The sequence below is a fragment of the Martinezella sp. CNPSo 3964 genome, from assembly GCF_057784375.1.
In genome coordinates, this window is record NZ_JBXSOW010000006.1 from 1 (window position 1) to 56,722 (window position 56,722).

Genomic DNA, 56,722 nt, shown 5'->3' on the forward strand with positions numbered 1-56,722 from the left:
GAATGCCGGCGCATCCGAAGAAATGTCGGCAACGTCCGAGGAACTCGCCGCCCAGGCCGAAGAGCTGCAGGCCTCTATCGCCTTCTTCCGCGTCGATCAGGCCAATGCCCGCAAGGCTCAGGCTGCTCACAGCCCAGCCCACGCTCCCGTCCATCATGCCACCAGCCCGACCAAAGCCAAACCAGCCGCCAAGGCACCACTCGGCAAGGCACCGGCTGTACGTACCGACAACAGCGTCGCCGCCCAGCAGGCCCGTGCCAAGGGCTTCACCCTCGACATGTCCATGGGCGGTCCCGACGCCGACGACAACGACTTCAGGGAGAGCGCATAAATGGCTGCGACCAGCACGGAAGCGCAATATGTAACGTTCGGCCTAGGCGATGAATGCTTCGCCGTGCCCGTCACGGTGGTCCGGGAGATCCTGGACCATCAGGATGCCTTTCGCATTCCGCACGGGCCGGATTATCTCCTCGGCCTGCGCGACGTGCGTGGTCAGGGCGTACCGGTCATTGACCTCCGTTTGCGCTTGGGCATGTCGGCCACCACGAAGACGCCGCACACGCGCATCCTCGTGATCGACATCCCGATCACGGACAAGGTCCTGACGCTCGGGCTCGTCGCCGATCGCGTCTTCGAGGTCACCTCCTTCAAGCAGGAATCGATCGAAAGCGCGCCCGATATCGGGGTGCGCTGGCCATCCGAATACATTGCCGGCGTCGTGCGCCGCGATGGCGGGTTCGTTGTCATCATCGATCTCGCAAAGCTCTTCTCATCGACCGACAAGGTGTCGCTGATGGGCGAGGGGGCGGGCCAGAGAGCCTCGGAATTGGCCGCTGTTTGAGTGGGGCGTAAAGTGGCGTTGCAGGATGTAAGAGACTACGGAGACAATGGGCTGAGCCGGCGGAATTTCGACCAGCTCGCCCGCTACATCTACGACTATAGCGGCATCAAGATGCCTCCAGGCAAGCGCACGATGCTAGAGGGACGATTGCGCCGCCGGCTGCGGGCGACCGGAATCGGCGACCTCGACGACTATTGCGATTATCTGTTCAAGCGCGGCGGCATCGACCGCGAAGCGATCCATCTGATCGACGCTGTGACGACGAACAAGACGGACTTTTTTCGCGAGCCGAAGCATTTCGAGCATCTCGAAACCTCCGCCCTCCCCGAGCTTCAGGCGGCAGGACATAGCCGCCTCAGGATCTGGAGTGCCGCCTGCTCTGTCGGTGCGGAGCCCTACACGATCGCCATGGTGCTCGAGGATTATCGCGAGGCCCACGGTGCCCCCGAATACAGCATACTGGCGACTGACCTTTCGACCGATGTTCTTCGCGCGGCGCGCAGGGGTATCTATCCCGCCGGGATGATCGATCCGGTCGACCGGCAGCGGCGTCTTCGCTATGTGATGCAGGCGCGCGACCCTGAGCGAGGCGAGGTTCGCATTCATCCCAGGCTGCGTTCGCGGATCGGCTTCGGCCGCCTCAATCTTATGGATCGCGCCTACGAGATCGGTGACAAGGTCCATATCGTTTTCTGCCGCAACGTTCTGATTTATTTCGACAAGCCGACACAGGAGAAGGTTCTCTCCAGGCTCTGCGACAAGCTGGTAACTGGCGGCTTCCTCTATGTCGGCCATTCCGAGACGATCAGCGGGCTCAATCTGCCGGTCAAGCAGGTCGCCAACACCGTGTTCAGGAAGGTCTGACCCGCATGGCCAAGAAGATCCGCGTGCTCATCGTCGACGATTCCGCCAGCGTCCGGCAGGTCATGACGCAGGTGCTGTCGGCCGATCCGGAGATTGAGGTCATGGGTGCCGCCTCGGACCCCTTCATGGCGGCGAAGAAGATCCAGGAAGAAATCCCCGACGTCATCACGCTCGACGTCGAAATGCCGCGCATGGATGGCATCACCTTCCTGCGCAAGCTGATGACACAGCGGCCGATCCCTGTCGTCATGTGTTCCTCGCTCACAGAAGCCGGTTCAGAAACCCTGATGCAGGCACTGGAGGCTGGGGCCGTCGATATTATCCTCAAACCGAAGATCGCGGCCGCCGACCATCTGGCGGAAACGGCTGACATGATCCGCGAAGCGGTCAAGGGTGCCGCCGCGGCGCGGCTCGGCAGCGCTCGCCGCCGGATCGTCACCCCAGCCGAGCCAACCGCCAAGCTGACGGCCGATGCCGTTCTGCCACCACCGAGCGGCAGGGCCATGGCCAAGACGACGGAGATGATCGTCTGTGTGGGAGCATCGACCGGCGGCACGGAGGCCCTGCGTGAAATGCTCGTGGCGCTTCCCGCCAACACGCCCGGCATGGTCATCGTGCAGCACATGCCGGAGAAATTCACCGCCGCCTTCGCCAAGCGCCTGAACAGTCTTTGCGAGGTGGAAGTCAAGGAAGCCGAACATGGCGATGCGGTCCTGCGCGGCCATGTGCTGATCGCCCCTGGCGGCAAGCACATGCTGCTCGAACGCCAGGGCGCGCGCTATGTCGTGGCGATCAAGGATGGTCCCCTCGTCTCCAGGCACCGCCCTTCCGTCGACGTACTCTTCCGCTCGGCGGCACGCTCGGCAGCAGGAAACGCCATGGGCGTCATCATGACCGGCATGGGTGACGACGGCGCACGCGGCATGAAGGAAATGCACGATGCCGGTGCCTTCACCATAGCCCAGGATGAGGAAACCTCCGTCGTCTTCGGCATGCCAAAGGAAGCGATCGCGCATGGCGGCGTCGACAGAACCGTCGGCCTCAATCAGATCGCCCGCGAAATACTGGCAGCGGATAAGCGGCATTGATGATGTTGCCTGCTATCTCTTCGGCTGTTCCCATGTGGAACTAGCAGAAGGGATCTTGCAAAATACCCGCCGTTTAGCAACGCATGCGTTTATTTGCACTCAGTGAAAAACACGATAAGGTTTATTATTTACTGGACAGAATATCTTTGTGCGGCGACGCTCTGTTTGTAACAAACAGAGGGGAATCCAATGAAGACCAAAGTAATAATTCTTTCCACCTTAGCCGGCCTAGCCGGATGCAATACATTACCCCGCATGCCCGACGCTCAGCCCGAAAGTATAAACAAGCTGGCTGACATTGTTGAGTGCGAGATCCTGACCGTTTTTAAAGAGAACAAGAACCATGGCGGCTTTGACTTCTCCAATTGGACATCGACTTATGCGATCACTCAAAATGTAACAGCAAACGACGATGCCAATGTCGATCCGTTGAAATGGATAGCACCGGCAGGCGTCGACAAGCTTCTGTACTCTGCAAATGCCAGCGCTTCCCGTGAAGCCTATCGAAACGGCAAGGTCGAATATAGCGTCTTCGTGCTTGAGAAACGTTCAAAGGCGTGCGCGAGAAAAGACACCTACAAGGATATTTACGTCGACGTAAAAGACTTCAGATTGCGTGATTGGGTGTCTCAAGTTTCGCATCATACCGAGCGCCAAATGAATAGCTTCAGCTATTCCGTGAGAGTGACTGTCACCACGGGCGCGGGTCTGGGCGCTGACTTCGCCGATGGGAAATGGATCGCGACTGGCGGCATATCCCATGCCAGAACGACCATCGAGACGATTGACTTCACCTTTTCGGAGCTACCGAAAACACCGAAGCCAACAAAGGTCATCGTGGTCGCCCCCATTCCGGAAAGCCACGCCCTGCCGCCGGGAAAAGAGCTTCAGGGCACCTCTCCTTATATTCTTAAATCGCCGAATATTCTAAATCTGCCATCAAGGAACGATGCCGGTAAGTTAACCCCCACCGGGCCGAGACGGGTTCCGGAGTCAGCAGTTGATCGCAATCGCGGCATCATGCAGCTGCAGCAACTTGATCGCATTACACCGGATTTCTTGAATAACTGATCCTTCATTTATTCCGACATAGAGGGCTCGCGTTTTGCGAGCCTTCTTCCATAGCCAGGCTATGTGGCGCGGCAGTTCGGTGATCAACTGCAGAATCTAGCAAATCGCCTAACCGGAAAAATACGGCCGAAGCGACACCTCGAAGCGCTTGCAGCCGCTTGATCCGGTAAGAGGAGTTGACGGATTGGGCCTCATCCAAAAGGGTTTGTTAACCATAAATGCGTAACGATCCTCGCCAAGCCATGACAGCTGCTCGCCTACCTCATTGCGTTGTCCATCCGATCAGCCCAGGAAGCTCCCATGGCCGTTTTGACCTTTGCCAACACCAAGGGCGGCGCCGGCAAGACCACCGCCGTCGTCATCGTTGCCTGCGAGCTTGCCCGCATGGGCTTTTCGGTCGCCATTCTCGATGCCGATCCTCAGCTGTGGATCTCCAAATGGCATGAGCGGCTGGGCCAGAAGGCGCCCCCTTTCCTATCGGTCGTGCCCTACGTCACCGCGGCCAATCTCGGCCAGCATGCACGCAAGCTTCGCAGCGAAGTCGATTTCCTTCTGATCGACCTGCCCGGCGCCCGCAGCCCGCTGCTGGCGCAGGCGCTCGGATACTCGAACTACGTGCTCATTCCCGTCCAAGGCTCGGCTATGGATGCGGAAGGCGCCACCAACGTCATCGAGCTGCTGCAATATCTGGAGGATCGGGCCGATATCCGCATCCCGCATTCGGTGGTCTTGACTCGTGTCAATCCGATGGTGACCACGCGGGCGCTGCAATCGGTAAAAGAGCTGCTCTCCAGCCGCCGCGTCCATGTGCTCTCCACGCCGATCATCGAGCGCGCGGCCTATCGCGAAGTCTTCGGTTACGGCCAGACCCTTTATTCGATCGACCCAGAAACCGTCAGCAATCTCGACAAGGCACAGCAGAACGCCCAGACGCTGGCTCAAGAAGTTCTGCGCCGTATTCTGCCCTATAGCGGCCGTACTGCCGAGCGAACGAAAGCCGACGGCTTCAAGCTCTCGGGCTGACGATCTCCATCTGCCCGCGCGACCGCTGCGTTGGTTATAAAATTTACGTGAGAAAAGATTTTTCATTGACGGGTAAAGTCCGCCTACCTAGGCTCCCAATCGGCGGAGAATTTCCAAGGGGCCGCCAATGGGGAGGACATCTTGGGACAGAAGCTTGCAGGCAAGGTCGCGCTCGTCACAGGCGCAAGCTCGGGCATCGGGCGAGCAACCGCATTGGCTCTCAGCGAGGAAGGCGTGAAGCTGGCGCTCGTCGGCCGCTCCGCTGAACGGCTGGAAGCCGTCGCCGCAAAGGCAGGCGGCAACGCACTGGTGCTGCCGGCGGATCTCAAGGAGCCGGATGCCGTCAAGATGGTCGTGGATGCTACAATCGAGCGCTTCGGCCGCATCGACATTCTCCTGCCCAATGCCGGCCTTTATATTCCCGGCGACGTCGCCGAAGGCGATCCCGACGCCTGGGACGAGCTTATCGCGATCAACGTCAATTCGGTCTTTCGGCTGGCGCGTGCCGTGCTGCCGAGCATGATCGCCAAGGGCGGCGGCCAGATCGTGGTCACGTCCTCGGTGGCCGGGCACCAGGCCATCCATTGGGAGCCGATCTATTCGGCTTCCAAGCACGCGATCCAGGCTTTCGTCCACGGGCTGCGGCGGCAGACGATGAAGTACAATATCCGCGTTGGCTCGGTCGCGCCCGGTGTCGTGCTTAACGAACTCTGGGGCTATACCGATCCGGCCGCCATCGATGCCAAGGTCGAGGCACGCGAGGGCCTGCGGTCGGAAGATGTGGCCGATGCGGTGCTCTTCATGCTGACGCGACCAGCCAACGTCACCATTCGCGATCTCGTGATCCTGCCGCAGACCCAGGATATCTGAGCCTTGCCCGACTTCGACTATATCATCGTCGGTGGCGGTGCGGCGGGCTGTGTGCTCGCCAATCGCTTGAGCGAGGATTCCGCCAGGCGCGTCTGCCTGGTCGAGGCGGGCATGGATCGCAACGCACGGAAAGCCATCGTGCGCATTCCGCTCGCCATGGTGACCTTCATGGCCCCAGCGCTCGCCTTTCTCGGTGGCCCGAAATTCATGTCCTGGTTCGAAACCGAACCCGAGCCCGGCCTGCAAGGCCGCTCCATCGCTTTGCCTCGCGGCAGAGGCACGGGCGGCTCGACGAATGTCAACGGCCAGATCTTCATTCGCGGCCAGCGGGAGGATTTCGACCATTGGCGCGACCTCGGCAATCCCGGCTGGGGTTACAACGACCTGCTGCCCTATTTCCGCAAGCTCGAGCGTTTCGAAATCCTGGCCGAGCCCGGCTCCGCGCGGCACATCCGTTTCGGCGACACGCCGCTCGACCGGCAGATCGATCCAGCCTATCACGGCACGAGCGGACCGCTGAACATCGCGCCGCTGCGCAGCGTCAACCCGATGGCGGAAGTGTTCCTGGAGGCCGCGCAGCGGGCCGGCCATCCCCTCAACGCCGATTTCAACGGCGCGCGACAGAACGGCGTCGGCCTTTATACCTTTACGCAGAGGAACGGCGAACGCGTCACCGCCGAAGGCGCCTATCTCGACCCGGTACGGCATCGGCCGAACCTCACCGTGATGAGCGAGACCGAGGTTACGCGCATCCTCTTCGAGGGCCGGGAGGCAACCGGCATTGCCTTCCGACGGAATGGAGAGAATGGCAGGCTCGACGCACGCGAGGTCATCCTCTCGGCCGGCTCCTTCGCGTCGCCGCATCTGCTGATGCTATCGGGCATCGGCAATGCCAGGGAGCTTGCGCGCCACGACATTCCGGTGGTCGCGGATCTGCCAGGGGTCGGCGAAAATCTGCAGGATCACCTCGACGTCACCATCGAATATCGGGCGAAATCCATCGCTCCCTATGGCGTCTCGTGGCGCGCCTTGCCGCACAATATCGGTCATGTGTTCAACTGGATCTTCAACAAGCGCGGGCTGTTTTCCTCGACCACGGGCGAAGGCGGCGGCTTCATCTCGACCGATCCTGAAAGCGAACGGCCTGATATCCAGCTCTTCTTCTGCACCGGTCGGGCCAATACGCAGGCGGCCTCGGGCTTCACCGGCCATGGTTTCCTCATGCATGTCTGTCAGCTTCGACCCGGAAGTATCGGCCGCCTCGCCTTGAAAAGCGCCGATCCCGACGAAAAGCCCGCAATCCTCTATAACTTCTTTCGCGGCGACAGCACGATGGACGTGTTGCGCAAGGGCATCCGGCTTGCACGTAAGATTGCCGCACAGACGCCGTTTGCACCGCATCTCGATGCCGAAATCGATCCGGGTCCGGACACCGACAGCGATGGCGCGCTCGACGCCTTCATTCGCGAGCGGGTTAGCACGCTGTTTCATCCGGTCGGCACCTGTGCCATGGGGCGCGGTGAGCGCTCGGTCGTCGATCCCGCGACAATGCGTGTGCATGGCGTTAAGGGTCTGCGTGTCGTCGATGCATCGATCATGCCGAGCATCGTCTCGGCCAACACGGTCGCAGCAACTTATTGCCTGGCGGAGAAGGCGGCCGATCTGATCCGCGCCGAGGACAAGACCGGCGCCATGGCCTAAGTGTGCCACGTCCTCATCGAACAGCATCGGGAGCAAGCCAGTTATCAAAGCGCCGTGCCTTGACACCGGCGGCATAGCCGCAAACATGGCGCAGCTCGTATTTGCCGATCGACTCAAACAGGTGGTCCTGAAAGATGCGCGTCTCCCTGCTGCTCCCGCTATTCATCTTCCTCGTTCCTTTCTCTGCCGCCGCTGCCGGAACACCATGTTCGGACCTCATAGAGGGCAGCGCCGTCATCCAGCATAGGGACGGCTTTGCCATTTCCGACCTGCACGACGGCTGCGCCGTTACGAACGGTCTTTTCAAATCCGGCAGCAGAATGGGATGGACCTTCGATCGCGCCGAATTCAAGGGAGACGGCGTGGTTGACTTCGCTAAAGCGATCGCAACCAAGCCTGACCATTTGCCCACCTGGGGCCGTTTCTCGGTCGAGGGTGTGCGTTTCACGCCGATGCTCGACAATACGATGGCCAATTACATCACGACAGTCCAACAATGGCCGATGGACATGTCCGGCGCTTTCCGTTTCGATCCGAAAGACGGCTATCTGGACATTCAGGAGCTCCAGCTCACCAATCTGCGCCTTGGCGAGGCCTCGGTCTCTGCCGAGCTGAACCTGCCCAAAAATGCCGGCACGTCGGCTCTCACGCAGGAAGGATCGGTTAGCCTCGCTCATCTGCGCTTCCGGCTCGACAATATGGGATTGTTCGAGGGCATGGCTATGCCATCGCTTGCGGCTTTCCTCCAGCAGCTGACGGGTTCGGATGATCCCGCGCAAGGGATTAGTCAGTTGCGGGATACGTCGGTAACGGCGCTACAGGCCTTACCTGACAATCGGATCGACGCGGAGTCGAAGAAGGCGCTGCTGCGTTTCGTCCAGGATCTGCCGCATCCGACAGGCTTCTTCACGCTTGACCTCGCCTTTGATAAACCGCTGCCGATCGGCACTCTCGGCCTCGACGCTGCGCAACTCGCGCAAACCGCCCTGGCAAGCGCGAAGATTTCCGTCAGCTACAGAGCGCGTTGACACCGGTCATCCGGCCTTGCTCAGACGGATTTCACCTCGCCACCATCCATGCGCAGGGCTGAACCGGTCATCCAGTGGGCTCCCGGCGAGACCAGGAAAGCCATCAGTTCGGCGATCTCTTCCGGCTCGCCATAGCGAGCAATTCCCGCTTCTTGCGGAAACTTCGCAGTCGCCTCTTCGATAGTCATGCCGTGCAACGGCGCCCAATGTTCAAGATAGGATCGCCGCCGTCCGGTCATGACAGGGCCGGGCAAAACGCTGTTGACCTGAACACCGTCGGCAATGCCGCGATCGGAGAAAGCCTTCGCCAGGGCAATGATTGCAGCATTTATCGTGCCGACGGCCGCATAGGGCGCCTTGGGAAAGATTGCCGAATTGCCCGACATCAACACGACGGATCCTCGGCTCTTCTTCAATGCCGGCCAGGCAGCGATAGTCAGCCGACGCGCACCATGCAGTTTCAGCGCCAGGCCATCGTCCCATTGCTGATCCGTCATGTCGAAGAGGTCGATCTGGGGCACCGCGCCGGCAATGTTGAGAAGCGCATCGATCCGCCCGAAAGCGGCAAGCGTCTCATCGACAACGCTTTGGGCAGCCGTCGGTTCGGCAAGATCGGCGCCTATGACAAGCACTCTGCTGCCGGCCGCCTCGGCGGCCTTGGCCGTATCCTCCAGCTTGTCCCTGTTGCGGGCAACAAGAACCAATCCGCTAAAATTCCGTGCGAGACGGATGGCGGTTGCCCGCCCAATTCCCTGGCTCGCACCGGTGATGATGGCTACAGTGTCGGACATGGTGTTCCTCCTGATATCGAAAACAGGCGAGCGCCCTGCCACGCCGGTTCCTCGCCGGTGCAGCAGGGCTTGATCTCAACCCAGGAAAGAGCGGATTTCGGCTGCGATCTCGGTCGCATGCGTCTCGAGTGCGAAGTGGCCGGTGTCGAGAAGCTTGACGATCGCTTCGGGAATATCCCGGCGATAAGCCTCAGCGCCTGGCGGCACGAAGAAGGGATCGTGCTTGCCCCAGACCGCAAGCAGACGCGGCTTGTGCGTGCGGAAGTAATTCTGGAAGGTCGGATAGAGCGCGACGTTGCTCTTGTAATCGCCGAAGAGATCGAGCTGGATTTTCTCCGAACCAGGGCGCGCCAGATAGAAGCTATCGAGCGAATAGCCGTCCGGAGAGACCTTCGAGGCATCGGGAACACCATGAGTGTATTGCCAAACCGTTGCCTCCGGCGTGAACGCCGCCTTCAGCGCATTCCGGTTTTCCTCCGAAGGTTCGCGCCAATAAGCCTGGATCGGGCTCCACTCGTCGCCCAGACCCTCTTCATAGGCATTGCCGTTCTGCGAGATGATCGCCGTGATCCGCTCGGGATGCTTCACTGCCAGCCGGAAGCCCGTCGGCGCGCCGTAGTCGAAGACATAGACGGCATAGCGATCGAAGCCGACGATTTCGGTGAAGCGGTCGATCGTCTCGGCAATGCTGTCGAACGTGTTGCTGCCCTTCGGGGCATCGGATTGACCAAAGCCTGGGAGATCCGGCGCGACGATGTGGTAGCGATCGGCGAGCAGTGGGATGAGATCGCGATACATGTGGCTGGAACTCGGGAAGCCGTGCAGCAACAGGAGTTTAGCGGCGCCGGGCGAACCTGCCTCGCGATAGAAGACCTTGACGCCTTCGACATTGACGGTGCGATAGCTGATATCAGTCATGATAAGGTCCTTTCATAACCTTGCTGATTGTATTTATAGAGTTACATGTTGAGAATTCAGATCGCGGCGGCGGCGTCTCTTATGATGTCGACGATGGCAGCCGGCGACGTAACCATCGGCATGTGATCGGCCGGGATCGAGCGTTGTTCCGCCTTCATGCGCGTCGCCATGTAGCGCTGGTTGTCGACCCGGATCATCCGGTCCTCCTCGGCGATCAGATACCAGGCGGGACGATCCTTCCAGAGCGGACGGCCGACCGGAACAGTGATAGACGCCGGCGAGATCGGCCGCTGCGAGGCCGCCAGAACTGCCAGCGCATCGGCCTTCGCGTTCTGGGCAAAGGCGGTGGGGAACGCGTCGGGCGGAAGATAGATCAGCCCGTGGCTGTCGGGCTCCAGTTTCGGCGCCTGCGGATGCGGTTCGCCGCGATAAAAGACATCCGCGACCGTCTCGCCTTCATCCGGGGCAAGCGCCGCGACATAGACCAGCGCTTTGACCTTTTCGCTGCGAACGGCGGCAATCACGGCACCGGCATAGGCGTGACCGACCAGAACGACCGGTCCCGTCTTCCGTTCCAAGGCCCGTTCGAGGGCGGCGACATCATCGGCAAATGACGTCAACGGCAGCGGCGCAGCCGTTACCGAAAAGCCCTCGGCCGCCAACGGTGCGATCACCTTTGCCCAGCCCGACCCATCCGCCCAGGCGCCATGGACAAGAACAACATCTGCATTCTGCGACGACATCAGCTTTCTCCCTGTGGCTTGACTTAGTAACCTGTCAAATTGCGTTTATAGGGTTACCCTTGGTGTGCGTAACTTGTCAAGAGGTCTTTGATAGGTTATATCTCGATCATGTTTTCGAATGGCCGTTCAACATCCTTGTCGGCGGCCGGAAAGGAAGTAGTCCATGGACAACCACTCGCCCGCCATCTTCGTTGGCGATGCGCTGGGGCTGGATTTCCTCAATTCGGTCGCAACGCCTGTGGATGTGCCGATCGACTGGATCGAGGATGGTGAAGGTTTTCTGCGCTGGCTGGAACAGGCGGGCCTCGTGCCTCGGGAGACGCTCGCTGCCATGCGCGAACGGGCACTGCCCGGCGAACTCGACAAGGTCGCTGATCAGGCAAGAAGCCTGCGCGAATGGTTCAGGGCCTTCGTAAATTCCCGCAAGGGAAAGCCGCTGACATCGGATGCCTTGAACGATCTGGAGCCACTGAATCGCCTGCTGGAACGCGACGAAGGTTTTAATCGGATTGTCGCAAGGCAATCCGACGACGAAGAAGGGCTCGGCTTTCAGCCGATGCGGAAATGGCGTTCGCCGGAATCGCTGTTATTGCCGATCGGCGAAGCGCTGGGGCGTTTTGTCTGCACGGAGGATTTCTCTGACGTAAAAGCCTGCGAAGGCCACGCATGCACCTTGCTCTTCGTCGATCACACGCGCGGCCACCGCAGACGCTGGTGCAGCATGGCGATGTGCGGCAATCGCGCCAAACAGGCGGCCCATCGGCACCGGCTCAAGCAGAGCTGACGCTTGCCACACAAGAAGATGGAGGTTTTGCGGAGGGATCGTGAACTCAGCCGGAGCTAAGCGCAGCTCGCTCCGGCCTGATCATCGTTGAAGTCGGGCCGACAGGCACCCTCTCGGCTTAGGCCGGATCTTCGCGATGCAGGTCATGAATGGCGACGGCATCGTCGCTGAAGGGCGGCAGCAGCCATTCGGTATGACGCAGCGTGCGCTTGGTGTCTTCCAGACCCATGTCCCAATGCTCGTGCATGGAGGTGCCGGAGAACTCGTAGTCCTTGGCATGGCCTTCGTAATTCTTGTGCTGATAGATCAGATGCACGATGTTGACGACACCGGCATCGGAATAATCGGCGATCAGCTCTTCCTCTTCGGGAGTCAACTGTTCCTTCGGAACACGCTTCAGCGCGCTCAGGAGCTTCATTTTCAGCCCGTGGATGCGCTTGAAATTGTCGGTGTTCTGCCGCGTGCGGCTCGAATACATGATGTCCTTGTGGCGCGACAGCACGTCGGGCATGCTGCGCGGCAGGACGCCGCGGGCGCTGAACAGATCCACCTGGAACACCAGCGAGCTGCGGTCCTCTTCCTGATCGAGCAGATATTGCAGCGGCGTGTTGGAGACGATGCCGCCGTCCCAATAATATTCGCCTTCGATACGGATGGACGGCAAGGCAGGCGGCAAGGCGCCGCTCGCCATGATGTGCTCGGGACCGATGCGGATATTGTCAGTGTCGAAATAGACGAAGTTGCCGGTACGCACATTGACCGCGCCGACGCTGAAACGCTTCTTGCCGTCGTTCAGCACGTCGAAGTCGATCAGCATTTCCAGCGTCTTCTTCAACTCCGAAGAATCGTAGAAGCTGGTCGCGCCTTCCGCACCCGGCAGTTCGAACCAGGGATTGGGAAAGCGCGGCTTGAAGAAGCCGGGCTGACCCATCGTCATCGTCATCCACGAACTCGTGCGGTTACGGATATCGCGGAAAAAATCGCCTTCCGGCGTGTAGGCCCAGATCTTGCGACCGGAGATGATCTGCCAGAACTGCTCAAGACGCTGCAGGCGACGGCTCGGCTCATTGCCGGCGATGATCGCGGCGTTGACCGCACCGATTGAAACGCCCGAAAGCCAGGTGGGCTCACAGCCGGCGTCGGCTAACGCCTGGTAGACACCGGCCTGATAGGCGCCGAGCGCCCCGCCACCCTGAAACACCAGAGCGACGCGATCATATTGCGCGGCTATTTCAGAAATGGTCGGGGCTGCGGCCTTGGGGTTTCGTTCAAGCACGGTCCGTCTCCAGCATGAAATGAAAGTAATTAAGGTAATTTGCGATTATCTGCGTTCGGCGAGGTAGTCGTGCACGACTTCGCCGAGGCCGAGCGTCAGATCGGCGGTGAAATGAACGGCGGAAACGACCTCGAGAACGGGCAACCGCGCGACATCGGCCATGACATGCGGCCTGAGATCGAGGGCGGCTGGCGAGGTCCATGCTTCCTTGATGGTGATATCCGTCAGGTAGTAGCGCACCAGTTCGCAGATGCGCGGGGTGGCATCGACATGCGGCACGATCTTGATCAGGAAATTCGGCTCCGAAAGAGCGGACAGAAGCGGCCCTTGATCGACCGGCTTGTGCTTGTAGCCCATCGTCCCGGTAGCGCAGAGAACGCTGCCGTAATGCAGCGTGCCGACGATGACCTCGCCCTCATTGACGATCTTCGGGCTGGCAAGCTTCTTCGGGAAACCCCAGATCTCGCGGCCGCCAGTGATCGGCGCATCGTCGTCGAGATACATGGAGTGGACGTAGCCGCCCTTCTGCCCGCGATAGGTGACCGGGATGACCTGTCCGGTCTCGGTGTAATCGCCGAAGCCGGTGGAATCGGGCATGCGGATGAACTCGTATTTCACCAGCGGCTCATCGATTTCGAGCGGCGCGGGCACGACGGCCTCAAGCGCTTCGCGCGACGTGCGGTAGGTGATGATGATATATTCTCGATCGAAGAACCTGTAGGGTCCGGGGGGATAGGAGGGATTGGTGAGCGGCATTGCATAGGCATGCTTGAGAATGTCTTCGACCTTCATCGTATTGTCCGTCGCTAGAGAAAATCGCCGGGCACCGGAGCGGAAATTTGCACGGTTGCATGACAGTGAAGTGTCAGGTGCCGAAAGGTTGCGGCCGGAACCCGAATTGCCACTGTAATCAAAGCGACATATCAGGCTGGCAGTGTGCGCCCAGCTTGAGCATTTCCCTTTACTCAACCATGTCATAGCGATTGCGGGAGTAGCATAATGGGTTCCTTGACTTCGAAGAATGCGCTGGTCACCGGCTCGACGAGCGGCATCGGGCTTGCGATTGCCCGCGCCTTTGCCGCCGAGGGCGCCAATGTGACGATCAACGGCCTCGGCGATGCCGATGCGATCGAGAAGGAACGCGCAGCGATCGAAGCCGATTTCGGCGTGAAGTGCCGCTACTCCGGCGCCAACATGATGAATGGCGAGGAAGTGACATCAATGGTCCGCGAAGCCGAAGAAGCCTTTGGCAGCCTCGATATCCTCGTTAACAATGCCGGCATCCAGTTCGTTGCGCCGATCGAGGAATTCCCCGACGACAAATGGGAAGCGATCATCCGCATCAACCTGCTTGCCGCCTTCTACGCGATCAAGGCCGCCATTCCCGGCATGAAGGCGCGCAAATGGGGCCGCATCATTAACACGTCTTCGGCGCACGCGCTCGTCGCCTCGCCTTTCAAGTCTGCCTATGTTTCGGCCAAGCACGGCATTACCGGCCTGACGAAGACGATCGCTCTCGAAGCCGCACAGAACGGCGTGACGGTCAACTCCATTGCGCCCGGCTATGTCTGGACGCCGCTCGTCGAGAAGCAGATCCCCGAGACCATGAAGGCACGCAACATGACGGAAGAGCAGGTCAAGCATGACGTGCTTTTGGCCGCCCAGCCGACGAAGGAATTCGTGACGGTCGACGAAGTGGCCGCCATTGCCGTCTTCCTCTGCGGCGACGCCGCCAAGCAGATTACCGGCACGACGCTTTCCGTCGACGGCGGCTGGACCGCCGAATAATGCCGAAGCCACAGCCGGCACATGCGTGAGCAAAGTGCCGGCTCTCTGCGGCCGCTAGAGCCGGATGATTTTAGGTCTGTTCGACCTAAAATCTGAATCCGCTCTAGCATCAAAGAAGTAGAGCGTGATGTCGTCCGAAAACCGCCAACACTTTTCGGCATCACGCTCTAAGCTGCAGCATCAACATGAAAACAGAGCAGGAGGCGCATAATGACCGAAGAAAACCAGGACCCGCTCAGCCGCATCAAGGATGAGATCGTCGACAGCTTCGACGAAGAGCTGGAAATGCAGCTCGAAGAGGACCGCCTCGATGAGCTGGTCGCCGAGGGCCTCATCAGCGAAGGCGAAGCGACCCTCGACCGCAGGGTCTACTTCCGCGAACTCTTCCGTCTTCAGCATGAGCTGGTGCGCCTGCAGGACTGGGTGCAATACAAGAAGCTCAAGGTCGTCGTGCTGTTCGAAGGTCGCGATTCCGCCGGCAAGGGCGGCGCCATCAAGCGCGTCACGCAGCGTCTCAACCCGCGCGTCTGCCGCGTCGTCGCGCTGCCGGCACCGACCGAGCGCGAACGGCATCAGTGGTATTTCCAGCGCTATGCCGCTCACCTGCCGACGGCAGGCGAAATGGTGCTGTTCGACCGCAGCTGGTATAACCGCGCTGGTGTCGAGCGCGTCATGGGGTTCTGCTCGTCGGAAGAGCTGGAAGAATTCTTCCGCTCGGTGCCGGATTTCGAGCGGATGCTGGTTCGCTCCGGCATCATTCTCCTCAAATACTGGTTCTCGATCACCGACGAGGAACAGGAATTCCGTTTCAACATGCGCATTCAGGACCCGCTGAAGCAGTGGAAGCTTTCGCCGATGGATCTGCAAAGCCGCGTTCATTGGGAAGAATACACCAAGGCCAAGGAAGAGATGCTTGAGCGCACTCATATTCCGGAAGCGCCGTGGTGGGTCGTCCATGCCGTCGACAAGAAGAGGGCACGCCTCAACTGCATCGCGCATCTGCTGACGCAGATCCCTTACGAGGCAGTTCCGAAGCCGGAAATCATCCTGCCGGAGCGCATGCGAAACGCCGACTATCACCGCACGCCGGTGCCGCCGGAAATGTACGTGCCGGAAATCTACTGACGACATCAACTGGACGGGCTCGTTAGGGCGAGCCCGTCATCCGCCAAAGACTATAGCAAGCGGCAGCTCAACTGGTGATATGATGCGAATCTAAAATTCGTGTCGTCGGCTGAGGAGACCGTCATGACTGCGCCGCATCCGTCCAAAACGCATATCGGCAATCACCCCCTCCATCCCGAAACCCAGATGCTGAATTACGGCTATGATCCCGAACTCTCCGAGGGCGCGGTCAAGCCGCCCGTTTTCCTGACCTCCACCTTCGTCTTCAAATCGGCCGAGGACGGCCGCGATTTCTTCAATTACATCTCCGGCCGCACCGAGCCTCCGGCGGGCACGGGCGTCGGGCTCGTCTATTCGCGCTTCAACCACCCCAATAGCGAAATCGTCGAGGATCGTCTCGCCGTCTACGAAAAAGCGGAAAGCGGCGCGCTGTTTTCCTCCGGCATGTCGGCGATCTCGACAACCCTTCTCACCTTCGCGCGACCGGGCGACGCGATCCTGCATTCGCAGCCGCTTTACGGCGGCACCGAAACGCTGATCGCCAAGACATTCCTCAATCTCGGAGTAGCCGCCGTCGGCTTTGCCGATGGTGTCAATGAAGGCTCGGTGATGGCAGCGGCAGAGGACGCGATGGCCAAGGGCCGCGTCTCCGTCATTCTCGTCGAAACGCCAGCCAATCCGACGAACAGCCTCGTCGATATCGCGATGATCCGCCGCGTTGCCGATGCGATCGGCAAGAAGCAGGAACACACGCCGATCATCGCATGTGACAACACGCTACTCGGCCCGGTCTTCCAGCGGCCGATCGAGCACGGGGCCGATATCTCGCTCTACTCGCTGACCAAATATGTCGGCGGTCATTCCGATCTGATCGCCGGGGCCGCTCTTGGCTCCAAGGCCGTCATCAAACAGGTGAAGGCGCTGCGCGGAGCGATCGGCACGCAGCTCGACCCGCATTCCTGCTGGATGCTCGGCCGTTCGCTGGAAACGCTGCAAATCCGCATGGAGCGGGCAAACAGCAACGCCCGGGCGGTCGCCGATTTCCTGCGGGATCACCCGAAGGTCGAGCAGATCCACTACCTCCCTTATACCGACCCGTCATCGGCAACGGGCCGTACCTTCGCCGCCCAATGCAGCGGTGCGGGCTCCACCTTCTCCTTCGACATCAAGGGCGGTCAGCCGGCATCGTTCAAATTCCTGAACGCGCTGCAGATCTTCAAGCTCGCCGTCAGCCTCGGCGGCACGGAATCGCTTGCCTCCCATCCGGCAACAACGACGCATTCCGGCGTTCCGATTGATGTGCGCCATCGCATCGGCGTGCTGGAATCAACGATCCGCCTGTCGATCGGGATTGAACATCCGGACGATCTGATTGCCGATCTGGCTGCTGCCCTCGACGCCGCATAATGCAAGTGGCCTGATCGGCAGGCCGATGACAGTAGCCGTATCGCCTTTCCTTCTCGCAGCCAGCCAGGTCTCAACGACCTGGCAGATTGCTTGTTCCTCTTCGGTCATATTCCGAACGTTCCTTGAAAGTCAGCTTTGCGCTGGAACATCAGCGATTGCCGGACAGCTGTTTCCTCCAAAAGCGCCTGCAGCCAGTCGGCAAAGACCTGAACGCGGCGGGAGAGATGTCTGCGGTGCGGATAGAGCAATGTCATCTGCAGCGGCTCCGCACGATAATCCGGCATGACCTCGACAAGCTCGCCCGCCTCCAGATGCGCACGCAGATCGTAAGCCGGATTCTGGATCAGCCCCAGGCCCGCGACACAGCAGGCGATATAGGCTTCCGCACTGTTGACCGTCACGCGGCCTCTCATCGGCAGGCTGCGCAACATGCCATCCTCCAGCCACTCCCAAGGCTCGGTTCGCCCTGTCGAGGGCGACGCATAATTGACTGCCCAATGGCAGTCGAGGTCCGCTGGCGTCTGCGGCGTGCCATGCTTCGACAGATAGCCGGGGCTTGCGACATTGATGAGCGGCAATTTTCCGATCGGCCGGGCAATCAATCCGGAATCGACGAGCGGGCCGACGCGCAACACGCAATCGATACTATCCTCGACCAGATTGACTGCCCGGTCGGTGACGCCGAGATCCACCTCGATGTCGGGAAACTGATCGAGGAACGACGGCAGCGCCGGCGCAACGATCAGCCGGCCGATGCGGCCCGGCACATCCGTGCGCAGCTTGCCTGAAGGTTTAGCGTCGCTCTGCCGAAACAGGCTCTCCGTTTCCTCGACATCGGCAATGACCCGCAGGCAACGGTCATAGAAGGCGGCGCCATCCTGTGTCGGCGAGACCTTGCGCGTGCTGCGATGGAGCAGCCGCGCGCCGACGCGTCCCTCCAACTCGATGACCGCGGCCGAGACCGAGGAGCGCGGCAGGCCCAGCGTATCGGCCGCGCGGGTGAAGCTGCTGCACTCCACGACGCGGGTAAAAATCCTGAAGAGGTCGATGCGATCCAAATCTATGCCGCCATTGTCCGTATATTCTGACAGATGATGTCAAAATAAGCCGCTTTATCGGCAAATTCCAGACGATAGATTTACCTCAGGAAGGGCGGCGCGGTGCCGTCCCACTTCCCAAGGAGGCCCATTCATGACCGACCATTCCATCAAGGGAAAGACCGTCATCGTTGCCGGCGGCGCGAAGAATCTCGGCGGCCTGATCGCTCGCGATTTCGCAGCGCATGGCGCAAAGGCGATCGCCATTCACTATAACAGCGTCGCGACGAAGGCCGATGCCGATGCGACGGTTGCTGCCGTCAAGGCCGCCGGTGCCGAATCGGCCGCATTCCAGGCTGATCTAACGACCGCAGGCGCGGCCGAGAAACTCTTTGCCGAGGCTGTCTCTGCCTTCGGCCGCCCCCATATCGCGATCAATACGGTCGGCAAGGTGCTGAAGAAACCGATCGTCGATATATCGGAGGCCGAATATGACGAGATGAGCGCCGTCAATTCGAAATCGGCCTTCTTCTTCCTGAAGGAAGCGGGCAAGTCGCTCAACGATAACGGCAAGATCTGCACGCTCGTCACGTCACTTCTCGGCGCCTTCACGCCGTTTTATTCGAGCTATGCCGGGACGAAGGCACCGGTTGAGCACTTCACCCGCGCTGCAGCCAAGGAGTTCGGCGATCGCGGCATCTCGGTCACCGCGATCGGCCCCGGTCCGATGGATACGCCATTCTTCTACCCGGCAGAAAGCGCCGATGCCCAGGCCTATCACAAGGGGGCGGCAGCGCTTTCGAAATTCTCGAAGACCGGCCTTACCGATATCGAGGATATCGTCCCCTACATTCGCTTCCTCGTCTCGGAGGGCTGGTGGATGACCGGACAGACCATTCTCGTCAATGGCGGCTACACAACGAAGTAGGCGGATCGCCCCGCGACGACTAAGCCTAGTCTAGCTGGTCCTTGGGCTTGGCGGCGCGCAGCGCGTCGCTGAGCTCCATTCTGGCCGTTCCGATTAACTGCTCCATGGCGAAACGTGCCGCATCAGGTCGACGCATGCGGATCGCATCCAGAACATCCTGATGGCGGGCGATCGCGTAATCATGCGACTGGCTGGCCCGATTTGTCAGGCGGAAACTCGCGAGCAGAGCGGCACGGATCGCCGTGGCGAACTGGCAGAAGACCCAATTGCCGCTGGCATTGATGATGGCCGTGTGAAACTCCAGATCTGCCTGGCTCCACGCCTCGTTGTCTCGCGCATTTGCGGCAACCATATCCTCGAACGCTTCGGCAATCTGTGCGAGCTGCTTGGCTGTAGCATTGGCGGCTGCCTGCGCGGCGGCGGCGGGCTCCAGCACCTGCCGCGCATCAAGCAGGGAATCGTAGAAACTTCGATCATTGCTGAGTGCCAGTGTGGCATCGAGAACCAGCGGGTCCAGATAGTTCCAGTTTTCCCTCGGAAGGACCGTGGTGCCGGCGCGGGTGCGCGAGCGAACCATCCCCAGCGCCGACAGATATTGCATGGCCTCGCGCAGGCTGGTGCGGCTGACGCCATAGACCTCGGAGAGTTCGGCTTCGTTCGGAAGGATCGAGCCTTCGGCAAGAGCGCCCGACACGATCTGCCCGATGAGCTTCTTCAACAGCTCCTCGCGCACGGTGCGCCTGCCCTGTTCGGGCGCGGCCCCGCCCTGAGTCCGTAAAGATCCCAAACGCGTACTCATCACTTGCACTCCCTTCCGCTGCCCGGCAGCGATCATGAGCGGCACCATGCCCCGGCATCAATGCGCAACTGCAAGCCCGGCAAACTTCTCCCCAAACTTCTCCCAGGAAATCCGATCGTTACAAGCGGCTCCCACGCCCTGCCGCCGACGAACGCAGATTATCCAACAGAACGGCAATCAACAGAATGCAGCCGCGCACGAGATATTGATAGAAGGCCTGGATATTGAGCAGGTTCATGACATTCTCGGCAATGCCCATGATGAGGACGCCGACGATCACCCCGGTCATTGCCGCACGGCCACCAGCCAGGGACACGCCGCCGAGCACGCAGGCCGAGATGACGGAAAGTTCCAGCCCGGTTGCTGCATTCGGTTGGCCCGACGTGATGCGCGAGGCGAGCAGGATGCCGGCAATGGCGCAGACCAGCCCCTGCAAGGCGAAGATCCAGATCCGCATATTGACGACGTTAACGCCGGCAAGGCGCGAAGCCTCCGGATTGCCGCCGATCGCGAGCGTGTTCTTGCCGAAAACGGTGCGATTGAGCGTGAAACCGAAGATGATGAACAGCAGTATCATGATCCAGATCGGCGTCGGCACCGTCAGGAAGCGCGACAGCGCCAGCTGATAGAAAGCCGGATCGTTGATGCCGACGGCGCGGCCATCCGAGGCGATCAGGGCCAGGCCGCGCACGATCTGCATGGTGGCGAGCGTGGTGATCAAGGCATTGATGCGGAACTTGGCGATGACGACGCCATTGACGACGCCGACGACGCTGCCGCAGATCAGGGCCGCCACGAGCCCGAGCGGAATCGAGCCTGTGGAATTCGACACCATGACGGCGATCATGCCCGAGAAGGCGACGGTCGAGCCGACGGAAAGGTCGAAGTCGCGCGATGCAAGGCAGAACATCATCGTGCAGGCGACGATGCCGATCGTCACCACCGATTGCAGCAGACCAAGCATGTTGCGCTCGGTCAGGAAGCTCGGAACGAAGAGCGAGACGATCACGAAGGCGATCGCGAAGATCACCACCAGACCCTGTTCGCCGAGAAGGATTTTTTTCAACGAATTCATCACTACCATTCCTGAATTAGATTGCGCCGGCGGCGTTCTTGTCGGGCAGCGCTGCGGTCAGAATGGCCCGCTCGTCGAAATCGGCGCGATCGACATTGGCGGCGACGCGCCCCTGGCACATGACCATGATGCGATCGGAAATGCCCATGACCTCGGGAAGCTCGCTGGAGATGACGACGATCGCCATGCCCCCCGCCGCCAGTTCATAGAGGATCTCATAGATTTCCGACTTGGCGCCGACATCGATGCCGCGCGTCGGCTCGTCGATGACGAGAACCTTGACGCCCTGCTCCGAAAGCCAGCGGCCGAGGATGACCTTCTGCTGGTTGCCGCCCGAGAGATTGACGATATCCTGCTTGCGCGAGGGCGTGCGCACTCTGAGCTTGGCGATGAACTGATCGGCGACCGAGGCTTCCTTCTTCGGATTGAGGATGCCGAAGGGCGAAAAATGCCGGCGCGAGGAGATGGCGATGTTCTCCTCGATCGATCGCCCCTGAATGATACCGTCGAACTTGCGGTCTTCCGGGCACAGAACCATGCCGGCGCTGATGGCAGCCTTCGGATTATTGGGCGAAACGGCGACGCCGTCGATCGAGACCGTGCCCTGGTGGCGATGATCGGCACCATAGAGAAGGCGAGCCATCTCGCTTCGGCCGGCACCGATAAGACCGAAAAAGCCGAGAATTTCGCCCCTGCGCACCGAGAAGCTGACGGGATTGCGCAGCTTCGAGCCCGAAAGCCCCTTGGCTTGGAGACGTACCTCGCCGAGCGGACGTTCGCGCCAGCTCCAGATATTGCTGATCTCACGGCCGACCATCTGCGAAATGATCTGCTCGCGCGTCGTATCGGCGATCTTTGGATGATGCGCGGCGAGCCTGCCGTCGCGCAGCACGGTGAGACTGTCGCAGAGCCGGAAGATCTCATCCAGGCGATGCGAGACATAGAGGATGACCGTGCCGTTGGCTCTCAGCCGGTCGATCAGGGAAAACAGGATTTCGCTCTCGCGTGACGATAGCGACGAGGTCGGCTCGTCGAGCGCGATCACCCGCGCATCGACCATGACGGCCTTGGCGATCTCCACCATCTGGCGGGCGCCGATCGACAGCGAGGAAACCTTGGCTGCCGGATCGACGTCGATGCCGATTTCCTTGAGCTTGGTGCGAACGGTCTCGATCAATGTCCTGCCGTCGATCACACCGGCCTTGCCGGGAAAACGGCCAAGCCAGAGATTCTCGGCGACGGTCAATTCCGGCACCAGCTGCAGTTCCTGATGGATGACGATGACGCCGGCATGAAAGGCATCGCGGACGGAGCTGTAATGCTGCTCCACGCCATCGATGACAATGCTGCCGGTATCGGCTGCCTGATCGCCCGAGAGAACCCGGATCAGCGTCGACTTGCCGGCGCCGTTTTCGCCCATCAGCCCATGCACGGCGCCTCTTTCGACATCGAAAGAGACGTCGGACAGCGCCTGGACGCCGGGATAGCCCTTGGAAATGCCCTTGAATTCAAGGAAAGCCATGCTCGCTCCATCGAGAGAAGGTCCGGCGGCAACGACGCCGCCGGACGGACATCATCCTTGGGGGATGATCATTCGATGCCGAGATCCTTGCGAACCTTCTCGTAATCGCCACGTAGCGCGAGGGAACCGGAGGTGAGCGTCAGCTTCGGCGGCTCCTTGCTGTTGGCAATCCAGTCATACATGTTGATGGCCGTCTCGTAGCCATGGCGCTTCGGCGAGATGATGACCGTGCCGAAGAAGCCGGTTGCTGCCGGCTTCTTGAACTCGTTGATCGCCGAATCCGCACCGCCGATGCCGACGCCGATCATGTTCGCTGCGGGAATGCCGACCGATTCCGAGGCGCGGACGGCGCCGAGCACCGCTTCATCGTTGAGGCCGAAAGCGACCCAGTACTTGATATCGGCATGCTTGTTGAGAACCGTGGTCGCTGCATTGAGGGCAGCTTCCGTATCGGTCTTGGCCTGCGGCGCGTCATAGATATTTGACGCTGGGAATCCTGCCGCCTTCAGGACCGAGATTGCGCCTTCGACGCGGTCGACGGCGGTCGGCAGCTGATCGTAGGAAACGCGGATCGCGCCGACATTCTTCATGTCCCAGCCGCGCTTCTTGATTTCATCGACGATCGCCTGGCCGACGGTCTCGCCGATCTTGGTGGCGGAAATGCCCATATGCGGCACGTCTTCGAGCGGCTTGCCCTCGGCATTGACCAGACGGTCATCGACAGTCATCAGCTTCAGCTGGTTGGCGGCAGCCTTGGCAACGATGCCTGGGCCGAGCTTGACATCCGGCGTGCAGATGATGAAGCCCTGCGCGCCCTGTGCACCGAGATTGTCGATCGCCGACTGCACTTTCTCGCCATCCTCGGCGCCGATCTTGACGAGCGTGAAGCCCTTCTCCTTGGCGGCCTGGTCGGCGAATTTCCATTCATCCTGGAACCACGGCTCCTCCGGCTGCTTCACAATGAATCCGATCTTGACGTCCGCGGCGAAAGCGGAGCCCGCCGCCAGAACGGCAAAGGTGCCTGCAAGGATTGCCGCTTTGAAAAAGCGCATGATCTCTCTCCCTTTGTTTGCGCGTTCCCATCCAGCTCCCGGGAACCGCTCGACTTCCCTAAGTTATATTGTAATACGAGTCAATTATTTGTATAACAATTAAGTCGCATTTGTAGCCCATTGGACATGACGTTCTGAATATGAAAAAACATCATACCAGTCAATATTTATGTATGATTATTTCTGTCGTTGGCGGCAATGAACGATAATCGAAGAATGGTCTATATGGAGAAATCGCGAGATTACCTGGAAAAATCCGGCGGAGACGCAAAAATAAATCATATATATCTGTTGACATGAAACAAAGCAAATATAGGGTGCCATCCATTCGGCACCGGCCTTGGTTGTGAGGGGAAGGCAACCGCTTAATGACCATTATCGACTTGCAGGACGGTTCGCTTTCGGTTCGCGTTTCAACCCTCGGCGGCACATTGCTTGATTATTCCTGGATGGTAGACGGCCGCAGGATTGCGCTATTGAGACCCGCCCCGGACAATGCCCATGCCTCCACCTCCGCCTGCTATCCCCTCGTTCCCTTCGGCAACCGCGTGCGAAGCAATCGTTTCACATTCGAGGGACGCGACTACCAGCTCAGGCCGAACATGGCTTCGGATCCTCACTACCTGCACGGCGACGGTTGGCAGGCCGAATGGTCCATCCTCTCCCGCAGCAGCAACGAATTGCAGATCGGCTTTCGTCATCGGGAGGGCGATACCCCCTATAGTTATGAGGCGAGACAGATCATCGCCCTGTCATCCGAAGGGCTGACGCTTCACATGAGCGTCGAGAATACCGGCCAGGAGGCGCTGCCCTTCGGGCTTGGCTGGCATCCATACTTTCCGATGACCCCAGAAACGACGCTCTTTGCGCCGGCGCGACAATTTTGGACGGAGACGGAAGGCTGGCTTCCAGGAGAACGCATGGAGATTCCCGCCGATCTCGACTTCTCCGAGCCCTCGCCCCTGCCCCGCCGCTGGGTCAACAACGGTTTCGAAGGATGGAGCGGCGAGGCGGAAATCGTCTGGCCGGAGAGACATGCAAGCCTGCGGCTGACTGCCGACACGTCAGTCAGGCATGCATTCATCTTCATTCCCGACGCGAGTTTCAACCCGGCCTTTCGCCATGACTATTTCTGCTTCGAGCCGATGTCCCACATCGCCAACGGTCATAATCTCCCCGATCTTGGGGATCTGAAGATCCTGCAGCCGGGAGAGACCTTTGCAGGATCGATCCGCCTGCAGCCACGGGAATATTCGCGATAGCCTGGACCGCCTGATCGCGAGATTTCCGTCCCAGCATAAAGAGGAACACTGGATGCCAAATCGCCTTTCGGGAAAACGAGTCTTCATCACCGGAGCCGCGCAGGGGATCGGACTGGCCATCGCCGAGGCATGCGCGGCTGAAGATGCAAGCATCTTCCTCATCGATCGCGACGAAGCCCTGCTCGAGCAAGCCGCGAACAAGCTGAAGGAAGATGGCGTCAACCTTGGCTATCAAGCAGCCGACATCACCAATGCCGAAGCCGTGCGTGCAGCCGTGGCCCGGGCGGCCGGCGAAATCGGCAATATCAATGCGCTCGTCAACAATGCCGGCGTCAACGTCTTTGCAGAGCCGCTGCAGACGACGGACGAGGATTGGCAGCGCTGCTTCGACATCAATCTTAAGGGCGCCTGGAATTGCTGCCGGGCCGTGTTGCCCGAGATGATCGCCCGGGGCGGCGGCGTCATTCTCAACATCGCTTCGACCCACGCCTTCACGATCATTCCGCACACCTTCCCCTATCCGCTTGCCAAGCATGCGCTTCTTGGCATGACCAAATCGCTGGGGATCGAATATGCCGCGAAGAACGTGCGCGTGAACGCGCTCGCACCCGGCTACGTCGCAACGCAGAAGGCCATCGATTATTGGAACAGCTTTCCCGATCCGGAAAAGGCGAAAGCCGAGACGATGAAACTGCATCCGGGCGGCCGCATCGCCACTCCTCAGGAGATCGCCATGGCCGCAGTTTTCATGATCTCGGACGAATGTCCCTTCATGAATGCCGCCTGCCTCACCGTGGACGGAGGCTTGAGCGTGTTGCAGCACCAGTAGCATCGGAAACGAAGACGCCACCACGATCACGCAGTGGCGCCAGGGCCTTTGTTTTGCGCAATTCCGGGAAGAGCGCTATCGCGATCTGAGCTGGGCAATCGAGAGCATGAGGTCCGCGCTCATGCCCGTCCCGGAACCTCGCGTGAGAATAGCGGATGCGGGAGAAGTCGTATTCCCGCCATTTGCCGCATCATAGACGGCCGAGAAGCGCTTCAGCAGGTTGTTCACCTTGCCGGAATCATGCAAATCCTTGATCGGAAATAGCTTTTCAAGCATTGCCGCTTGGCGGGTCACATCCATGTTCGACATGGATGCTGGCAGCGAATAGGTCGTCTTGATCACATTGTAGAGCGCCGGATCCGACATGATATCGTAGACGGAATTGACCTGCGGCGCCTTGCGCTGGAAATAGAGGGCGAGACGGACGCCTTCATTGGAGCTCCCCTGCTGCGTTTCGAGCGTCTGATGAAGATAGAGATCGTTGGTGGCGAGACGCGCGCCCTTGTTCTGTCCCGGCTCGATCTTGGCTGTGGTCAGATTTCCCTTGGCGTCGAAATTGAAGGCGTTCACCATCGCCTTGAACTGCTGGCCCGCCTGCGTGTTCAGAAAACCCTTGGCATCCTCGGGATCGGCAGTGAAGGCCTTCTTCAAGGTATTCTTGTCGACTGACTTGGGATCGATATTGTTTGCAACGAGGATAAACTCCGTCAGCTTCTTGTCAGCCAGGAGTTCGTCAACCGTCTTGATCTTGGCGATCGACTTGCTGAATTCGGTGGCTGCGTCCTTCGCATCCTTGACCGCCTTGTCTCGCATCTCGCCGGTCAACCCGAAGGTCTTCGACTTCGAATAGGCCGAAATCAGGCTGTTGATCGAGGTCTGTGACAAGGGCGCGACCGGCGCCCGCAAATTGCCCTCGCTGTCGAAATTGAACGCTTTGGCAAGCTCGACGAATCTGTCGTCTTTTAGCGAGTTGACATAGCTCTTGCTATCATAGGGGTCGCTCTCCAGGATCTTGCGCAACTGATCCCTGGAGACCTCGTTCTTACCGATCCCAAAAGCGCGAAGCGCCATATCCTCTATGGTTGGAAGATTCTTGTTCTTCGTGTCGTTGGCGGCAAAGAAGTCTGTGATTGTTTTTATGCCGCTGACCGCCGTCTTGTAGTGTTTTTCAGCGTCGTCGAACAGGTTCTGCTTCGCATCTTTCGCCTGGCTTAAATATTTGGTCGAAATATCGTCGATAGCCTGTTGTGTCTGCGCCTGCTGCCCTGTCGGCAACGTTCCGTCGGAGGCAAACTGAAAGTGCGAAACCATGTCCGCCATTCCGGTCACGGCGGCATAATCGGAGTTCGTGAAGGCGAGATTGAACTGGACCGGAGTGAGTTTGGAGCTCAGGTTGAATGCCGTCTTTATGTAGGAAAACAGCCTGTTATCGCCGGTGATATCGTTGATCGACTGAACTTTCGTGATCGCCTGACGATAGTAATCGTCATTGCTGGTGGCCGCAGCTGCGGTCAACAGGCTCGGGACCATGCTGTCATACCGCGAGATCATGGCTTCCTTCTGCTCCGCCGTCTGCGCAGTCGCACCGGAAAGCGTTCCATCGGCATTGAAGCTGAACTGCGACGCGATCAACTTGTATGTTGGCTGCAGCGATGCCGTTGAAAAATTGCTCGCTGTATTGACGAAGCTGTTCGGATCATTGACATCGCTGGTCAGAACCGACTTCAGAAATGCCTTCGAGATATTGTCCGGGTTTAAACCGTGCGCCCGCAGAATATAGTCCGTCATCCTGCTGCTGTTGGTGATATCGTCGACATTCGTCACCTTGTCGATCCAGGTATCGTAGAATTTGCTTTCCTTCTTGGCCAGGGCCGTTTCATTGGCGAAGGATTGTTCATAGAGCCCGATCGTGTCGCTCTTCTGCAAGTCGCTTTGAGCCGACTGATTTTTTGACGTGCCGCCAAAATTGAAAGCGGCGGCGAATTGCCGATAGCGGCTGTCCGTCAGTTTGTTTGCAAAGCTGCTCGTATCGCTAAGGTCGCTGGTCAGGACCTTTTTCATGAAGGCCTTGGCATAGGTCATGTCCTCGAGGCCATAGGCCTTCATCGCATAGCTGTACAGCTTGTAGTCGCTCAGAAACTCGTCGACATTCTTAATCTTGCCGATATGCGCATCGTAATATTGCTGGTCGCTCTTGACCGTTGCCTGCTTGGCGATGCGCGCAAGCGTCGATGCCATGTCCTTTGTCGCGGACACGTAGCCGAGATACGTCGAAATCATAGATCGCCCCCACAGCGCAGTTCACCGATATTCGCCCCACACGAACTATCGCAACCAGACCTTGCGTGAGACTAGATCAGCAATCTATGGGCCTAATTTCACAAAACTGCATCTGGATCGGCGAGGCGGACATTTCTGTCAGAATGTTGCGCCTGCGACCCTCCCGACGTCGCACGCGTGGGATTGATGACGCCGTACGAGATACATGTTGCAGACTGGCCCGTCGCATCCGTCAAAGGTTCAGCTTGCAAATTCGGTCGATCGCGATTGATTGAAGGCCAACCGCACGACAAGCCCCGAAGGCGAATTGTCGGCAAAGGAAATGGTTCCGCGGTGACGGGATACGACATCGCGCACGATGGAAAGGCCCAATCCAAAGCCGCTTCTCCCGATCAAGGATCGGGCATCGTCTGCGATATAAAAGGGCTCCAGCACCTTGGCACGGTGCTCCTTCGGAATGCCGGGACCATTGTCGGAGATCCGGATTTCAAAGCCGCTTTCTCCCCGGCTTTCAAGCAATACGACGACCTCCGTCCCATGCTTGATCGCATTGTCGATCACATTGGAGAGCGCGCGTCTCATTCCCGATTCCTCGCAGAAGTAAGCCATTCTGGCAGGCCCCTGATATCGTATATCGAAGCCCAAATCGGCAAACTCGTTGCAGATGGTCTGAATAAGGCTTGGCATGTCTATGACATATCCGGCGCGCCGGTCATTCTGCTCTCGCAGATAATGCAACGTTTCCGAGATCATGTTGTCTATGATTTCGATTTCATCAATCATGCTGCCCAGTTGCCCGGACCGAACCCCACGCTCGAGCTTCAGGCGCAGGCGCGTAAGCGGAGTGCGAAGATCGTGGCTGATCGCGGCCAGCATACGGGTCCGCTCCTCTATCAGGGACTGCAGACGCCCGTGAAGATGATTGAGAGCCCTCGCCACTTGGGTGACTTCCTGCGGACCCGCATCGCTGATCGGCTGGGCGGGTGTCGACACATGGCCGAGAGCGTCAGCCGCCGCCGCGATCGACGATAGTGGTGCCATAAGCCGCTTGATGATGTAAACGGCCAGGAAAAGCACCACGATCATGACCGTCGCGACGACGAAGCCGAGCTGTATGAAGATGAACCGCTGCATCGGCGGGCGATGCGTCGTTTGGAAAATCAAAGCGTATTGATTGTTGATCTTGACGACGACTGAGTTGCCCGTGGAGATCGAGATATCCGATGGCGACAGGTTCCAATGGGACAGAAGCTCGCTTCGCAATTCGTCTGCAAAGCCGCTTTCCTGCTCGGTGCGCTTCTCCGCCGAGGTAAATTCCGGGCTGGAGAAAAACACGGCACTTGGAACGATTTCTATATGCATCTCGAGCCATCTCGAAGCCTTGATGGTTCTCTTCAATTCCTCGAGTGACACGCTCTGGCGGGCATCGTCGGCGATTGTGGCTATGCGCGCAGCGGCAGAAGCCGCCGCAAGCTTGAGATTAGCCTCATTATGCCCTCCATAAGAGAGAAGGAGAAACGCAACCGAGGTGCACACCGTCCCCAGAACAACGGCCGCAAGCACAACCGCGATCATCTGTGTGACGATGGACCTATGGTTGATGAAACGAAGATACCGCGTCATAATATCTCTATATTGGGCGTAAAGACGTAGCCTCCCAAGCGAACGGTTTTGATGAAGGTCGGCGAACGCAGGTCGGGTTCGATCTTCTGGCGTATTCGACTGATATGGACATCGACACTGCGGCCGATCGGGCCGGCTATGCCGCTGTGCGTGAGCTCCAGAAGCTGCTCCCTCGTCAGAATACGCCTTGAATTCTGACAGAAGGCCAGAAGAAGATCGAACTCCGTGCTTGTCAGCGTCACACGGGCGCCCTCAGGGCTGAACAGCTGCCGCTGCCCCGGCTCGACGCGCCATCCCTCGAAACGGAAGGCCGAATGGAAAGGATCATTTGGCGGCCTGCTGATATGGGAACGTCTCAGGAGCGCGTGGATTCTCGCAAGAAGCTCTCGATGGTTGAAAGGCTTGGTGACATAATCATCGGCGCCGATTTCCAGCCCTATGATCCTGTCCACATCCTCCGAACGCGCCGTCAGCAGGATGATCGGAACCAATGACGTCGCTCTCAACCGGCGGCAGATGCTCAATCCGCTCTCGCCGGGCAGCATGACATCGAGAATGACAAGATCAGTCGCGTTGTCTTCCAGATATGCGTCCATCTTCTCGGCGGAAGGCGCCCACATACTGTTAAAGCCGTTTTCGGCCAGAACTTCCGACAATATCTTCGCGATCTCGCTATCGTCCTCAACCAGGAGGATCGACTGCTTCTGCTCCTTGTTTGCAGTTCCAATGGTATTCATGGGCACCTTTACTGCAGCTCAGATCAATTCGGGAACATTTCGATGCTCTCAAGGCACGCGTTTAATGTTCTTTCGAGCCGGCTCGGCTGTTCCCGCACAAGGTGTATCGTACATTAGGCAGCCTGCACCTAATTTTGTCGAGCTTGTGGCGAGCACCATCCACGCAGTTGGCAATACTGTCACTTTGTTTCGAAAATTGCATAAATTTACATAGCGAAACATAAAATAAACAAGCAGAAATATACAGAAACATAATTTAACGCAACTTAATCCAAAGCATAGCTATCTTCGTCTATTCCTTGCCAAATGGCAATGGAGTCCGAAATCGTGCGTTCAGCTGCGCATAGTGTTGCAGTATCCCACCAAGAAGGCCGGACAGCTACAAGTCCGGATAATCAGGCAGAATTCGATTGCAAGGCTCAGGTAGTTCAATGGCTATCAGCGGAGCGAAGCACGGCAGAAATCGAAAGTATTTCTCTGTTATCTCGCTACGGAATGACAAGTAGCCAACCAAGAAGGAAAATATCTTCTAAGGGAATCGCGGTCACACGCAGGCAGAACAAGATACGCAAAGAGATACTGGCATTTCTCACGCAGTCAACGGAGTACTGAATTTGAGACGCGTAGCTCCGTTGGCCTCAAACCGAGCTGCGATGGCTTGGTCACTCACCATCATCTCCACATGTGCGGCAGGTGATAATTCACTCGCACAAGGACAATTTCAGCAGCAACCAGCTGGTCAGGCGTCGACCATACCAACCGCGACAAACATTAAAATTCCAGATGGAATCAAGCTACTCCTGCAGGCAAACGAGGCCATTTATAACAAAGATACGCAGGTAATAACCGCACGCGGCGCAGTTCAAATCCACTATGGCGGCTATAAATTGGTAGCCAATCAGGTTGACTACAACCAGATCACCAAAAGGATGACTGCGACGGGAAATGTGGAATTGATCACCCCTGACGGCAACCGTACCTACGGCGACAGAATGGACGTGACCAATGATTTCTCAAGTGGATTTATCGAGGCCCTGCGGGTTGAAATGCCCGACAATACGAGGATGGTGGCAATCAAGGGCGACCGTGTCGGCGGCTCCAAGGTTATCCTGACCAAGGGCGTCTACACCGCCTGCGCTCCATGTTCGGAACAGGGTCGCGCTCCGCTATGGCAGGTGAAGGCAGAGAGGATTATCCAGAACGGTATTACCCATACGATAAGGCTGGAGCACGCAAGGCTTGAGCTTTTTGGCCAGCCGATCGCCTATATTCCCTGGATGACCGTGCCCGACAATACCGTAAAGAGAAAGTCGGGCTTTCTGTTTCCAACCTTCAGCGTCTCCCAGAATCTCGGCTTTGGCGCGGCGATCCCCTATTACTATGTGATTTCGCCGAGCATGGACGCGACGGTTACCGCGACGGGATATAGCAATCAGGGTTTGCTATTGCAGGGCGAGTTTCGCCAGCGGCTTGAAAACGGCACCTATGATCTGCGGGCAGCCATCATCGATCAGGCCGATCCGGGTGGGTTTGACGCCGGCACTACTGATGTAAATGCCAAGCTCAGGACGCTCATGGCCTCCAAGGGTGATTTCAGGATCAACCCACGCTGGACCTTCGGCTGGGATGTCATGGCACAGAGCGACAACGACTTTGCCCGAACCTATAATATCGAGGGGCTCAATCAAACCACACATACCAATCAGGCTTACTTGACCGGCGTCGGCCAACGGAATTTTTTCGATATGCGGTTCGCCTATTACAATGAACAGGACGCCACAACCGGCAGCACCTTGCAAAAGCAGCAGGCCGTCGCCTATCCGGTGATCGATTATCACGCGATCGCACCAAAGCCTGTTCTCGGTGGAGAACTGTCGCTGACCAGCAATTTCACGAATGTCTCCCGCAGCACCGCGGACGTTGTCGTCAATCCCGACAACTCAGACCGCTTTCTCGGGCTTACTGGCGATTATGCACGGCTTACGACCGAAATGCAGTGGCAGCGCTCCTTCGTGACGCCGCAGGGCCTGGAGTTGACGCCTCTGCTTGCCGCCCGTGGAGATACGATGGCTCTTGGGATGGATGGGCCGAATTCCATCAGCCCCTCTTATGCCTATGCCGGCAACTACGACGACAATGGCGCTGCCGCGCGGGAAATGCTGACTGCCGGGCTGGAGGCCAAATATCCGATCCTGGCGACCACGGAGCACTCCACGCAGGTCTTCGAGCCCATAGCGCAGATCTATCTCCGGCCCGACGAGCAGCTTGCCGGTCAGTTGCCGAACGAGGATGCTCAAAGCTTCGTATTCGATGCGACGAACCTCTTCGACCGGGATAAATTCTCCGGCTTCGACCGCGTGGAAGGGGGAACACGTGCCAATGTCGGCATGCGCTATACCGGCAGCTTCGACAGCGGTTACAAACTGGACAGCGTCGTTGGTCAGTCCTACCAGCTCATGGGAATGAATTCATTTGCAACGCCGGACCTGGTCGGTGCCGGCCTTGAATCGGGGCTCGAAACGGCACGGTCCGACTATGTGACGATGTTCGGTGTGACCATGCCGCATGGCATTTCCGTTTCGACATCCTATCGGCTCGACCACGACAACTTTGCATTAAAGCGCGGCGATACGACGATCGGTTATGTCACGCCGATTCTCGATACGCAGTTGACCTATACGCATATCGAGGCTCAGCCCGATTACGACATGCCCACCAATGAGGATGAGCTCCAGCCGCAAGCCAAATTGAAACTCTCGGATCAATGGTCGGTCAACACGACGCTCGGATATGATCTGCGCGCCAAGGATCTCAGCGAACACGACTTCGGCGTAACCTATTCCGATGAATGCACGACCGCCAGCCTGATTTATGACTGGAAAAAGGATACCGCCAGCACGACGGGCGTCGATTGGTCCATAATGTTGCACCTGACGTTCCGCACGCTAGGCGAAGTCAAGCTGGGCGGCAATTAGGTTATTTGGCATTTGATCCGCCACTTTCGGATCGCTTCAGACAAGATTGCAGACCACCTTGCGGTGAAGCCGTTTCGGTCGATGCGCCGAGGATCCGATGTACTCCGGAACTTCGCGCACGAGTGGCAAGGTAGGCGCCTCATCGAAATATTACTTAACATTACTTAACACCGAAGAGCACGGAGAAGTGATAGTGCTCTTTCTACATCACAGGCAGATTCTCCGACTGCATCGATGTTCATTTCTTTGGAAAGTCCGCGGAACAGCTCCATTTGGAAGTGCAAGGTAAAAGCATAGATGAACTCTGATTTACGGCGGTCAAAGTTAAGACGATCAAATTCGACGATTGCCATTTTAGCATTCATAAGCACAGCCACAGCCGCGCCGCTGTCTGCACAGGCAGCCATCGTCAGCGATATACGCGTGGTGGGTGCCGAGCGCGTTGGGCCGACTGCAGTAAAGGACAATATAACGATAGATCCCGGCAAGAGCTTTTCGGATGCGGATATCGATCAATCGATCAAACAACTCTATGCAACCGGTTATTTTTCCGATGTACATATCTCGGTGGAAGGTCATAGCCTCGTTGTCTCTGTACATGAGAACAACCTGATCAACGCAGTTATATTCAACGGCAACAAGAAGATAAAGGATGACAAGCTGGCCGGGCTGGTTAAATCCAAGGCTGCCGGCCCATACAGCGAGAGCCAGGTTCAAGACGACATAAAGACGATCAAGGACGCCTATGCTGCGATCGGACGCAACAATGTCCAGGTGACGCCGCAAGTCGTCAACATCGCGAAGAACAGGGTCAATCTCGCCTTCGTCATCAACGAAGGCGATCGCACGACGATCAGCAAGCTGACATTCTCAGGAAATCATGCTTTCAGCGGCGGCCACCTCGCCGCGGTTATCAGCACAAAGAAATCCACTTTCCTCTCGTTTCTGACGCGCAAGGATATCTATAGCGAAACGAAGAAAGACGCCGATGAGGACGCACTTCGCAAATTCTATTACGATCACGGATTTGTCGACTTCAGGCTGGTGTCCGATAGCGCAACTTTCAATAGCGCAACGAACAGCTACGACGTCAGCTTCATTGTCGATGAAGGCGAGAAATATCGCTATGGCGATATTTCGGTGACATCAACCGTGCAGGGTATCGATGCCGATGACCTGAAGAGCCTCGTCATCACGCGCAAGGGCGATACCTATAATGCCGAGGATATCCAGAAGTCGATTGACGCAATCTCGAAGCGCATCGAGGCGGCAGGTTATCCATTTGCCAAGGTGACGCCGCGCGGCAATCGCAACCCCGAAGGCCGTTCCGTCTCGATAGAATATATCGTCGATCAGGGCGAACGCGCTTATGTGGAGCGCATCGAAATTCGCGGCAACACCCGAACGAGGGACTATGTCATTCGGCGTGAATTCGATCTCAATGAAGGGGATGCTTTCAACGAGCAGATGATTGCGCGCGCCAAACGCCGCCTGGATGCGCTCGGCTATTTCACGTCGGTAAAGATCTCCACGCGTCCCGGCAGCGCCCCGGATCGGGTCGTCATCGTCGTCGATGTCGAAGATCAGCCAACCGGCTCTTTCGGTATCGGCGGGGGCTACGCTGTCGGCGTCAACGGGGGGCCTTTGCTGGAAGCCTCCGTGGAAGAGAAGAATTTTCTCGGACGCGGCCAGTATATCAAGGTCGCGGCAGGCGCGAGTACGAGCGGAAGCCAAACCTACACCCTCTCCTTCACCGAGCCATATTTCCTCGGTGAACGGCTCGCCGCCGGCTTTGACCTTTTCAAAAGCGTCACCACCAGTAGCGATTACTACGACTACGGCGAGGAGGGCATCTCGCTGCGGATCACAGCGCCTATCACCGAAGACCTTTCGACAACGCTTCGCTACACCTACAAACAGATCACCTACACCGGCGAGAGCGACTGGCAGGACAATCTCTCCGCACCTTACCAGAACCTGATCAACAACGGTCCGTGGACGCAATCGAGCGTTTCCCAGACCTTCACATACAATACCCTTGACGATCAGAACCTGCCGCGTGACGGCTTCATCGCCAAGGTCACGCAGGAAGTTGCGGGTCTTGGCGGCGACTCGAATTACTATAAGCTCAGCGGCAAGGCGCGCTACTACCATACGCTTTCGGACTCACAGGATATCGTCGGTTCGGTGACCCTTGGCGCCGGCTACATGACTTCAACAAATGGCCAGGACTTGAACATCTTCGATCAATTCATGATCGGCGGAAGCGAGATCAGAGGCTTTGAAGATGCGGGCATTGGTCCAAGAACATCCGACGGCGATCCGCTTGGCGGAACAAAATACTTCACCGCTTCGGTGGAGACGAGCATGCCGACGCCAGGCATGCCGCAGGATCTCGGCTTCCGCAGCTCCGTCTTCCTGGATGCGGGAACGCTCTATGGCAACGATGCCGATCTTTATGGTGATGTCCTGCACGATGGGTCGGCGCTGCGCGCATCGGCCGGCATCGGGCTGACCTGGGCATCGCCATTCGGCACAATCAATCTCAGCTATGCCGTGCCGTTCCTCAAGCAGGACTATGACAAGGTGGAAAATTTCCGGTTCGGCTTCGGCAACCAGTTCTGAGGCAGACAGGACAGCGCCCGCTGCCAAAGGGCAAGAAGTCTTCGGCGACTGCAATGCATCAAGCACAGAACCCTAGAGCCGCCGACAGGAATTGCCGGGGACGAATTTAGGCGTGAGAACGAAATCCTGCGGTGGCTCGACTGCGCCTTGTGGATTGCTGATGCGATGCATGAGGCGCCTTGCGATGATGCCGCCGAGCGCCAGCGTGTCCTGAACCACCATCGTGATGCGCGGTGTGATGACGGAACTCCATTGCACATTGTCGATCATGGCGAGCGAGATGTCCTCGGGACAACGGAAGCCCAATTCCTGCATGGCCTGCAGCGTGGAAAGCGCCACGGTGTTGTTCGCACCAAGGATCGCGGTGGGGCGTTCGGGCTGGATCAGCAGGCGCATGGCCGCCTCGTAGCCGGCGGTGCGGGTGAACTGGCCGTCGACGACGAAATTCGGGTTCACCTCGACGCCGGCATTCGCCATGGTCTCGGCAAAACCGCGATACCTCTCCGTTGCCGTATGCATGTGGCTGGGACCGGTGATGAAGGCAATCCTTCTGTGGCCTAGTTGCAGAAGATGCTCGGTCAGCATCGCCCCGGCAAGATAATTGTCTGAGCCGACGAAATCGCGCTCGATGCCCGCCACCTTCTGGTCGAAACAGACGATCGGCACGTTCAGGCCGGCGATGAAGTCGAGATAATCCTGATCGTAGCCTGACGGCGCGAGTGCCAGGCCGGCGGTCTTGAGGCCGATCAGGTGCTCGACCATCGCCCTCTCGCGATCCGTCTTGCCTGAGGAGTCGGTGACGACGACGAAATGCTGGTGGTCGAGCGCATAGTTTTCCAGCTCGCGCCGGATATCGCCGAAAAACGGGTTGCCGACATTGCCGACAACGAAGCCGATCATGCGGCTGCGCCCGCGCGCCAGGCTCTGGGCAAGCGGATCGGCAACAAAGCCGACGGCGGCAATCGCCTGACGAATTTTCTCCAGTGTTTTCTGGCTGACACGCGCCGGATTGCTGAGCGCGAGCGACACCGTCGAGACGGAGACGTCAGCGAGTTTGGCGACATCACGAATTGTGGCCATGAATTTTTCGAACCGTTTCTATCGCGTCTAGCCTTCCGATTGAAGATGCCTTCCTCAATGAATCGCTGTCATAAATCTAACATTTGTCGGCCATGAAGCAATATGCGGAAAGAGATTTCAACAGCGCGCTTGACATATAGGGCGAGTGGATCAATGATTAAATCGAACCGGTTCGATTGAGCCCTAACACTTGGGAGGATAGTGTGAGCGACGCAGCGATCAGTGGCGGCCAGAATGTGGCCGAGGGTAAGACATGGTTTGGACACGACCGCTTCGGCATGTTCATCCACTTCGGGCTGTATGCCCTCGGCGCACGCCATGAATGGCTGAAAAACCGTGAGGAATTTACCACCGAGGCCTATCAGAAGTATTTCGACAACTTCGATCCCGATCTCTACGACGCCCGTGAATGGGCGCGCCGCGCTCGCCAGGCCGGAATGAAATATGTGGTTCTGACGGCCAAGCACCATGAAGGCTTCTGCCTTTGGGACAGCAAGGTCACCGATTACAAGGTCACCAAAACACCCTATGGCAAGGATCTGATCGGCCCTTACGTCGAAGCGCTTCGCGCCGAGGGGCTGAAGGTCGGTTTCTACTATTCGCTGCTCGACTGGCATCATCCGGACTTCCCGATCGACGGACATCACCCGCAGCGCAATCATCCTGATGCCGCCAAGCTCAATGAGGGCCGCGACGTCAGCCGCTATGCGAAGTACATGCGCGATCAGGTGACCGAACTTCTGACCGATTTCGGCAAGATCGACGTCATTTGGTTCGATTTCAGCTATCCCCGCCGGACCTACAAAGGCCTGCCTGGCAAGGGTCGCGCCGATTGGGAAAGCGAGGAGCTCATCAAGCTGGTACGCCAGCTGCAGCCAGACATCATCGTCGGCGACCGCCTTGACCTGCCGCGCGATGCCGATCACATGCCCGATCTGGTGACGCCGGAACAGTATACGCCGCGTGTCGCCCCGACCGTCGCCGGCCTGCCGGTACGCTGGGAGGCCTGCCACACCTTCAGCGGCTCCTGGGGCTATTATCGCGACGAGACCAGCTGGAAGGATGCCGGCCAGCTTATCAACATCCTGATCGATACGGTGTCTCTCGGCGGCAACCTGCTCATGAATGTCGGCCCGACCGGCCGCGGCACCTTCGACGCCCGCGCCATCAAGGCTCTCGACATCTATGGCGAATGGATGCGGCTGAATGGTCGCGCGATCTACGGCGCAGGTCCTTCCACTCACAAGGCACCGAGCGGTTGCCGCTTCACCCAGAAGGGCAACCGGCTCTATCTGCACATCCAGACCTGGCCGTTCCGGCACATCCACATCGAAGGGCTGGGGCGTAAGGTCAAATATGCGCAGTTCCTGCACGATGCCAGTGAGCTGCACTGGCTCGATCCGGATGCCGAAGTCGACTCCAATATCGGCATTGCCGTCGGCGAGGGTATCCTGACGCTCGAGCTGCCGGTTCTGAAGCCTGACGTCGTGACCCCCGTCATCGAGCTGATCCTCAAGGATTAAGGAGATAACGAAACCCAGCCGCCCGGTACCGTCATGAGCCGCGAAGCCGAACTCATAGCCGCGATGACCCCCTTGATCGCCGACCTGGCAGAAGACGGTAATGGCGCCGTCGCGCTCGCCGGATCGCGCGGCAAGGGATGGTCGGATGCGCAATCGGATTTCGACTTCAGGGTCTATGCCGATGCCTATCGCGGACCGGACGTTCGCCAGACCGCGGCGTGGCGGCGTTTCGATGCCGCGTTGCGGGATTGGCAGGCCGAGGGCGTCCGAATGGATGGCGTCTGGATGCGCCGTTACGCCGGCGTGCAGCGCGATCTGGACTCCTGGCTTGCCGGCATCGTCGTGCCCAAGAGCTTCGAATGGACGATCTGGGGTTATCACCTGCCGACCGATCTTGCCAGCCAGCAGATCATCGCCGACCCCAGTGGCTTGCTCGCCAGCTGGAAGCAGCAGCTGGCGCAGTATCCGGAAGCGCTGAGGGCCTCCGTGCTCCGTCAATACATGGATGTCCTGCGCTACTGGGCCAGGGATTATCATTATGAGAGCAAGGTCGTTCGCCGCGATCTCGTCTTCCTTGTCGGGCTGACGGGCAAGCTTGCCAATGCCATCCTGCAGACGGTCTTCGCCTTCAACCGGGTCTATTTTCCGGGTGACGGCTGGAACCTGCCGATGGCGGCCGAACTCGAGCGGCTGCCACCCAACTTCCTCCAGCGGATGACTGCCATTCTGGAGCCGGGACAGGACCCGGATCCATGGCGGCGCCAGCGAACCGAATTGATCGGCCTGATCGCCGACCTGGAGGCCATGATCGCGGCCTGAACGGGCCGCAAGACCAAACCGGAGGGGAGCGTCCGGATAGTGATGAACGTCACTGCAGCGAAAGTCATTAAGGAGGAGGAACCATCATGAAGCGTTCATTGATCTTTGCCGCCGCCCTTGCGGCGAGTTCACTACCCGGCATCGGCGCGCAAGCGCAGGATGCCCCCGTGACCCTGACCTGGCAGATGTGGGGTCAGCCGAACGATGCCGAGCTGTGGCAGCAGCTGGCCGATCTCGTCAACAAGCAATATCCCGATATCAAGGTCAATCTGCAGCTTTCGGGTTGGACGGATTACTGGACGCGGCTACCGGTTCTGGCGGCATCGGGACAGGTCGCCGATATCGTCTCGATGCAGTCGATGCGCCTGCCGAATTTCTCTTCGATCCTGACGCCGCTCGACGATTATGTGAAAGGCAGCGACGTGAAAGTGGCTGACTTCGAGACATCGATCATGTCCGGCCTTTCGCAGGACGGTAAACTCTATGCGCTGCCCTACGATGTCGGCCCGTGGATGGTCTTCTACAATCGTGACAAATTCGCCGCGGCCGGCTTGAAGGAGCCCGCTAAGGACTGGACCTTCGACGATTTCAAGGCCGACGCCAAGGCACTGACCAAGAACGGAACCTACGGCTACGGCACCCAGGCTTTCGATTTCATCGCCGGCCCCGTCGCGCTCGGCGCGGACTATTTCAACGCCGACAATGAATTCGACCTCACCAATGCCGGTTTCGTCGATGCATTCAGCAAATATGCCGATCTCACCGCCAAGGACAAACTCTCGCCGGTCTTTGCCTCCGCGGCCGATGCTTCAGCCGCAAGCGGTCGCTTCGCCTCGGGCAATGTCGCCATGTATATCGACGGGCCATGGTCGCTGATTACCGGGCAGGCCAATGTCAATTTCAAGATCGGTATCGCACCGTTGCCGCGCGGCACCGGCTCTTCGCGCTTCATCACGGCCGGGTCGGGCTGGGGTATCTCCGCCACCAGCCAGCATAAGGATGCCGCCTTCAAGGCGCTGCAGGTGCTGACCGGCCCCAAGGCGGCGGAAATCCTCGGTGCGGCCGGACGCGCACTGCCAGCCCGGCTCGCGCAGCAGACCGCCTGGTATGATGGAGCGGCGAAGAATGTCAGCGGCACCCGCGACACCCTGCAATATATGTTCGCCCATACCACGCCGTTCCGCATCAACGAGAAATGGAACCAGTTCGAGAATCTGGTGATGCAGTACGTGCCGCTGGCGCTGACGGGAGACTCGAAACCCGAAGGTGTGTTGAGCGACATTCAGAGCCAGCTACCATAAGCCGGGCATTTCCTCGGCCTGCGGCCGGGCTATCCGCCCGACCGCAGCGCCATCGCCGGAAAGGAGAGGCCCATGATGCTGGGCAAGCACACCGACATGATCGCAAGACCAAGGCCGCGCTCGCGCAGATGGTTCAGAGGCGAGGGATGGACAGCCTTGTTCTTCCTGCTGCCGGGCCTGGTCGGCATCTTCCTGTTCCTCGTCCTGCCGATCATCGCCTCGATCGCGCTCAGCTTCACCAATTGGCAGCTGCTCGGCACGCCGCGCTTCGTCGGCTTCTCCAACTATCTGCGTCTGTTCACGACCGATCCGCAATTCTGGACGGTCATGCGCAACACCATCTTCTTCACGGTCGAATATCTGGTGCTCAATATCGTTATCTCGCTGGGGCTTGCGACCTGGATCTCGAGCCTGAAGATCGGTCAGCGCTGGTTCCGGGTGATCTTCTTTCTGCCGACCTTCACCCCTCTCATCGCCGTCGCCATGGTCTGGATGCTGATCTTTACGAGCGGCGGCCTGTTCGACAGCATGATGGCGGCGTTGTCCCTGCCATTCTCGGGTGTGTTGAACGATCGCACGCTTGCCATGCAGGCCGTCGTCCTCACCTCGATCTGGGCTGGCGTCGGCTATAATACGGTTCTCTTCAATGCCGCGCTCGACATGGTACCGGCAACCTATCTGGAAGCAGCGCGCATCGATGGCGCCACGGCCTGGGACCGCTTCTGGAAAATCCGCCTGCCGCTGATCTCGCCCACCCTGTTTTTCGGCACCGTCATGACGGCGATCACCTCACTGCAGGTCTTCGACCAGATTTTCGTCATGACCAAGGGTGGGCCGGGATCGTCGACCGCGACGCTCGGTTACGCCATCTACCAGCGCGGCTTTCAGAACTTCCAGATGGGCTATGCCTCGGCCATCGCCTGGGTGATGTTTGCGCTGATCATGGCGCTGACCGCCCTGCAATTCTGGTTCCAGCGCAAATGGGTGCATTATGACGCTTAAATCCGAAACCAGAGCACGCCGAAAGCTAGTGCTCGATGTCGTCAATCACCTGGCAATCACCCTCGTTGCGATCGCTTTTCTCTTTCCCTTCTTCTGGATGGTATCGAATGCGGTGCGCTCCAACGCCGAGGTGACGGCGATCCCCCCGCGTATCCTGCCCGAAGTCTTCGAATGGGGTAATTTTGCTGCCGCCTGGACCCAGCTGCCCTTTGGCCGCTTCTTCCTCAACAGCGCCATCATCGCCATCTGCGTGACGGCCATCACCGTCGTCGTCTCCTGCTTGTCCGGCTACGCCTTCGCGCGGCTGAAATTCAGGGCGCGCGAAACGCTGCTGCTCGGCTATATCGGCACGCTGATGGTGCCACCGCTGATGCTGATCATTCCGCTGTTTCTGATCGTCAACAAGCTCGGGCTCGTCAACACCTTCCCCGGCGTGATCCTGCCGATCTCCTTCGGCACCTTCGGCGCATTCCTGATGCGGCAGTTCTTCCTCTCCATTCCGATGGAACTCGAGGAGGCGGCAAGGATCGATGGCGCCTCGCGCCTGCGCATCCTCGTCAGCATCATCGTGCCGCTGTCCATGCCGGCGATCGGGCTTCTGTCGCTCTTCACCTTCATCGGACAATGGAACAACTTCCTCTGGCCGCTGATCGTCATGACCGGTGCCGACAATGCCACCCTGCCCGTCGGCCTCACCCTGTTCCAGACGCAGCAAGGCACGCAGTGGAACTACTTGATGGCCGGGGCCACCCTTTCCATGCTTCCAGGCGTCTTCCTAGCGATCATCCTGCAGAAGCTCATCTACAACAGCATCGCCCTCAATGCGGGCATGGGCGGGCGCTGAAGCGCCGGCCGCGATTTCGGGAGAGATATCCATGGCGAAACTGACCATTCGCAACGCCATCAAGCGCTACGGCGCGCTCGAAGTGCTGCATGGCGTCTCCGTCACGGCACAGGACGGCGAGTTCATGGTGCTTGTCGGACCCTCGGGCTGCGGCAAGTCCACCCTGCTGCGGATGATCGCCGGGCTGGAAGGAATCAGCGACGGCGAGATCGAAATCGGCGACCGCGTTGTCAACGATCTCGAACCCAACGAGCGCGACATCGCCATGGTCTTCCAGTCCTATGCGCTCTATCCGCATATGACCGTGCGCGACAACATGGCCTTTTCGCTGAAGCTCGCGCGCCGCAGCAAGCAGGAGATCGAGCAGAAGGTGAACGATGCGGCTGCGATCCTCGATCTCGCCGCCCTCCTCGATCGCTATCCCCGGCAATTGTCGGGCGGGCAGCGTCAGCGCGTGGCGATGGGCCGCGCCATCGTCCGCAACCCCGCTGTCTTCCTGTTCGACGAACCGCTGTCCAATCTCGATGCCAAATTGCGCGTGCAGATGCGCACTGAGATCAAGACGTTGCACCAGCGTCTCGGCACCACCATGGTCTATGTCACGCACGACCAGATGGAGGCCATGACCATGGCCGACCGTATCGTCGTCATGCGTGGCGGCCATATCGAGCAGATCGGCTCGCCGCTCGAAATCTACGATGCGCCGGCCAACAGCTTCGTCGCCGGCTTTATCGGCTCGCCATCGATGAACTTCATAGATGGCCTCGTCATCGATCGAAACGGAAGGTTGGGGCTGCAGGACGCGGAAAACCTGCATTGGCCGCTGCCGGAAAGCGCCCGCCGCCATCTCGGTCGATCCGTCCAGCTCGGCATTCGCCCGGAACATATTGCCGTCGATACAGATGGCGTACAGGCCAAGGTCATCATTATCGAGCCAACCGGCTCGGACACGCATCTGCAATTGCAGGCCGGCGCGCAGTCGATCGTCGCCGCCGTCAGGGACCGCCTCTCCGTCTCTCCCGGCCAGCCGATCCAGCTCAAGATCGATCCGGCAAAGGCGCATCTGTTCGATCCATCGAATGGTCAGCGCCTGCATTGACTGCAGGGCCTCTATTCTCCGGATTACTGCAGCAGATAAAATCTTCTGCCTGCACGGCTTTTGGGTTTCGAAACCTAGTCATGGGCCAAAGTCCGTCCTAAAGACAGGAACGTTTTGAATAGCCTGGAGAGAAAGCCGATGAGCCAAGAAGGTCAGAAGACGATCGCCACCTGGTATGTCGATCCGGATGCGGAGGACAGGATGGCGGACGGCCATGCGCCGATCTGGAGACATCTGATCGACCTGATCGTAGAGTGCGATCTGTCCGCCAAGAGCGTCGTCGACTTCGGCTGCAACCAGGGCGGTCTTCTGCGCCATCTCTATGCCATCAGACCCTTTCGCAAGGCACTCGGCATCGACATCGCCGAGCAGTCGATCGCCAAGGCCGAAGCTTTCAAGGGCAACCTGCCGGTCCAGCATGCGGTTGGTAGCACGCTCGAAGGCTGGGTCGAAGAGTTCGATCTCGCGATCAGCCACGAGGTCATCTATCTCGTCGAGGATATTCATGCCCACGCCGCGGATATCTGGAAGGCATTGAAGCCCGGCGGCGTCTATTATGCCGTCACCGGCTGCCATACCGACAATCCGCTTTGGCCGAAGTGGCGCGACCTCGTCGCCAAGCGAACCAACACAGTCGTCCAGGATCGCTCGATTTCGGACTACGGCCGCGCCTTCTCGAAAGCAGGTTTCGCAGTCTCCGGCCGCAAGCTTGAGTATGACGGTTTCATCCCTTTCATCGAGGATGGCTGGACACCCGACTTTGCCGATGCGCTCGACTATTACACCCAGACCAAGATCGTCTTCCGGCTCGTCAAGCCTCTTAATGACTGAGCCGCGTCAGCTCGACATCGAAATGCGGCGGCGCGTCGGGGCTGACCTGCACGAACCGCCCCTTCACCCGGAAGGTCTTCTCGATCAGCCCGCTTTCGGCGAGCGCCCTCGGCTCGCCGTCAAAGCGCAGCTCGCCTTTTTCAAGTAGTGAGATGCGGTCGCTGACCGCGATCGCCTGATTGATATCGTGGATCGCCATGATGATGGTGACGCCCCTTTCGCGGCTCAGACGATGAACGAGATCCAGCACCTCGACCTGATAGCCGATATCGAGGAACGAGGTCGGCTCGTCGAGCAGCAATATACCGGCTTCCTGCGCAAGCGCTGCGGAGATCCAGGCCCGCTGCCGCTCGCCACCGGAAAGCTCCTGCAGGGTGCGGTCGGCAAGGCTCGAAAGCCCGGTGCTTTCCAGTGCCCATTCGATCGCCTCCTCATCCCTATGGTCATAGCTGCGGAAAAGCCCGACATGAGCGAAGCGGCCCTGCCGCACCAGTTGCGCGATCGTCATCTCATCCGGCGCAGAGGGCTGCTGCGGCAGAAAGGCGAGCTTCTTGGCGATCACACGCCGCGACATGGTTGAGACCGAGACATCCTCGATCGTCACCTGCCCCTCCGCCGGGGCAATCAGACCCGCAAGCGCCTGCAGAGCCGTGCTCTTGCCCGAGCCGTTCGGACCGATCAGCGCCCGGATCTCACCCTTCTGCATGGCAAGCCCGAAGCCGTTCAACGCCTTGCGGCGACCATAGAAGACGGAGAGTTGCGAACAGGATAGCGGCATGGGCGATCTCAGGGAATTTTTCTCAAGAGGACAAGCAGGACAGGCACACCGACAATCGCGGTGACGACCCCGATCGGCACTTCCTCCGCCTGCCCGGCGAGGCGGCCGATCAGATCGCCCAGGGTGACGAAGATGGCGCCGAGAACGACTGTCAGCGGCAGAACCAAGGGGAAATGCCGGCCGGCGAGGAAACGCGCTAGATGCGGAACGACAAGCCCAACGAAGACGATCGGGCCAACGGCACCGACCGCGCTTGCCGCAAGGGCGCAGGAAACCAGGAGGACAATGGAAAACTGCCGGCGATAGGCAAGGCCGAACGAACGGGCGACCTGCGCATCGAATTGCAGCATGACCACGGGCCGATAGATCACCGGCAGGATGAGGAGGCCTGCGATCGTGAACGGCAGGAGAAACAGCGCATGGTCCCAGGTGCGTGCATAGAGGCTGCCCGAAAGCCATTCGAGAATGATCTCGATGCGCGCCGATCCCCAGCCCGCGATGAGGCCGACAGCAAGCGCGTGCAGGACTGCGCCTATCGCGACACCACAAAGCGTGATGCGCAGCGGGCTGAGTTCGAGCCGAAAGGCGAGCAGGTAAATGATGCCGCCGGCGATCATTCCGCCCGCAAGGCCCGCGACCGGAAGCCAAGCGATCGGCAGTTCCGCCACCGTATTGTCGCCGGGACTGAAGATATAGACCGTGAAGAGCAGGAACAGCGTGACGGTCAGCGTCGCGCCCTGCGATACCCCCATCAGCGATGGATCGGCAAGCGGATTTCGCGTGATCGTCTGCAGGAGCAGGCCGGCGACGCCGAACTGAATGCCGGCAAGAATACCGGTGACGATTCGCGGCAGACGGATATCGAGAATGATCGATTGCGCCTCGGGCGAGCCCTTGCCGCTGAGAACGGCAAGCACATCCGCCGCCGGCAGATCGACAACGCCGAGGAATATCGAGGCAATCAGCGACAGAAGCGCAATGACGATGACGATCGGCAGCATGCCTCTTCGCGGCAGATACGTGACGGGGGTGTCGACAGTCATAGGCCATGCCCCCGGAATTGAAGGCGGCCGCGCTGGATGAGATAGATAAAGACTGGTCCGCCGATCAACGCCGTGATGATGCCGACGGGAAGCTCCTTCGGAATGGCGACCGTGCGGGCGATGAGATCGGCGACCGTGACGATCAGCGCGCCGATGGCAGCGCAGAGCGCGATTTCCCATGCGGCACCGCGCGGCTTCAGCAGGCGGGCGATATGCGGCGCGGCCAACCCGACGAAGGCGACCGGCCCAGCGACGGGCGCGACACCGGCGACAGGACAGACGCCGAGCACGAGCAGCACGGGCTTCCAGAGATTGAGCTGCACTCCCATGCCGGCGGCGGCATGATCGCTGAGTGCGAACATGCCGATGACGCGATGGAGCGCCAGAGCACCCGCAACCCCGACGGCAACCCAGGGGAGCATATAGGCGAGGTGCAGCCAGGAGCGCCCTTGGAAGCCGCCGGAAAGCCAGAACAGAAGCGATGTCGATTGCGGCCCGGTCAAAAGCAGCACGTAGATGGTGATCGCGCCGAGAAACAGCGAGACGCTGACGCCGCCAAGCGCCAGATGCAGCGGCCGCCCCTGCCCACCTTTCGAGACCCAGAAGGTAACGGCAGCGGCCGCCAGGCCGCCCACAAGGCCGACGAAGGGATAATAGGCGGAGGAAAGCCAGGGGAGAAAAACGAAACAGCAGACGATCGGCGTGATCGCACCGGCGGTGACCCCTGTAATTCCGGGATCGGCGAGCGGATTTCGCGTCAACGTCTGCAGGAGATAGCCGGAGACCGCTAGCCCGGCACCCGCAAGCGCGGCCGCGAGGCTTCGCGGCAAGCGTAGCGTCCAGACAAGGATGGAATTGACCTTGCCGTCCGGTGAGAAGAAGGCGCGGCTTGCGTCCGCGATCGTCAGAACTTTCGCGCCGGGCAGCAGGCCGATGAAAACGATCATCAGGGTCGCAGCAACGAGGAGCGCGATCACAGCCAGTGATTTGCGCGCATCCATCGTGGCCACGGCCCGAAGCATCTTACTTCTGGATATCGGCGGGAATGATCTTGGCGGCTTCCGCCCTCACATCGACGGCCGGGAAAGCGTCCGGGTAGAGATAATGCGCGGCTTCACGCAGCACGATTTCGCGCGCGATCGGACCATTGGTCTCGACCCACTGATCGCCGACGTAGAAGACCCTCTTGTTCTTGACGGCGGTCAGTTCCTGCCAGATCGGATTGTTCTCATGCGGGCGATCCGGACCGGAGTCGTAGATAAAGAGAACTTCGGGGTCTTTCTCCAGCATGGTTTCGAGGCTCAGATCGATGCCAAAGGGGCCGCCTGGTGTCTTCGGTCCGGCGATATTGTCGCCGCCGATAGCGGCAACGATCGAGGCTGAGGTATTTTCCGTATGAAAGGCGAAGGGCGTCTCGCCGCCCCACATGATCGCAAAGCGCGGATGCACGTTCTTCGGCGCCTTGGCGGCGATCTCGTCGAGGTGCTTGTGGAAGTCGGCGTTGAGCTGCAGGCCGCGTTCGGGCTTGCCGAGGATCTTCGAGAACTCGGCAATTTCCTTGTCGCTCTCGGTCAGAAGCTCCATGTTGTAGGCAAGATAGGGCGCGATCTTTTCCAGCTGCGGCGCGTTGCCGACCGTATAACGGCGGATCGCGACGATGAGATCGGGCTTGGCCTGCGACAACAGTTCGAGATTGGGCTTGGCGCGCTGGCCGATCTGCGCCATCTGCGAGGTCAGGCCAAGGAGGAAATCCGGCTGCCGGCCTGATGTCATGTAGGTGCTGGCGACCGGCTTGATGCCAAGAGCGAGCGCGACGTCGTCGGCGAAATAGGAGATCGCAGCAATGCGCTTCGGCTGGGCAGGTACGTCGACCTTGACGCCCCGGTCATCCGTTACGGAAACGCCCTTAGCCTCTTCCGCAACGACAGAACTTGCTGCCAGCACGGCGAGCAGACCAAATACAGAAGCGATTTTGCGTGCGTTGTTCGCCATCGCGGGATCCTCCATCAGATACGCGAAATGGCTTTAGTCAATAAAGAGGAGTTTTGCAATCCAGTTTCAGGTCGACTTTTGCGAACGCGCCGTCAGGCGCGCAGCGCCGCCGCCGGGCTGGAGCGCAAGGCACTGAACGCCGGCACGATGGAGATGATCGCCGCAACCGCTGCAAAGCCGCCGACAAGCCAGAAATCGTCCAGGGAGAAGCCGACGGGCAAGCGTACCGCGGTCGATGCCGCCAGCCTGGCGGAAATTATCAATGCTGCAGTATAGCCTAGCGCGATGCCAAGCAGGATACCGGCGACAAAGAGGACGAAGAGCTCGCCCCAGACGAGCGCGACGATCGAGCGGACCGGCGTGCCAAGCGCCCGCAAGGCGCCGATCTGCCGCCGCCGCGAACCGACATGCATGATGGTGACAAGCACGATCGCGGCAATGACGATCGCTTGGGTCCCAAGTGCGATCGCCAGAAGCAGACTGCGGGCATCGCCGAGCGTCGCATAGAGCCTGGTTAGCACCTCGCCCGGAAAGACGCCAAGCGTCGTGCCGCTGCGGTATTCCTGCCGCAAGCGATAGGCATCGGCAATCGTCTTCGGCTTGACGAGAACGGCGGGCACGCCAGGCGTTTGCGCGTCAAAATGCTCATCGAGCGGTGCATCCGCGTCAACGTGGCCATGCCCGTGGTCGTGACCTTCTTCGTGGCCACCGGCGTGCTCATGCGGCTCTGTCGCGCCATGCGCATCCGCCTCGTCGCCATCATGGTCGTGATGGTCTTCCGCTCCATGCATGCCATGCAGCTGCCAGACGGCACGGATCGGCACCAGGATCGCGCGGTCCCAGGCCGTGCCGGTCGGCGCCATGCGGCCCGTGACCTTGTAGGCAATGGCCGTATGGGTTTCGCCGCCGGTTTCGGCCGCGCCATGCATCGGCTTGATCTCGGCACCGGCCGACAAGGCGACATCGGAGCCGACGACCGCCTCGCCAAGGTGCGAGAACATTGCACCCTGCGCCAACGACGGCGAAAGAGATGAGATCAGGCCCGTCGTCGTGCCGACGATCGGATGCCCGTAAGCGGAATCGCCGAAGCCGACGGGTGCTGCGAGCTCGACACGCGAATCGTTGGCAAGGCGGGAAAGGACCGCACCCTCCATCAGCGGCAGCGGCGCCGGCTGCAGGAAGACGGCTGAAAGTGCCAGCTGCGTCTCGCTGCCGGCAGCTCCGACAAGCAGATCGAACTTTTCCGCGGCTCGCGCACTGCCGAGCCGGACGGCCCGTTCCTGCAGCGTCACGGTCACGCTCAGGGCAACAGATAGGGCAATGAGGACGACAACGGCGAGCGCCCCACTCCAGAAACGCCTGAGGTCGGCAAGAATGAACGTGATCATTGCGCGGCAACCTCTTGGCTGTCTTCCTCGATGCGCCCGCTCGCCAGGTTGATATGGCGGCCGAGACGCTCGGCAAGGATGGCATCGTGTGTAACGACGATAAGCGTCGTCCCCTCCTCCGCCGACAATTGCAGCAGAAGCTCCGCAACTTCATTGCCCGCCTGACGGTCGAGGCTGGCGGTGGGTTCGTCGGCGACGACGACGCCGGGACGCGACAGAAGGGCGCGAGCGACGGCGACACGCTGCATCTCACCGCGCGACAAGGTTTCGATCTTCTGCTGCGGACGGTCAATACCGGTTATAGACAGCAGATGGAGAGCGCGTGCCCGCTCGTCCGGCGTAAGACGCCGCGAGAGCTTGACGGGGAGCACGACATTTTCGAAGGCGGACAAGCCTGGAAACAGATGGAAATCCTGCATGACGAGGCCGATATTGCGCGCGCGAAAGGCATCGCGCCGACCGGAGGAGAGGCGTGTGATCTCCGTGCCGCTCCAGGCGATATTGCCATGCGTGACATCTTCCAGTCCGGTAATGGCATTGACGAACGTGCTCTTGCCGGAACCGGAGGCACCCGTGATCGCAAGCCTGCCGCCCGCCGGTAGGTGAAGCCGGTCAATCGCGAGAACCGGCGCAGCCAGGCCTGGAAAATGCATCTTCAAGCCGGAAACATCGAGAGCGAGCATAGAGGTCAGACTGTCCTGAACGAGGCGTCCCGCAGACGCAATTGGCTGATGAAGCCGGTTTCGGGGTCGGTCCACGAGCCGAATTCCAGCACGCCCCGTGCCATGATCGGCGCGTTGTACTGCACGAATGTCTGCTTGGAGGAGAGATAGACGACCAGGATATTGTCGGGCCAGTCGGCATCGGAAGAGCAGAACGGGCAGAGCGACATCGGGATTTCCGTGAGCACGAAGAAGGCGGCCTCCGCCTTCAAGGGCGGCGCCATGAAGCCGTTGATGGCGACTTCCTTGCCGCTCAGCTGCTTTACCTTGTCGGAAAATTCGAGCCCGAGCGGGCCGAAACTCTTGTAGAGCTCGCCGAAGCCTAGCTTTTCGGAGGCGTCCGCGCGGGTTGCGATACCCATGACAGGCAAAACCGCGGCAGCGGCCAAAAAGCTCCGACGATTGATGGTGGCGATCTTGTCCCCGGACATCGCATACCCCCATGAAAGATGAAGAGACAGGCGGCTTTGACGCCGCCTGTCCATGTTCACACGATCCGTAAGGACTTACATCTTTTCGGTGCCGAGCGCGAAGGTGTCGGCCAGCACGCGATAGACGTCGCTCTGTTCCATGTAGCCGCGGAAGCCTTCGGCACCAGGGCCTGCTGCCTGCAGTACGACATCGTCAACGGCGTGGACACCGCTGTCCTCGTCCTTCGGGATGTTGCCCTGCACGAAGACGGCACCGGGCACGTCCTTGTAGGCTTCGTTGGCGACATATTCCTTCTTCTCGTTCTGGATCGCCGGAACGAAAGGACCGTCGAGCTTCGGACGGAAGGTCTCGTAATGGTCAGGGCCGTTGTTGGCGGCGATGAACAGACGACGGGAAACATCGACGCGGTCCGGATAGCCGTCGCCATCCTTGTCCTCGTAGTTCGGGAAGCCGGCGGCTGCATAGGTGCCGACCTTCTCGCGCATTTCGGTGCCCGGCTTGTTATCGTCGACCGTGCCGATGATCGAGACGCCATGCGTGTGGTCACCGGTGACGACGATCAGCGTGTCCGGGTTCTTCACCTGGAACTCGCGGGCAACGGCGACGGCCTTGTCGAACTCGATCGTATCGACCAGGGCACGATCCCAGTCGAGCGGATGGCTCATCTTGTCGATCGATGCACCCTCGACCACCAGGAAGAAGCCTTCGGGATTCTTGGCGAGTTTGTCGAGCGCGACCTTGGTCATGTCGACGAGGCCTGGCTGGTTCGGGAATTTATCAACGGTGCCCTTCTTCAGGAATTCGCGATCGAGCGCCACGTCGAGGTTGCCGGTGTGGAAGAGGCCGAGCAGCTTGTCCTGGTTGGAGCCGGCAGCGGCGGCCAGTTCGTTCTTGTCGGTGGCAACGGCGTAGCCGGCGTCCTTGAAGAGCGCGATATAGTCCTTGTCGTCCTTGCGCTTGGAGCCCGGGACGCTCTTCGCCAGGAAGTAGGCCGAGCCGCCGCCGAGCAGGACATCCGGCTTGACGTCATACATCATGCCGACGATCTCGGCCTTGTCGCCGCGCTTGCGGGTATGGGAAACCAGCGCTGCCGGCGTCGCATCTTCGACTTCAGCCGTGGTGACGATGCCGAGCGACTTCTTGCCGGTGCGGCGCAGGGCTTCACCGATCGTTTCGACCTTCGGGTCGTCAAGGCTCGCCGGGGTACGGTCGGCATAGACGCCGAGTGCGTTCACGGCGGACTTGTGGCCGGTCATGTAGGCCGACATGGTGTTGGCGCTGTCGGTGGCAATCGCCGAGGTCGAGGACGTGCCGATGAAGGCGACCGGCGGGATGTCGTCCATGGAGAGACGGCCATTGGCCTTACCTTCCGTCATGCCCTTGGACATGATGCGGGCACCGGTACGATGGGCCACGGAGAGACCATCGCCGAGCAGGAAGATGATGTTCTTGGCCTTCGGCGTGGCCGAGGTGCCGTAGACATCCCAATTGACGGACTTTTTCTCGTCGCCGGCAGCGACCTCGACCTTGTATTGGCCCGGCTTTGCGAGCTTGACGCCACGCAGGATCAGGGCAGATCCGAGAACCTTGTCCTCAGCGCCCTTTTCTTCGGCGACGAAATCAGCCGCCTTGCCGAAAACCGCGTCGTAGCTTTCGCCGTTGACCGTGACCTTCACGTCTTCCGGCTTCACAACCTTGCTGAATTCCACCTTGAAATCGAATGGAGAGCCGGCGAGTACCGTTGCCCGGTCCAACGGATAGACTGTCGCTGCATGGGCTGCGCCGGACATTACGGTCGCAGACATCATGGCGAGAAGAAGTTTACGCATTTTTACCCCCTGCGTTTGGTTGCTTCCCGCCTCCCACTTATAAAAGCCAGATGACAATCACGTAAAAAGGAGTCAACTTTCTGCAACCGGAGATTCCAAACGGGCAACCACTAAGGAAGGCTGATTGTATGTGCGACATCTAAAGAGATGGCGCGAACGTGGGTGGCTGTGCAACCCACTCGGTCCAAAAGCTTCGAAAATTATCGCGTTCAACTGCGCAAGATTTGACCTAGGACTCACCCAGGAAGCTTGTAACTCTCCAGAAAAAAGGCAAGATTCGTACAGGCTTCGTGAGGATTCTGAGGGTTTTGCGCAATGGATGAACAGCTCGACAAATTGGATCTGCGCCTGCTGGAAGAGCTTCAGAAAGACGGCAGATTGACGAACAACGAGCTCGGCGAGCGTATTGCCCTTTCGCCGTCGCAATGCTCGCGCCGCCGGACTAGGCTGGAGGCGGAAGGCTATATTCGTAGCTACCACGCCAATCTCGACCGACAGCGACTGGGGTTGGACATGTTGGTGGTCATCTCCGTGACGCTTGCCACCCACAACAGAGACAATGCCCGCCGGTTTTCGCAGCTCATCAACGGACTGCCGGAGGTGCTGGAAGCCTATGCGCTGACAGGCGAAATGGACTATCACCTGAAGGTCGCTACGCGCGGGCTTACCGATCTCTCCCGTTTCGTCAACGATGTGCTGCTGCCGCATGAATCGGTTCAGCACGTGAAGACGGCGATCGTGCTCGACACCCTCAAAACCTTCGAAGGATTTCCGATCCCTCTACCACAAGGCTAACACAGCAGCGGTATTCGATGCTCGCAGTTGCAAGACCCTGCCCTATCGAGCGTCAAGGGCAATTTTTGAGGGCTTGCTTTCGGCGCATACAGCCTTTCCAATCACGTCAAAGAGAATATCCTTGGCGGGGACAGGCTTACATGACAGGCACGGACGTACAGACGCGGTATTTCGAAGAATTTGCCGACGTCCTGCTCAGATGTAATCATCTATACCATCCCAGCAACGATTCCATTGCCTTGCGCAATGCTGTCGAAAGCAGGCGCCAGATCGAGATATTCGATTACAGCCGTTCCGCCGATGCCTTTACACGTGCGTTCGGAATGCGAAATTCACTGAAATGCCTGCAAGCACTCAGCTGTCTCGAAGTGACGGCCCATAAATATACAAGGGTATGTGATCTCGGCTGTGGCTCGGGCGCCTTCAGCCTCGCCTTTGCCCATCTCGCCGACAATCCCGAGCTTGAGCTTCACGGGCTGGACATATCCGAACATCAGCTTTCTCTCGCCAGGGAATTGATGTCAGCCGCCGGGTTGCCGGGACGCTTCCAGTTCGAACAACGAAACCTACCGGCGCAGATCGGCTATCTTCCCGACCTGACGATCTCCTCCTACTGGTTTTGTGAAAATGAGCGCGTGATCGCCGATCCCTTGCTGTTCGACCTCATGGCCGGACGGGAGATGCTGATCGTCGATTACGAAAAGATCATCGACCGCATCGCGGCCAGCCTTCCGAAGGGATTCCACATCCTCGCGCGGCATAGCGCCCATGTGGAAATTCCCCCCGTGCTGGCCGATTCCGTCGCGCAGGAACGGGCAAGCGTTTACAGCATTCACATCGGCCGGACCAAGGATTAGACGGGCAAGTGACGTTGCCGTCTTTGCAAAATGCGCACGAGCCCTTGAAACGCAAACATGCGCTTCCCAGCTATTGGCCAACCCGCTGGTCCGGGCCCCTCTGGTGAGAGCCGTCGGCGCTCTTGCGATGTCGGACCTTTCCCGACATCGCGCCGACAGAGGTTTTCCGTCATGGAAACGTCTTTGCTCTTCGTCGAGTGGCTGGGAAAGCCGCTCTGGATGTGGGCGAGCTTCCTTGCGCTCGTCATCGCCATCCTCTCATTCGACCTTGGGGTCCTGCATAAGGAAAACAAGGAGATCGGCGTCGGCGAGAGCATCAAGCTCTCGGTTCTCTACATCACCCTCGGTCTCGCCTTCGGCGGCTGGGTATGGTGGTATCTCGGGGCTGATTCCGGCCTTGCCTACATGACGGGTTTCGTCGTCGAAAAGACGCTGGCTCTCGACAACGTCTTCGTCATCGCCCTCATCTTCGCCTTCTTTGCCGTACCCCGCCTCTATCAGCACCGCGTGCTCTTCTGGGGCATTTTGGGCGTCATCGTATTGCGCGCGATCATGATCGGCGTCGGCGCGACGCTCGTGGCCGAATTCTCGTGGCTTCTCTATGTCTTTGCCGCCTTCCTCATCATTACCGGCATCAAGATGCTGATCGTTAAGGATACAGAACCGGATGTGTCGAAGAACCCGCTCGTCCGCTTCATGCGCAGCCGCTTCAACGTCACCGACCACCATCACGGCGAACGCTTTTTCGTCAAACAGCCGCACCCGCAGAATGGAAAAATGGTGTGGTTCATCACGCCGCTCTTCATGGCGCTCGTGCTGATCGAAGTGGCCGACGTGATCTTTGCCGTGGATTCGGTTCCCGCGATCTTCGCCATCACGACCGATCCATTCATCGTCTATACGTCGAACATCTTCGCGATCCTCGGCCTGCGCGCCCTCTACTTCGCACTCGCCGCCATGATTCACCGCTTCCAGTATCTGAAGCCGGCGCTCGCCATCGTGCTCGTCTTCATCGGCTCGAAAATCTTCGTCGCTGACATGCTGGGCCTGGAAAAATTCCCTGCCGCCCTCTCGCTCGGCATCACCTTCGCCATCATCGCAAGCGGCGTCGGCTGGAGCCTGCTGAAAACCCGCGACAAGGCCGAACAGGCCTGATGCAGCGAGGTGCCCGCTCCGCGCGGGCATCGTCCCTCCCCCCCTTCAAGCAGATGTTCGACAAGGACCAGATATGATCTCCAATCTCCTCGCTTCCCTCTTTGCAACTTTCGCCCTCGGTCCTCTTCAAGCCGAGATCGAGCGCCATGCGGCGGCGGCCGGTCAGCCGGTCGAGATCGTCAGGCAGTCGCAGGCATGTCTCTCGTCCGAAGTGCCGGCGCTGGTGCAGCGTGCGTCGGACGACACCTTCTGGACCATTTCCACCGTCATCAGCCTTTCGACCGGTTGGAGCAGCCCTGCCGATCTGCTCGACAAGAATAATCCGGCTTGCGCGCCCGTCATCAAGCTTATCCAGGGAAGGAGCACAGGCGCCGATGAAGCTTGAAACTTTGCGCAAGCAAGGGATTCCGTCAGCCTCATCTGGTGACCTCGGATGACAGAACAGGCCACCGGCACAACTGAGCAGGATGACAGGGCGTCCGCTCGCCTGCATGGTCTCACCAGGCTCGCCCATGAGCAGGCCGGCATCTCCATTGGTGAGGTGCTCTGCGGCCTCGGGCGCACGAGCACGGCCTTTACCATCCTCTTTCTCGCCCTACCCGCCCTGATTCCGATACCTGGGCCGTTCGGTGTCGTCTTCGGGAGCGCGCTCGCCCTGGTGGCGGCGCAGATCGCACTAGGAAGGCGGACGATATGGTTGCCGGCCTTTCTCAGTCGTCGCCGGCTTTCGCCGGCGATCGTCGATCTCATCGTACGCTACAGCGCACCGATCCTCGCCAGGATCGAAACCGTTGTGCGCCCCGGTCGGCTGTCCGTCTTTACGGGCGGCACCATGCAATGGCTGCTGTCCTTTCCGATCTTCCTGCTAGCGGTTGCGATTGTCCTGCCGATCCCGCTCGGCAACTATATGCCGGTCTTTGCGCTCGTGGCGATCTCGGTCGCGCTGATGGCACGGGACGGATTGCTGATCCTGGCGGCGCTGTTCGTCTCCGCGCTGGCCTTCGTCGCCACGGCTGGCCTCATCCAGGTTGCCATCACCGGTCTGAACGCGATCGGATCGTAGGCACCTATACGGTGAGGAAGACACCGGACGATTTTGCGGCCAGTTGCCGCGCCTGCCTGCAACAATCTTTTCAGGTCTTGCCAATGGCGGCATGCCTGCCATCTATG

The 56,722-nt window shown here is 59.3% G+C and carries 52 protein-coding genes and 1 pseudogene; 30 read left to right on the forward strand and 23 right to left on the reverse strand.

The window, feature by feature from the left end; genetic code table 11:
* The 9 genes and pseudogenes from AC13Q5_RS19060 to AC13Q5_RS19100 all read left to right on the forward strand — a co-directional run.
* Positions 1 to 331: pseudogene (locus AC13Q5_RS19060) on the forward strand (methyl-accepting chemotaxis protein); the annotation flags it as partial.
* Positions 332 to 841: a chemotaxis protein CheW gene (locus tag AC13Q5_RS19065; protein ID WP_488502766.1), complete on the forward strand. Its 510-nt coding sequence runs from the start codon at positions 332 to 334 to the stop codon at positions 839 to 841.
* Between the two features lie 12 nt (positions 842 to 853).
* On the forward strand, positions 854 to 1,705 hold the full coding sequence (locus AC13Q5_RS19070) for a CheR family methyltransferase (protein WP_488502767.1): 852 nt from the start codon (positions 854 to 856) through the stop codon (positions 1,703 to 1,705).
* A 5-nt stretch (positions 1,706 to 1,710) separates the two neighbouring features.
* Positions 1,711 to 2,793, forward strand: coding sequence for a protein-glutamate methylesterase/protein-glutamine glutaminase (locus AC13Q5_RS19075; protein ID WP_488502768.1), 1,083 nt, complete (start codon positions 1,711 to 1,713; stop codon positions 2,791 to 2,793).
* Positions 2,794 to 2,982: 189 nt separating this feature from the next.
* On the forward strand, positions 2,983 to 3,864 hold the full coding sequence (locus AC13Q5_RS19080) for a hypothetical protein (RefSeq protein ID WP_488502769.1): 882 nt from the start codon (positions 2,983 to 2,985) through the stop codon (positions 3,862 to 3,864).
* A gap of 300 nt (positions 3,865 to 4,164) precedes the next feature.
* A complete protein-coding gene (locus tag AC13Q5_RS19085; protein WP_488502770.1) occupies positions 4,165 to 4,887 on the forward strand; it encodes an AAA family ATPase in 723 nt (240 codons plus the stop codon).
* Between the two features lie 141 nt (positions 4,888 to 5,028).
* Complete coding sequence (locus AC13Q5_RS19090) at positions 5,029 to 5,757, forward strand: SDR family oxidoreductase (RefSeq protein ID WP_488502771.1); 729 nt, start codon at positions 5,029 to 5,031, stop codon at positions 5,755 to 5,757.
* A 3-nt stretch (positions 5,758 to 5,760) separates the two neighbouring features.
* Positions 5,761 to 7,458, forward strand: coding sequence for a GMC family oxidoreductase (locus AC13Q5_RS19095; protein WP_488502772.1), 1,698 nt, complete (start codon positions 5,761 to 5,763; stop codon positions 7,456 to 7,458).
* 134 nt (positions 7,459 to 7,592) lie between these two features.
* Entirely contained in the window at positions 7,593 to 8,486 is an 894-nt protein-coding gene (locus AC13Q5_RS19100) for a hypothetical protein (RefSeq protein WP_488502773.1), read from the forward strand.
* A gap of 20 nt (positions 8,487 to 8,506) precedes the next feature.
* Here the strand turns inward: AC13Q5_RS19100 and AC13Q5_RS19105 are convergent, their stop codons facing one another.
* From AC13Q5_RS19105 to AC13Q5_RS19115, 3 genes are all read right to left on the reverse strand, one after another.
* Positions 8,507 to 9,277, reverse strand: a complete 771-nt coding sequence (locus AC13Q5_RS19105) for an SDR family oxidoreductase (RefSeq protein ID WP_488502774.1) — start codon at positions 9,275 to 9,277, stop codon at positions 8,507 to 8,509.
* Between the two features lie 75 nt (positions 9,278 to 9,352).
* Entirely contained in the window at positions 9,353 to 10,195 is an 843-nt protein-coding gene (locus tag AC13Q5_RS19110) for an alpha/beta fold hydrolase (protein ID WP_488502775.1), read from the reverse strand.
* Between the two features lie 56 nt (positions 10,196 to 10,251).
* The gene (locus AC13Q5_RS19115; protein ID WP_075852787.1) at positions 10,252 to 10,938 is read right to left on the reverse strand and encodes an alpha/beta fold hydrolase; all 687 of its coding nucleotides are present in this window, start codon (positions 10,936 to 10,938) and stop codon (positions 10,252 to 10,254) included.
* 163 nt (positions 10,939 to 11,101) lie between these two features.
* Here AC13Q5_RS19115 and AC13Q5_RS19120 point away from each other — a divergent pair, with 163 nt between their 5' ends.
* Entirely contained in the window at positions 11,102 to 11,722 is a 621-nt protein-coding gene (locus AC13Q5_RS19120) for a CGNR zinc finger domain-containing protein (protein ID WP_457881430.1), read from the forward strand.
* A 118-nt stretch (positions 11,723 to 11,840) separates the two neighbouring features.
* On the opposite strand, the gene AC13Q5_RS19125 is transcribed toward AC13Q5_RS19120, so the two are convergent.
* Both AC13Q5_RS19125 and AC13Q5_RS19130 read right to left on the reverse strand, forming a co-directional pair.
* A complete protein-coding gene (locus AC13Q5_RS19125) occupies positions 11,841 to 12,998 on the reverse strand; it encodes a DUF3734 domain-containing protein (RefSeq protein ID WP_488502776.1) in 1,158 nt (385 codons plus the stop codon).
* A gap of 45 nt (positions 12,999 to 13,043) precedes the next feature.
* Positions 13,044 to 13,790 (reverse strand): acetoacetate decarboxylase, encoded by a 747-nt coding sequence (locus tag AC13Q5_RS19130; RefSeq protein WP_075852790.1) that lies wholly within the window; start codon positions 13,788 to 13,790, stop codon positions 13,044 to 13,046.
* Between the two features lie 207 nt (positions 13,791 to 13,997).
* Here AC13Q5_RS19130 and AC13Q5_RS19135 point away from each other — a divergent pair, with 207 nt between their 5' ends.
* The 3 genes from AC13Q5_RS19135 (at position 13,998) to AC13Q5_RS19145 (ending at position 17,318) form a co-directional block, all read left to right on the forward strand.
* On the forward strand, positions 13,998 to 14,786 hold the full coding sequence (locus AC13Q5_RS19135; RefSeq protein WP_015343521.1) for a 3-hydroxybutyrate dehydrogenase: 789 nt from the start codon (positions 13,998 to 14,000) through the stop codon (positions 14,784 to 14,786).
* 210 nt (positions 14,787 to 14,996) lie between these two features.
* Positions 14,997 to 15,911 carry a polyphosphate kinase 2 gene (gene ppk2 / locus AC13Q5_RS19140; RefSeq protein WP_113348771.1) on the forward strand — a complete coding sequence of 305 codons (915 nt, stop codon included), beginning with the start codon at positions 14,997 to 14,999 and terminating at the stop codon, positions 15,909 to 15,911.
* Between the two features lie 123 nt (positions 15,912 to 16,034).
* The gene (locus AC13Q5_RS19145) at positions 16,035 to 17,318 is read left to right on the forward strand and encodes a cystathionine gamma-synthase family protein (protein ID WP_488502777.1); all 1,284 of its coding nucleotides are present in this window, start codon (positions 16,035 to 16,037) and stop codon (positions 17,316 to 17,318) included.
* Positions 17,319 to 17,422: 104 nt separating this feature from the next.
* Here the strand turns inward: AC13Q5_RS19145 and AC13Q5_RS19150 are convergent, their stop codons facing one another.
* Positions 17,423 to 18,376, reverse strand: a complete 954-nt coding sequence (locus tag AC13Q5_RS19150) for a LysR family transcriptional regulator (RefSeq protein WP_488502778.1) — start codon at positions 18,374 to 18,376, stop codon at positions 17,423 to 17,425.
* 133 nt (positions 18,377 to 18,509) lie between these two features.
* On the opposite strand from AC13Q5_RS19150, the gene AC13Q5_RS19155 reads away from it, so the two are divergent.
* Positions 18,510 to 19,283: an SDR family oxidoreductase gene (locus AC13Q5_RS19155; RefSeq protein WP_488502779.1), complete on the forward strand. Its 774-nt coding sequence runs from the start codon at positions 18,510 to 18,512 to the stop codon at positions 19,281 to 19,283.
* Positions 19,284 to 19,308: 25 nt separating this feature from the next.
* Here the strand turns inward: AC13Q5_RS19155 and AC13Q5_RS19160 are convergent, their stop codons facing one another.
* The 4 genes from AC13Q5_RS19160 to AC13Q5_RS19175 form a co-directional block, all read right to left on the reverse strand.
* Positions 19,309 to 20,082 (reverse strand): FadR/GntR family transcriptional regulator, encoded by a 774-nt coding sequence (locus tag AC13Q5_RS19160; protein ID WP_488502780.1) that lies wholly within the window; start codon positions 20,080 to 20,082, stop codon positions 19,309 to 19,311.
* Positions 20,083 to 20,200: 118 nt separating this feature from the next.
* The gene (gene araH, locus AC13Q5_RS19165) at positions 20,201 to 21,157 is read right to left on the reverse strand and encodes an L-arabinose ABC transporter permease AraH (protein WP_488502781.1); all 957 of its coding nucleotides are present in this window, start codon (positions 21,155 to 21,157) and stop codon (positions 20,201 to 20,203) included.
* 16 nt (positions 21,158 to 21,173) lie between these two features.
* The gene (araG, locus tag AC13Q5_RS19170; RefSeq protein WP_488502782.1) at positions 21,174 to 22,679 is read right to left on the reverse strand and encodes an L-arabinose ABC transporter ATP-binding protein AraG; all 1,506 of its coding nucleotides are present in this window, start codon (positions 22,677 to 22,679) and stop codon (positions 21,174 to 21,176) included.
* A 68-nt stretch (positions 22,680 to 22,747) separates the two neighbouring features.
* Complete coding sequence (locus AC13Q5_RS19175) at positions 22,748 to 23,731, reverse strand: arabinose ABC transporter substrate-binding protein (RefSeq protein ID WP_488502783.1); 984 nt, start codon at positions 23,729 to 23,731, stop codon at positions 22,748 to 22,750.
* Positions 23,732 to 24,099: 368 nt separating this feature from the next.
* On the opposite strand from AC13Q5_RS19175, the gene AC13Q5_RS19180 reads away from it, so the two are divergent.
* Positions 24,100 to 24,993, forward strand: coding sequence for an aldose 1-epimerase (locus AC13Q5_RS19180; RefSeq protein ID WP_488502784.1), 894 nt, complete (start codon positions 24,100 to 24,102; stop codon positions 24,991 to 24,993).
* 52 nt (positions 24,994 to 25,045) lie between these two features.
* Complete coding sequence (locus AC13Q5_RS19185) at positions 25,046 to 25,822, forward strand: SDR family oxidoreductase (RefSeq protein WP_488502785.1); 777 nt, start codon at positions 25,046 to 25,048, stop codon at positions 25,820 to 25,822.
* Between the two features lie 75 nt (positions 25,823 to 25,897).
* On the opposite strand, the gene AC13Q5_RS19190 is transcribed toward AC13Q5_RS19185, so the two are convergent.
* The 3 genes from AC13Q5_RS19190 to AC13Q5_RS19200 form a co-directional block, all read right to left on the reverse strand.
* Complete coding sequence (locus AC13Q5_RS19190) at positions 25,898 to 28,102, reverse strand: DUF1217 domain-containing protein (protein ID WP_488502786.1); 2,205 nt, start codon at positions 28,100 to 28,102, stop codon at positions 25,898 to 25,900.
* Positions 28,103 to 28,342: 240 nt separating this feature from the next.
* Positions 28,343 to 29,725: a sensor histidine kinase gene (locus AC13Q5_RS19195; protein ID WP_488502787.1), complete on the reverse strand. Its 1,383-nt coding sequence runs from the start codon at positions 29,723 to 29,725 to the stop codon at positions 28,343 to 28,345.
* Positions 29,722 to 30,462 carry a response regulator gene (locus AC13Q5_RS19200; protein ID WP_457881408.1) on the reverse strand — a complete coding sequence of 247 codons (741 nt, stop codon included), beginning with the start codon at positions 30,460 to 30,462 and terminating at the stop codon, positions 29,722 to 29,724. The genes AC13Q5_RS19195 and AC13Q5_RS19200 overlap by 4 nt, the downstream gene beginning before the upstream one ends.
* Before the next feature lie 653 nt (positions 30,463 to 31,115).
* Between AC13Q5_RS19200 and AC13Q5_RS19205 the strand changes: the two genes are divergently transcribed.
* Positions 31,116 to 33,437 (forward strand): LPS-assembly protein LptD, encoded by a 2,322-nt coding sequence (locus tag AC13Q5_RS19205; protein ID WP_488502788.1) that lies wholly within the window; start codon positions 31,116 to 31,118, stop codon positions 33,435 to 33,437.
* A 164-nt stretch (positions 33,438 to 33,601) separates the two neighbouring features.
* Here AC13Q5_RS19205 and AC13Q5_RS19210 read toward each other — a convergent pair whose 3' ends face one another.
* The gene (locus AC13Q5_RS19210) at positions 33,602 to 33,790 is read right to left on the reverse strand and encodes a hypothetical protein (RefSeq protein ID WP_488503036.1); all 189 of its coding nucleotides are present in this window, start codon (positions 33,788 to 33,790) and stop codon (positions 33,602 to 33,604) included.
* Between AC13Q5_RS19210 and bamA the strand changes: the two genes are divergently transcribed.
* On the forward strand, positions 33,735 to 36,062 hold the full coding sequence (bamA, locus tag AC13Q5_RS19215; protein ID WP_488502789.1) for an outer membrane protein assembly factor BamA: 2,328 nt from the start codon (positions 33,735 to 33,737) through the stop codon (positions 36,060 to 36,062). The two genes, AC13Q5_RS19210 and bamA, sit on opposite strands and share 56 nt — an antisense overlap.
* A gap of 72 nt (positions 36,063 to 36,134) precedes the next feature.
* Here the strand turns inward: bamA and AC13Q5_RS19220 are convergent, their stop codons facing one another.
* Entirely contained in the window at positions 36,135 to 37,142 is a 1,008-nt protein-coding gene (locus AC13Q5_RS19220) for a LacI family DNA-binding transcriptional regulator (RefSeq protein ID WP_075852805.1), read from the reverse strand.
* A gap of 203 nt (positions 37,143 to 37,345) precedes the next feature.
* Between AC13Q5_RS19220 and AC13Q5_RS19225 the strand changes: the two genes are divergently transcribed.
* The 7 genes from AC13Q5_RS19225 to AC13Q5_RS19255 all read left to right on the forward strand — a co-directional run bounded on the left by AC13Q5_RS19225 (position 37,346) and on the right by AC13Q5_RS19255 (position 44,561).
* A complete protein-coding gene (locus AC13Q5_RS19225) occupies positions 37,346 to 38,665 on the forward strand; it encodes an alpha-L-fucosidase (RefSeq protein ID WP_488502790.1) in 1,320 nt (439 codons plus the stop codon).
* 33 nt (positions 38,666 to 38,698) lie between these two features.
* Complete coding sequence (locus AC13Q5_RS19230; protein WP_457881400.1) at positions 38,699 to 39,484, forward strand: DUF4037 domain-containing protein; 786 nt, start codon at positions 38,699 to 38,701, stop codon at positions 39,482 to 39,484.
* An 86-nt stretch (positions 39,485 to 39,570) separates the two neighbouring features.
* Positions 39,571 to 40,785 (forward strand): ABC transporter substrate-binding protein, encoded by a 1,215-nt coding sequence (locus AC13Q5_RS19235; protein ID WP_488502791.1) that lies wholly within the window; start codon positions 39,571 to 39,573, stop codon positions 40,783 to 40,785.
* 96 nt (positions 40,786 to 40,881) lie between these two features.
* Positions 40,882 to 41,787, forward strand: coding sequence for a carbohydrate ABC transporter permease (locus tag AC13Q5_RS19240; protein WP_488503028.1), 906 nt, complete (start codon positions 40,882 to 40,884; stop codon positions 41,785 to 41,787).
* Entirely contained in the window at positions 41,777 to 42,631 is an 855-nt protein-coding gene (locus AC13Q5_RS19245) for a carbohydrate ABC transporter permease (RefSeq protein WP_488502792.1), read from the forward strand. Before AC13Q5_RS19240 ends, AC13Q5_RS19245 begins: the two co-directional genes overlap by 11 nt.
* Positions 42,632 to 42,662: 31 nt before the next feature.
* Entirely contained in the window at positions 42,663 to 43,730 is a 1,068-nt protein-coding gene (locus AC13Q5_RS19250) for an ABC transporter ATP-binding protein (RefSeq protein WP_488502793.1), read from the forward strand.
* Positions 43,731 to 43,868: 138 nt separating this feature from the next.
* Positions 43,869 to 44,561 carry a class I SAM-dependent methyltransferase gene (locus AC13Q5_RS19255; RefSeq protein WP_488502794.1) on the forward strand — a complete coding sequence of 231 codons (693 nt, stop codon included), beginning with the start codon at positions 43,869 to 43,871 and terminating at the stop codon, positions 44,559 to 44,561.
* Here AC13Q5_RS19255 and AC13Q5_RS19260 read toward each other — a convergent pair.
* From AC13Q5_RS19260 to AC13Q5_RS19295, 8 genes are all read right to left on the reverse strand, one after another.
* Positions 44,551 to 45,339 carry an ABC transporter ATP-binding protein gene (locus AC13Q5_RS19260; protein ID WP_488502795.1) on the reverse strand — a complete coding sequence of 263 codons (789 nt, stop codon included), beginning with the start codon at positions 45,337 to 45,339 and terminating at the stop codon, positions 44,551 to 44,553. The genes AC13Q5_RS19255 and AC13Q5_RS19260 overlap by 11 nt on opposite strands.
* A gap of 8 nt (positions 45,340 to 45,347) precedes the next feature.
* Complete coding sequence (locus AC13Q5_RS19265; protein ID WP_143525428.1) at positions 45,348 to 46,340, reverse strand: FecCD family ABC transporter permease; 993 nt, start codon at positions 46,338 to 46,340, stop codon at positions 45,348 to 45,350.
* 38 nt (positions 46,341 to 46,378) lie between these two features.
* Complete coding sequence (locus tag AC13Q5_RS19270) at positions 46,379 to 47,383, reverse strand: FecCD family ABC transporter permease (RefSeq protein ID WP_488503029.1); 1,005 nt, start codon at positions 47,381 to 47,383, stop codon at positions 46,379 to 46,381.
* Between the two features lie 22 nt (positions 47,384 to 47,405).
* Positions 47,406 to 48,374 carry an ABC transporter substrate-binding protein gene (locus AC13Q5_RS19275; protein ID WP_488502796.1) on the reverse strand — a complete coding sequence of 323 codons (969 nt, stop codon included), beginning with the start codon at positions 48,372 to 48,374 and terminating at the stop codon, positions 47,406 to 47,408.
* 92 nt (positions 48,375 to 48,466) lie between these two features.
* Entirely contained in the window at positions 48,467 to 49,762 is a 1,296-nt protein-coding gene (locus AC13Q5_RS19280; RefSeq protein WP_488502797.1) for an ABC transporter permease, read from the reverse strand.
* Complete coding sequence (locus AC13Q5_RS19285) at positions 49,759 to 50,445, reverse strand: ABC transporter ATP-binding protein (RefSeq protein ID WP_488502798.1); 687 nt, start codon at positions 50,443 to 50,445, stop codon at positions 49,759 to 49,761. Before AC13Q5_RS19285 ends, AC13Q5_RS19280 begins: the two co-directional genes overlap by 4 nt.
* 5 nt (positions 50,446 to 50,450) lie before the next feature.
* On the reverse strand, positions 50,451 to 50,915 hold the full coding sequence (locus AC13Q5_RS19290; protein WP_488502799.1) for a hypothetical protein: 465 nt from the start codon (positions 50,913 to 50,915) through the stop codon (positions 50,451 to 50,453).
* Positions 50,916 to 50,990: 75 nt separating this feature from the next.
* Complete coding sequence (locus tag AC13Q5_RS19295; RefSeq protein ID WP_488502800.1) at positions 50,991 to 52,745, reverse strand: alkaline phosphatase; 1,755 nt, start codon at positions 52,743 to 52,745, stop codon at positions 50,991 to 50,993.
* A gap of 315 nt (positions 52,746 to 53,060) precedes the next feature.
* Between AC13Q5_RS19295 and AC13Q5_RS19300 the strand changes: the two genes are divergently transcribed.
* The 5 genes from AC13Q5_RS19300 to AC13Q5_RS19320 all read left to right on the forward strand — a co-directional run bounded on the left by AC13Q5_RS19300 (position 53,061) and on the right by AC13Q5_RS19320 (position 56,615).
* On the forward strand, positions 53,061 to 53,540 hold the full coding sequence (locus AC13Q5_RS19300) for an Lrp/AsnC family transcriptional regulator (RefSeq protein ID WP_488502801.1): 480 nt from the start codon (positions 53,061 to 53,063) through the stop codon (positions 53,538 to 53,540).
* 140 nt (positions 53,541 to 53,680) lie between these two features.
* Entirely contained in the window at positions 53,681 to 54,397 is a 717-nt protein-coding gene (locus tag AC13Q5_RS19305; RefSeq protein WP_075852820.1) for a class I SAM-dependent methyltransferase, read from the forward strand.
* Positions 54,398 to 54,568: 171 nt separating this feature from the next.
* Positions 54,569 to 55,552, forward strand: coding sequence for a TerC family protein (locus AC13Q5_RS19310; RefSeq protein ID WP_075852821.1), 984 nt, complete (start codon positions 54,569 to 54,571; stop codon positions 55,550 to 55,552).
* Positions 55,553 to 55,625: 73 nt separating this feature from the next.
* Positions 55,626 to 55,937 (forward strand): hypothetical protein, encoded by a 312-nt coding sequence (locus AC13Q5_RS19315; protein WP_075852822.1) that lies wholly within the window; start codon positions 55,626 to 55,628, stop codon positions 55,935 to 55,937.
* Between the two features lie 48 nt (positions 55,938 to 55,985).
* Positions 55,986 to 56,615, forward strand: a complete 630-nt coding sequence (locus AC13Q5_RS19320) for an exopolysaccharide biosynthesis protein (protein WP_488502802.1) — start codon at positions 55,986 to 55,988, stop codon at positions 56,613 to 56,615.
* The last annotated feature ends 107 nt before the right edge of the window (positions 56,616 to 56,722 follow it).

Excerpts from the sequence above, each read along its gene's own strand:
- AC13Q5_RS19185 (WP_488502785.1), top strand. The coding sequence starts at position 25,046 with ATGCCAAATCGCCTTTCGGGAAAACGAGTCTTCATCACCGGAGCCGCG.
- AC13Q5_RS19120 (WP_457881430.1), top strand. The coding sequence starts at position 11,102 with ATGGACAACCACTCGCCCGCCATCTTCGTTGGCGATGCGCTGGGGCTG.
- AC13Q5_RS19265 (WP_143525428.1), bottom strand. The coding sequence starts at position 46,340 with ATGCTGCCGATCGTCATCGTCATTGCGCTTCTGTCGCTGATTGCCTCG.
- AC13Q5_RS19115 (WP_075852787.1), bottom strand. The coding sequence starts at position 10,938 with ATGTCGTCGCAGAATGCAGATGTTGTTCTTGTCCATGGCGCCTGGGCG.
- AC13Q5_RS19315 (WP_075852822.1), top strand. The coding sequence starts at position 55,626 with ATGATCTCCAATCTCCTCGCTTCCCTCTTTGCAACTTTCGCCCTCGGT.
- ppk2 (WP_113348771.1), top strand. The coding sequence starts at position 14,997 with ATGACCGAAGAAAACCAGGACCCGCTCAGCCGCATCAAGGATGAGATC.
- AC13Q5_RS19145 (WP_488502777.1), top strand. The coding sequence starts at position 16,035 with ATGACTGCGCCGCATCCGTCCAAAACGCATATCGGCAATCACCCCCTC.
- AC13Q5_RS19135 (WP_015343521.1), top strand. The coding sequence starts at position 13,998 with ATGGGTTCCTTGACTTCGAAGAATGCGCTGGTCACCGGCTCGACGAGC.
- AC13Q5_RS19190 (WP_488502786.1), bottom strand. The coding sequence starts at position 28,102 with ATGATTTCGACGTATCTCGGCTACGTGTCCGCGACAAAGGACATGGCA.
- AC13Q5_RS19180 (WP_488502784.1), top strand. The coding sequence starts at position 24,100 with ATGACCATTATCGACTTGCAGGACGGTTCGCTTTCGGTTCGCGTTTCA.
- AC13Q5_RS19280 (WP_488502797.1), bottom strand. The coding sequence starts at position 49,762 with ATGATCACGTTCATTCTTGCCGACCTCAGGCGTTTCTGGAGTGGGGCG.
- AC13Q5_RS19295 (WP_488502800.1), bottom strand. The coding sequence starts at position 52,745 with ATGCGTAAACTTCTTCTCGCCATGATGTCTGCGACCGTAATGTCCGGC.
- AC13Q5_RS19085 (WP_488502770.1), top strand. The coding sequence starts at position 4,165 with ATGGCCGTTTTGACCTTTGCCAACACCAAGGGCGGCGCCGGCAAGACC.
- AC13Q5_RS19290 (WP_488502799.1), bottom strand. The coding sequence starts at position 50,915 with ATGTCCGGGGACAAGATCGCCACCATCAATCGTCGGAGCTTTTTGGCC.
- AC13Q5_RS19200 (WP_457881408.1), bottom strand. The coding sequence starts at position 30,462 with ATGAATACCATTGGAACTGCAAACAAGGAGCAGAAGCAGTCGATCCTC.
- araH (WP_488502781.1), bottom strand. The coding sequence starts at position 21,157 with ATGAATTCGTTGAAAAAAATCCTTCTCGGCGAACAGGGTCTGGTGGTG.
- AC13Q5_RS19230 (WP_457881400.1), top strand. The coding sequence starts at position 38,699 with ATGAGCCGCGAAGCCGAACTCATAGCCGCGATGACCCCCTTGATCGCC.
- AC13Q5_RS19065 (WP_488502766.1), top strand. The coding sequence starts at position 332 with ATGGCTGCGACCAGCACGGAAGCGCAATATGTAACGTTCGGCCTAGGC.
- AC13Q5_RS19320 (WP_488502802.1), top strand. The coding sequence starts at position 55,986 with ATGACAGAACAGGCCACCGGCACAACTGAGCAGGATGACAGGGCGTCC.
- AC13Q5_RS19305 (WP_075852820.1), top strand. The coding sequence starts at position 53,681 with ATGACAGGCACGGACGTACAGACGCGGTATTTCGAAGAATTTGCCGAC.
- AC13Q5_RS19110 (WP_488502775.1), bottom strand. The coding sequence starts at position 10,195 with ATGACTGATATCAGCTATCGCACCGTCAATGTCGAAGGCGTCAAGGTC.
- AC13Q5_RS19210 (WP_488503036.1), bottom strand. The coding sequence starts at position 33,790 with ATGGCAATCGTCGAATTTGATCGTCTTAACTTTGACCGCCGTAAATCA.
- araG (WP_488502782.1), bottom strand. The coding sequence starts at position 22,679 with ATGGCTTTCCTTGAATTCAAGGGCATTTCCAAGGGCTATCCCGGCGTC.
- AC13Q5_RS19195 (WP_488502787.1), bottom strand. The coding sequence starts at position 29,725 with ATGACGCGGTATCTTCGTTTCATCAACCATAGGTCCATCGTCACACAG.
- AC13Q5_RS19100 (WP_488502773.1), top strand. The coding sequence starts at position 7,593 with ATGCGCGTCTCCCTGCTGCTCCCGCTATTCATCTTCCTCGTTCCTTTC.
- AC13Q5_RS19240 (WP_488503028.1), top strand. The coding sequence starts at position 40,882 with ATGATCGCAAGACCAAGGCCGCGCTCGCGCAGATGGTTCAGAGGCGAG.
- AC13Q5_RS19080 (WP_488502769.1), top strand. The coding sequence starts at position 2,983 with ATGAAGACCAAAGTAATAATTCTTTCCACCTTAGCCGGCCTAGCCGGA.
- AC13Q5_RS19130 (WP_075852790.1), bottom strand. The coding sequence starts at position 13,790 with ATGAAGGTCGAAGACATTCTCAAGCATGCCTATGCAATGCCGCTCACC.
- AC13Q5_RS19310 (WP_075852821.1), top strand. The coding sequence starts at position 54,569 with ATGGAAACGTCTTTGCTCTTCGTCGAGTGGCTGGGAAAGCCGCTCTGG.
- AC13Q5_RS19175 (WP_488502783.1), bottom strand. The coding sequence starts at position 23,731 with ATGCGCTTTTTCAAAGCGGCAATCCTTGCAGGCACCTTTGCCGTTCTG.
- AC13Q5_RS19105 (WP_488502774.1), bottom strand. The coding sequence starts at position 9,277 with ATGTCCGACACTGTAGCCATCATCACCGGTGCGAGCCAGGGAATTGGG.
- AC13Q5_RS19255 (WP_488502794.1), top strand. The coding sequence starts at position 43,869 with ATGAGCCAAGAAGGTCAGAAGACGATCGCCACCTGGTATGTCGATCCG.
- AC13Q5_RS19300 (WP_488502801.1), top strand. The coding sequence starts at position 53,061 with ATGGATGAACAGCTCGACAAATTGGATCTGCGCCTGCTGGAAGAGCTT.
- AC13Q5_RS19220 (WP_075852805.1), bottom strand. The coding sequence starts at position 37,142 with ATGGCCACAATTCGTGATGTCGCCAAACTCGCTGACGTCTCCGTCTCG.
- AC13Q5_RS19275 (WP_488502796.1), bottom strand. The coding sequence starts at position 48,374 with ATGGCGAACAACGCACGCAAAATCGCTTCTGTATTTGGTCTGCTCGCC.
- AC13Q5_RS19250 (WP_488502793.1), top strand. The coding sequence starts at position 42,663 with ATGGCGAAACTGACCATTCGCAACGCCATCAAGCGCTACGGCGCGCTC.
- AC13Q5_RS19155 (WP_488502779.1), top strand. The coding sequence starts at position 18,510 with ATGACCGACCATTCCATCAAGGGAAAGACCGTCATCGTTGCCGGCGGC.
- AC13Q5_RS19245 (WP_488502792.1), top strand. The coding sequence starts at position 41,777 with ATGACGCTTAAATCCGAAACCAGAGCACGCCGAAAGCTAGTGCTCGAT.
- bamA (WP_488502789.1), top strand. The coding sequence starts at position 33,735 with ATGAACTCTGATTTACGGCGGTCAAAGTTAAGACGATCAAATTCGACG.
- AC13Q5_RS19285 (WP_488502798.1), bottom strand. The coding sequence starts at position 50,445 with ATGCTCGCTCTCGATGTTTCCGGCTTGAAGATGCATTTTCCAGGCCTG.
- AC13Q5_RS19235 (WP_488502791.1), top strand. The coding sequence starts at position 39,571 with ATGAAGCGTTCATTGATCTTTGCCGCCGCCCTTGCGGCGAGTTCACTA.
- AC13Q5_RS19160 (WP_488502780.1), bottom strand. The coding sequence starts at position 20,082 with ATGAGTACGCGTTTGGGATCTTTACGGACTCAGGGCGGGGCCGCGCCC.
- AC13Q5_RS19260 (WP_488502795.1), bottom strand. The coding sequence starts at position 45,339 with ATGCCGCTATCCTGTTCGCAACTCTCCGTCTTCTATGGTCGCCGCAAG.
- AC13Q5_RS19075 (WP_488502768.1), top strand. The coding sequence starts at position 1,711 with ATGGCCAAGAAGATCCGCGTGCTCATCGTCGACGATTCCGCCAGCGTC.
- AC13Q5_RS19270 (WP_488503029.1), bottom strand. The coding sequence starts at position 47,383 with ATGGATGCGCGCAAATCACTGGCTGTGATCGCGCTCCTCGTTGCTGCG.
- AC13Q5_RS19205 (WP_488502788.1), top strand. The coding sequence starts at position 31,116 with ATGGCTTGGTCACTCACCATCATCTCCACATGTGCGGCAGGTGATAAT.